Source organism: Clostridium moniliforme (assembly GCF_017873235.1).
GTDB classification, from domain to species: Bacteria; Bacillota; Clostridia; order Clostridiales; family Clostridiaceae; genus Clostridium; species Clostridium moniliforme.
The window spans coordinates 115,344-172,640 of sequence record NZ_JAGGJZ010000003.1; the positions used below are offsets into that span (position 1 = coordinate 115,344).

General features: G+C 25.5%; 73 protein-coding genes (2 of these 73 running past the window's edge). 67 read left to right on the forward strand and 6 right to left on the reverse strand.

From position 1 onward, the window contains the following. A protein-coding gene (locus J2Z53_RS06355) for an MFS transporter (RefSeq protein ID WP_209796611.1) crosses the window boundary here: on the forward strand, positions 1 to 394 show its 3' end. It extends 1,037 nt beyond the left edge of the window; the window shows 394 of its 1,431 coding nt (coding positions 1,038-1,431); its start codon lies off the left edge, out of view; the stop codon is at positions 392 to 394. A gap of 104 nt (positions 395 to 498) precedes the next feature. Here the strand turns inward: J2Z53_RS06355 and J2Z53_RS06360 are convergent, their stop codons facing one another. From J2Z53_RS06360 to J2Z53_RS06375, 4 genes are all read right to left on the reverse strand, one after another. Then, entirely contained in the window at positions 499 to 1,161 is a 663-nt protein-coding gene (locus tag J2Z53_RS06360) for a phosphate ABC transporter ATP-binding protein (RefSeq protein WP_209796612.1), read from the reverse strand. Continuing rightward, positions 1,145 to 1,972, reverse strand: a complete 828-nt coding sequence (locus tag J2Z53_RS06365) for a PstA family ABC transporter permease (protein ID WP_209796613.1) — start codon at positions 1,970 to 1,972, stop codon at positions 1,145 to 1,147. The genes J2Z53_RS06360 and J2Z53_RS06365 overlap by 17 nt, the downstream gene beginning before the upstream one ends. A 5-nt stretch (positions 1,973 to 1,977) precedes the next feature. Then, positions 1,978 to 2,841: a phosphate ABC transporter permease subunit PstC gene (gene pstC / locus J2Z53_RS06370; protein WP_209796614.1), complete on the reverse strand. Its 864-nt coding sequence runs from the start codon at positions 2,839 to 2,841 to the stop codon at positions 1,978 to 1,980. A gap of 77 nt (positions 2,842 to 2,918) precedes the next feature. Beyond that, positions 2,919 to 3,824, reverse strand: a complete 906-nt coding sequence (locus tag J2Z53_RS06375; protein ID WP_407927655.1) for a phosphate ABC transporter substrate-binding protein — start codon at positions 3,822 to 3,824, stop codon at positions 2,919 to 2,921. 281 nt (positions 3,825 to 4,105) lie between these two features. On the opposite strand from J2Z53_RS06375, the gene J2Z53_RS06380 reads away from it, so the two are divergent. From J2Z53_RS06380 to J2Z53_RS06480, 21 genes are all read left to right on the forward strand, one after another. Then, positions 4,106 to 4,531, forward strand: coding sequence for a hypothetical protein (locus J2Z53_RS06380; RefSeq protein WP_234925794.1), 426 nt, complete (start codon positions 4,106 to 4,108; stop codon positions 4,529 to 4,531). A 267-nt stretch (positions 4,532 to 4,798) separates the two neighbouring features. Continuing rightward, positions 4,799 to 5,227, forward strand: a complete 429-nt coding sequence (gene mraZ / locus J2Z53_RS06385; RefSeq protein ID WP_209796615.1) for a division/cell wall cluster transcriptional repressor MraZ — start codon at positions 4,799 to 4,801, stop codon at positions 5,225 to 5,227. A 14-nt stretch (positions 5,228 to 5,241) separates the two neighbouring features. After that, positions 5,242 to 6,174 carry a 16S rRNA (cytosine(1402)-N(4))-methyltransferase RsmH gene (gene rsmH / locus J2Z53_RS06390; protein ID WP_209796616.1) on the forward strand — a complete coding sequence of 311 codons (933 nt, stop codon included), beginning with the start codon at positions 5,242 to 5,244 and terminating at the stop codon, positions 6,172 to 6,174. 38 nt (positions 6,175 to 6,212) lie between these two features. After that, positions 6,213 to 6,644: a cell division protein FtsL gene (gene ftsL, locus J2Z53_RS12955; RefSeq protein WP_209796617.1), complete on the forward strand. Its 432-nt coding sequence runs from the start codon at positions 6,213 to 6,215 to the stop codon at positions 6,642 to 6,644. An 89-nt stretch (positions 6,645 to 6,733) separates the two neighbouring features. Next, positions 6,734 to 8,929 carry a stage V sporulation protein D gene (locus J2Z53_RS06400; RefSeq protein ID WP_209796618.1) on the forward strand — a complete coding sequence of 732 codons (2,196 nt, stop codon included), beginning with the start codon at positions 6,734 to 6,736 and terminating at the stop codon, positions 8,927 to 8,929. A 108-nt stretch (positions 8,930 to 9,037) separates the two neighbouring features. Then, positions 9,038 to 10,492, forward strand: coding sequence for a UDP-N-acetylmuramoyl-L-alanyl-D-glutamate--2,6-diaminopimelate ligase (locus J2Z53_RS06405; RefSeq protein WP_209796619.1), 1,455 nt, complete (start codon positions 9,038 to 9,040; stop codon positions 10,490 to 10,492). 11 nt (positions 10,493 to 10,503) lie between these two features. Then, on the forward strand, positions 10,504 to 11,859 hold the full coding sequence (locus J2Z53_RS06410) for a UDP-N-acetylmuramoyl-tripeptide--D-alanyl-D-alanine ligase (protein ID WP_209796620.1): 1,356 nt from the start codon (positions 10,504 to 10,506) through the stop codon (positions 11,857 to 11,859). Between the two features lie 44 nt (positions 11,860 to 11,903). Further along, positions 11,904 to 12,878: a phospho-N-acetylmuramoyl-pentapeptide-transferase gene (mraY, locus tag J2Z53_RS06415; protein WP_209796621.1), complete on the forward strand. Its 975-nt coding sequence runs from the start codon at positions 11,904 to 11,906 to the stop codon at positions 12,876 to 12,878. A 24-nt stretch (positions 12,879 to 12,902) separates the two neighbouring features. After that, entirely contained in the window at positions 12,903 to 14,033 is a 1,131-nt protein-coding gene (gene spoVE, locus J2Z53_RS06420) for a stage V sporulation protein E (protein ID WP_209796622.1), read from the forward strand. 157 nt (positions 14,034 to 14,190) lie between these two features. After that, the gene (locus tag J2Z53_RS06425) at positions 14,191 to 14,955 is read left to right on the forward strand and encodes a cell division protein FtsQ/DivIB (RefSeq protein WP_209796623.1); all 765 of its coding nucleotides are present in this window, start codon (positions 14,191 to 14,193) and stop codon (positions 14,953 to 14,955) included. A gap of 15 nt (positions 14,956 to 14,970) precedes the next feature. After that, positions 14,971 to 15,708 carry a DUF881 domain-containing protein gene (locus J2Z53_RS06430; RefSeq protein ID WP_209796624.1) on the forward strand — a complete coding sequence of 246 codons (738 nt, stop codon included), beginning with the start codon at positions 14,971 to 14,973 and terminating at the stop codon, positions 15,706 to 15,708. Then, on the forward strand, positions 15,708 to 16,049 hold the full coding sequence (locus tag J2Z53_RS06435; RefSeq protein ID WP_209796625.1) for a small basic family protein: 342 nt from the start codon (positions 15,708 to 15,710) through the stop codon (positions 16,047 to 16,049). Before J2Z53_RS06430 ends, J2Z53_RS06435 begins: the two co-directional genes overlap by 1 nt. A gap of 11 nt (positions 16,050 to 16,060) precedes the next feature. Continuing rightward, positions 16,061 to 16,795 carry a DUF881 domain-containing protein gene (locus J2Z53_RS06440; RefSeq protein ID WP_209796626.1) on the forward strand — a complete coding sequence of 245 codons (735 nt, stop codon included), beginning with the start codon at positions 16,061 to 16,063 and terminating at the stop codon, positions 16,793 to 16,795. A 91-nt stretch (positions 16,796 to 16,886) separates the two neighbouring features. Beyond that, positions 16,887 to 17,549 carry a YggS family pyridoxal phosphate-dependent enzyme gene (locus J2Z53_RS06445; RefSeq protein ID WP_209796627.1) on the forward strand — a complete coding sequence of 221 codons (663 nt, stop codon included), beginning with the start codon at positions 16,887 to 16,889 and terminating at the stop codon, positions 17,547 to 17,549. Between the two features lie 12 nt (positions 17,550 to 17,561). After that, complete coding sequence (locus J2Z53_RS06450) at positions 17,562 to 18,032, forward strand: cell division protein SepF (RefSeq protein WP_209796628.1); 471 nt, start codon at positions 17,562 to 17,564, stop codon at positions 18,030 to 18,032. A 14-nt stretch (positions 18,033 to 18,046) separates the two neighbouring features. Continuing rightward, positions 18,047 to 18,322 carry a YggT family protein gene (locus tag J2Z53_RS06455; RefSeq protein ID WP_209796629.1) on the forward strand — a complete coding sequence of 92 codons (276 nt, stop codon included), beginning with the start codon at positions 18,047 to 18,049 and terminating at the stop codon, positions 18,320 to 18,322. Position 18,323: 1 nt separating this feature from the next. Further along, on the forward strand, positions 18,324 to 19,091 hold the full coding sequence (locus tag J2Z53_RS06460) for a YlmH family RNA-binding protein (protein ID WP_209796630.1): 768 nt from the start codon (positions 18,324 to 18,326) through the stop codon (positions 19,089 to 19,091). A 16-nt stretch (positions 19,092 to 19,107) separates the two neighbouring features. Continuing rightward, positions 19,108 to 19,704, forward strand: coding sequence for a DivIVA domain-containing protein (locus J2Z53_RS06465; protein ID WP_209796631.1), 597 nt, complete (start codon positions 19,108 to 19,110; stop codon positions 19,702 to 19,704). Positions 19,705 to 19,816: 112 nt separating this feature from the next. Beyond that, positions 19,817 to 20,734: an RluA family pseudouridine synthase gene (locus J2Z53_RS06470; RefSeq protein WP_209796632.1), complete on the forward strand. Its 918-nt coding sequence runs from the start codon at positions 19,817 to 19,819 to the stop codon at positions 20,732 to 20,734. A gap of 11 nt (positions 20,735 to 20,745) precedes the next feature. After that, entirely contained in the window at positions 20,746 to 21,282 is a 537-nt protein-coding gene (pyrR, locus tag J2Z53_RS06475; protein ID WP_209796633.1) for a bifunctional pyr operon transcriptional regulator/uracil phosphoribosyltransferase PyrR, read from the forward strand. A 35-nt stretch (positions 21,283 to 21,317) separates the two neighbouring features. Beyond that, positions 21,318 to 22,481, forward strand: a complete 1,164-nt coding sequence (locus J2Z53_RS06480; protein WP_209796634.1) for a THUMP domain-containing class I SAM-dependent RNA methyltransferase — start codon at positions 21,318 to 21,320, stop codon at positions 22,479 to 22,481. A gap of 31 nt (positions 22,482 to 22,512) precedes the next feature. Here the strand turns inward: J2Z53_RS06480 and J2Z53_RS06485 are convergent, their stop codons facing one another. Next, positions 22,513 to 24,243, reverse strand: a complete 1,731-nt coding sequence (locus J2Z53_RS06485; protein WP_209796806.1) for an Rqc2 family fibronectin-binding protein — start codon at positions 24,241 to 24,243, stop codon at positions 22,513 to 22,515. Between the two features lie 99 nt (positions 24,244 to 24,342). Between J2Z53_RS06485 and dapF the strand changes: the two genes are divergently transcribed. From dapF to J2Z53_RS06685, 40 genes are all read left to right on the forward strand, one after another. Continuing rightward, positions 24,343 to 25,161, forward strand: a complete 819-nt coding sequence (gene dapF / locus J2Z53_RS06490; protein ID WP_209796635.1) for a diaminopimelate epimerase — start codon at positions 24,343 to 24,345, stop codon at positions 25,159 to 25,161. A gap of 25 nt (positions 25,162 to 25,186) precedes the next feature. Further along, positions 25,187 to 26,194, forward strand: coding sequence for a hypothetical protein (locus J2Z53_RS06495; protein WP_209796636.1), 1,008 nt, complete (start codon positions 25,187 to 25,189; stop codon positions 26,192 to 26,194). 90 nt (positions 26,195 to 26,284) lie between these two features. Continuing rightward, positions 26,285 to 27,667: a GspE/PulE family protein gene (locus J2Z53_RS06500; protein WP_327786702.1), complete on the forward strand. Its 1,383-nt coding sequence runs from the start codon at positions 26,285 to 26,287 to the stop codon at positions 27,665 to 27,667. Further along, positions 27,639 to 28,670, forward strand: coding sequence for a type II secretion system F family protein (locus J2Z53_RS06505; protein ID WP_209796637.1), 1,032 nt, complete (start codon positions 27,639 to 27,641; stop codon positions 28,668 to 28,670). The genes J2Z53_RS06500 and J2Z53_RS06505 overlap by 29 nt, the downstream gene beginning before the upstream one ends. Beyond that, on the forward strand, positions 28,667 to 29,098 hold the full coding sequence (locus J2Z53_RS06510) for a type II secretion system protein (RefSeq protein WP_209796638.1): 432 nt from the start codon (positions 28,667 to 28,669) through the stop codon (positions 29,096 to 29,098). Before J2Z53_RS06505 ends, J2Z53_RS06510 begins: the two co-directional genes overlap by 4 nt. Continuing rightward, the gene (locus J2Z53_RS06515; protein ID WP_209796639.1) at positions 29,088 to 29,528 is read left to right on the forward strand and encodes a hypothetical protein; all 441 of its coding nucleotides are present in this window, start codon (positions 29,088 to 29,090) and stop codon (positions 29,526 to 29,528) included. The genes J2Z53_RS06510 and J2Z53_RS06515 overlap by 11 nt, the downstream gene beginning before the upstream one ends. Further along, positions 29,510 to 30,028, forward strand: a complete 519-nt coding sequence (locus J2Z53_RS06520) for a prepilin-type N-terminal cleavage/methylation domain-containing protein (RefSeq protein ID WP_209796640.1) — start codon at positions 29,510 to 29,512, stop codon at positions 30,026 to 30,028. The genes J2Z53_RS06515 and J2Z53_RS06520 overlap by 19 nt, the downstream gene beginning before the upstream one ends. After that, a complete protein-coding gene (locus tag J2Z53_RS06525) occupies positions 30,019 to 30,438 on the forward strand; it encodes a hypothetical protein (protein WP_209796641.1) in 420 nt (139 codons plus the stop codon). Before J2Z53_RS06520 ends, J2Z53_RS06525 begins: the two co-directional genes overlap by 10 nt. After that, a complete protein-coding gene (locus tag J2Z53_RS06530) occupies positions 30,428 to 30,997 on the forward strand; it encodes a hypothetical protein (RefSeq protein WP_209796642.1) in 570 nt (189 codons plus the stop codon). Before J2Z53_RS06525 ends, J2Z53_RS06530 begins: the two co-directional genes overlap by 11 nt. After that, positions 30,998 to 31,381 (forward strand): hypothetical protein, encoded by a 384-nt coding sequence (locus J2Z53_RS06535; protein ID WP_209796643.1) that lies wholly within the window; start codon positions 30,998 to 31,000, stop codon positions 31,379 to 31,381. Between the two features lie 3 nt (positions 31,382 to 31,384). Next, complete coding sequence (locus tag J2Z53_RS06540; RefSeq protein ID WP_209796644.1) at positions 31,385 to 31,753, forward strand: hypothetical protein; 369 nt, start codon at positions 31,385 to 31,387, stop codon at positions 31,751 to 31,753. A 199-nt stretch (positions 31,754 to 31,952) separates the two neighbouring features. Next, positions 31,953 to 32,510, forward strand: a complete 558-nt coding sequence (gene efp, locus J2Z53_RS06545; protein ID WP_209796645.1) for an elongation factor P — start codon at positions 31,953 to 31,955, stop codon at positions 32,508 to 32,510. A gap of 62 nt (positions 32,511 to 32,572) precedes the next feature. Continuing rightward, a complete protein-coding gene (locus J2Z53_RS06550; RefSeq protein ID WP_209796646.1) occupies positions 32,573 to 32,938 on the forward strand; it encodes a CD1247 N-terminal domain-containing protein in 366 nt (121 codons plus the stop codon). A 144-nt stretch (positions 32,939 to 33,082) separates the two neighbouring features. Further along, positions 33,083 to 34,006: a stage III sporulation protein AA gene (spoIIIAA, locus tag J2Z53_RS06555; protein WP_209796647.1), complete on the forward strand. Its 924-nt coding sequence runs from the start codon at positions 33,083 to 33,085 to the stop codon at positions 34,004 to 34,006. After that, positions 34,003 to 34,506, forward strand: coding sequence for a stage III sporulation protein AB (locus tag J2Z53_RS06560; protein WP_234925796.1), 504 nt, complete (start codon positions 34,003 to 34,005; stop codon positions 34,504 to 34,506). The genes spoIIIAA and J2Z53_RS06560 overlap by 4 nt, the downstream gene beginning before the upstream one ends. 15 nt (positions 34,507 to 34,521) lie before the next feature. After that, positions 34,522 to 34,719 (forward strand): stage III sporulation protein AC, encoded by a 198-nt coding sequence (gene spoIIIAC, locus J2Z53_RS06565; protein ID WP_209796649.1) that lies wholly within the window; start codon positions 34,522 to 34,524, stop codon positions 34,717 to 34,719. An 8-nt stretch (positions 34,720 to 34,727) separates the two neighbouring features. After that, entirely contained in the window at positions 34,728 to 35,111 is a 384-nt protein-coding gene (spoIIIAD, locus tag J2Z53_RS06570; protein WP_209796650.1) for a stage III sporulation protein AD, read from the forward strand. A gap of 8 nt (positions 35,112 to 35,119) precedes the next feature. After that, positions 35,120 to 36,325, forward strand: a complete 1,206-nt coding sequence (spoIIIAE, locus tag J2Z53_RS06575; protein ID WP_209796651.1) for a stage III sporulation protein AE — start codon at positions 35,120 to 35,122, stop codon at positions 36,323 to 36,325. A 6-nt stretch (positions 36,326 to 36,331) separates the two neighbouring features. After that, a complete protein-coding gene (gene spoIIIAF, locus J2Z53_RS06580) occupies positions 36,332 to 36,916 on the forward strand; it encodes a stage III sporulation protein AF (protein ID WP_209796652.1) in 585 nt (194 codons plus the stop codon). A 14-nt stretch (positions 36,917 to 36,930) separates the two neighbouring features. Then, positions 36,931 to 37,533 (forward strand): stage III sporulation protein AG, encoded by a 603-nt coding sequence (gene spoIIIAG, locus J2Z53_RS06585; protein WP_209796653.1) that lies wholly within the window; start codon positions 36,931 to 36,933, stop codon positions 37,531 to 37,533. A 39-nt stretch (positions 37,534 to 37,572) separates the two neighbouring features. Next, complete coding sequence (locus tag J2Z53_RS06590; protein WP_209796654.1) at positions 37,573 to 38,094, forward strand: SpoIIIAH-like family protein; 522 nt, start codon at positions 37,573 to 37,575, stop codon at positions 38,092 to 38,094. Positions 38,095 to 38,178: 84 nt separating this feature from the next. Continuing rightward, complete coding sequence (locus J2Z53_RS06595; RefSeq protein WP_209796655.1) at positions 38,179 to 38,562, forward strand: Asp23/Gls24 family envelope stress response protein; 384 nt, start codon at positions 38,179 to 38,181, stop codon at positions 38,560 to 38,562. A gap of 103 nt (positions 38,563 to 38,665) precedes the next feature. Further along, a complete protein-coding gene (gene nusB, locus J2Z53_RS06600) occupies positions 38,666 to 39,070 on the forward strand; it encodes a transcription antitermination factor NusB (protein WP_209796656.1) in 405 nt (134 codons plus the stop codon). Between the two features lie 13 nt (positions 39,071 to 39,083). Continuing rightward, positions 39,084 to 39,932, forward strand: a complete 849-nt coding sequence (locus J2Z53_RS06605) for a tetrahydrofolate dehydrogenase/cyclohydrolase catalytic domain-containing protein (protein WP_209796657.1) — start codon at positions 39,084 to 39,086, stop codon at positions 39,930 to 39,932. After that, on the forward strand, positions 39,922 to 41,130 hold the full coding sequence (gene xseA, locus J2Z53_RS06610; RefSeq protein WP_209796658.1) for an exodeoxyribonuclease VII large subunit: 1,209 nt from the start codon (positions 39,922 to 39,924) through the stop codon (positions 41,128 to 41,130). The genes J2Z53_RS06605 and xseA overlap by 11 nt, the downstream gene beginning before the upstream one ends. Further along, positions 41,130 to 41,354, forward strand: coding sequence for an exodeoxyribonuclease VII small subunit (locus tag J2Z53_RS06615; RefSeq protein WP_209796659.1), 225 nt, complete (start codon positions 41,130 to 41,132; stop codon positions 41,352 to 41,354). Before xseA ends, J2Z53_RS06615 begins: the two co-directional genes overlap by 1 nt. After that, positions 41,344 to 42,213 (forward strand): polyprenyl synthetase family protein, encoded by an 870-nt coding sequence (locus J2Z53_RS06620; RefSeq protein WP_209796660.1) that lies wholly within the window; start codon positions 41,344 to 41,346, stop codon positions 42,211 to 42,213. Before J2Z53_RS06615 ends, J2Z53_RS06620 begins: the two co-directional genes overlap by 11 nt. Before the next feature lie 17 nt (positions 42,214 to 42,230). Beyond that, positions 42,231 to 44,105 carry a 1-deoxy-D-xylulose-5-phosphate synthase gene (gene dxs / locus J2Z53_RS06625; RefSeq protein WP_209796661.1) on the forward strand — a complete coding sequence of 625 codons (1,875 nt, stop codon included), beginning with the start codon at positions 42,231 to 42,233 and terminating at the stop codon, positions 44,103 to 44,105. 3 nt (positions 44,106 to 44,108) lie between these two features. Then, positions 44,109 to 44,918 carry a TlyA family RNA methyltransferase gene (locus J2Z53_RS06630; RefSeq protein ID WP_209796662.1) on the forward strand — a complete coding sequence of 270 codons (810 nt, stop codon included), beginning with the start codon at positions 44,109 to 44,111 and terminating at the stop codon, positions 44,916 to 44,918. Positions 44,919 to 44,930: 12 nt separating this feature from the next. After that, the gene (locus J2Z53_RS06635) at positions 44,931 to 45,758 is read left to right on the forward strand and encodes an NAD(+)/NADH kinase (protein WP_209796663.1); all 828 of its coding nucleotides are present in this window, start codon (positions 44,931 to 44,933) and stop codon (positions 45,756 to 45,758) included. A gap of 22 nt (positions 45,759 to 45,780) precedes the next feature. Beyond that, positions 45,781 to 46,233 carry an arginine repressor gene (locus tag J2Z53_RS06640; RefSeq protein ID WP_209796664.1) on the forward strand — a complete coding sequence of 151 codons (453 nt, stop codon included), beginning with the start codon at positions 45,781 to 45,783 and terminating at the stop codon, positions 46,231 to 46,233. A gap of 15 nt (positions 46,234 to 46,248) precedes the next feature. Then, positions 46,249 to 47,940 (forward strand): DNA repair protein RecN, encoded by a 1,692-nt coding sequence (gene recN / locus J2Z53_RS06645; RefSeq protein ID WP_209796665.1) that lies wholly within the window; start codon positions 46,249 to 46,251, stop codon positions 47,938 to 47,940. 158 nt (positions 47,941 to 48,098) lie between these two features. Next, positions 48,099 to 49,292, forward strand: a complete 1,194-nt coding sequence (gene spoIVB, locus J2Z53_RS06650; protein WP_209796666.1) for a SpoIVB peptidase — start codon at positions 48,099 to 48,101, stop codon at positions 49,290 to 49,292. 300 nt (positions 49,293 to 49,592) lie between these two features. Next, entirely contained in the window at positions 49,593 to 50,423 is an 831-nt protein-coding gene (spo0A, locus tag J2Z53_RS06655) for a sporulation transcription factor Spo0A (protein WP_209796667.1), read from the forward strand. A gap of 158 nt (positions 50,424 to 50,581) precedes the next feature. Beyond that, positions 50,582 to 51,595 carry a tyrosine-type recombinase/integrase gene (locus J2Z53_RS06660; RefSeq protein WP_209796668.1) on the forward strand — a complete coding sequence of 338 codons (1,014 nt, stop codon included), beginning with the start codon at positions 50,582 to 50,584 and terminating at the stop codon, positions 51,593 to 51,595. Continuing rightward, positions 51,595 to 52,020, forward strand: a complete 426-nt coding sequence (locus J2Z53_RS06665) for a helix-turn-helix domain-containing protein (protein WP_209796669.1) — start codon at positions 51,595 to 51,597, stop codon at positions 52,018 to 52,020. Before J2Z53_RS06660 ends, J2Z53_RS06665 begins: the two co-directional genes overlap by 1 nt. A gap of 1,305 nt (positions 52,021 to 53,325) precedes the next feature. Then, positions 53,326 to 53,643 (forward strand): hypothetical protein, encoded by a 318-nt coding sequence (locus J2Z53_RS06670; protein ID WP_209796670.1) that lies wholly within the window; start codon positions 53,326 to 53,328, stop codon positions 53,641 to 53,643. 158 nt (positions 53,644 to 53,801) lie between these two features. Then, positions 53,802 to 53,969, forward strand: coding sequence for a hypothetical protein (locus J2Z53_RS06675; RefSeq protein ID WP_209796671.1), 168 nt, complete (start codon positions 53,802 to 53,804; stop codon positions 53,967 to 53,969). Positions 53,970 to 53,992: 23 nt separating this feature from the next. Then, complete coding sequence (locus J2Z53_RS06680; protein ID WP_209796672.1) at positions 53,993 to 54,265, forward strand: hypothetical protein; 273 nt, start codon at positions 53,993 to 53,995, stop codon at positions 54,263 to 54,265. Between the two features lies 1 nt (position 54,266). Continuing rightward, entirely contained in the window at positions 54,267 to 54,428 is a 162-nt protein-coding gene (locus J2Z53_RS06685) for a hypothetical protein (protein ID WP_209796673.1), read from the forward strand. A gap of 423 nt (positions 54,429 to 54,851) precedes the next feature. Here J2Z53_RS06685 and J2Z53_RS06690 read toward each other — a convergent pair whose 3' ends face one another. Continuing rightward, entirely contained in the window at positions 54,852 to 55,067 is a 216-nt protein-coding gene (locus J2Z53_RS06690; RefSeq protein WP_209796674.1) for a DUF6471 domain-containing protein, read from the reverse strand. Between the two features lie 230 nt (positions 55,068 to 55,297). On the opposite strand from J2Z53_RS06690, the gene J2Z53_RS06695 reads away from it, so the two are divergent. The 5 genes from J2Z53_RS06695 to J2Z53_RS06715 form a co-directional block, all read left to right on the forward strand. Then, positions 55,298 to 55,453 (forward strand): hypothetical protein, encoded by a 156-nt coding sequence (locus tag J2Z53_RS06695; RefSeq protein ID WP_209796675.1) that lies wholly within the window; start codon positions 55,298 to 55,300, stop codon positions 55,451 to 55,453. Positions 55,454 to 55,674: 221 nt separating this feature from the next. Further along, on the forward strand, positions 55,675 to 55,872 hold the full coding sequence (locus J2Z53_RS06700) for a hypothetical protein (RefSeq protein ID WP_209796676.1): 198 nt from the start codon (positions 55,675 to 55,677) through the stop codon (positions 55,870 to 55,872). Between the two features lie 19 nt (positions 55,873 to 55,891). Next, on the forward strand, positions 55,892 to 56,161 hold the full coding sequence (locus J2Z53_RS06705) for a hypothetical protein (RefSeq protein WP_209796677.1): 270 nt from the start codon (positions 55,892 to 55,894) through the stop codon (positions 56,159 to 56,161). Positions 56,162 to 56,302: 141 nt separating this feature from the next. Further along, positions 56,303 to 57,061 carry a helix-turn-helix domain-containing protein gene (locus J2Z53_RS06710; protein ID WP_209796678.1) on the forward strand — a complete coding sequence of 253 codons (759 nt, stop codon included), beginning with the start codon at positions 56,303 to 56,305 and terminating at the stop codon, positions 57,059 to 57,061. Positions 57,062 to 57,078: 17 nt separating this feature from the next. Continuing rightward, on the forward strand, positions 57,079 to 57,297 hold the beginning of the coding sequence (locus J2Z53_RS06715) for a hypothetical protein (RefSeq protein WP_209796679.1). Its footprint extends 303 nt past the window's final position; 219 of the gene's 522 nt are visible here — the first part of the coding sequence; it begins with the start codon at positions 57,079 to 57,081; its stop codon lies off the right edge, out of view.

Below are 57,297 nucleotides of genomic sequence, written 5' to 3' on the forward strand. Positions count from 1 at the left end.
TTTAAGTTTTGTTCTTATGTCAACAATACATGAAGCTACACCAATATGGCTTGTTGGTATTTATTCAATAGTAATGGGTCTTGGTAATGGAATGTTCCAATCACCAAATAATACTCTTGTAATGTCTACAGTTAATAAGAATAAACTTGGAATTGCAGGAAGCGTAAATGCATTAGTTAGAAATTTAGGAATGATATTTGGAGTAACTTTAGGAACAACTCTTTTATATAGTAAAATGAGCAATATGTTAGGATATACAGTAACTAACTATATAAATGGAAAGGATCATGTATTTATAATGTCTATGGATTTTGTTTATATAGTAGCTGCAATAATATGTTTTGTTGGAGTTATAATTAGTGCTACAAGATTTAAAAAGAAGTTATCTAGATAAAAATTTAAAATTAAAGCTACTATTTATGTAAGTGTTTAAAACATATTTAAATTAAAAGAACTACTTAAAAGTATAATTAAATTATATTTTTAAGTAGTTTATTTTTATAATAATTTTCCATTTTCAATATAAATTTTTTTGTCTGCTATTCTTTCAGCTTGATCTAAATTATGTGTTACAACTAATATTGTATAATCATTTTTTAAAGATTTTAAAAGTTCTTCAATATTTAAAACATTTTTAAAATCTAAAGCTGAACAGGGTTCATCTAGTAAAATTACTTTTGGATTAACAGTTAAAGCTCTAGCAATACATAATCTTTGTTTTTGTCCACCTGAAAGTTTAAGGGCATTCATTTTTAAGTTGCCTTTAATTTCATCATAAAGGGAGACTTTTTTTAAGTTATCCTCTGCTATAGCTTTTAAATTGCTGCTTCCAAAGTATTTTGAAGCATAAATCATATTTTTATAAATTGAAAAAGGAAAGGGTGTAGGATTTTGAAAGACCATTCCTATTTCTTTTCTTACCTTTTGAATTGGCATATTAAAGATATTTTCATCTTCTAGAAATATGTCCCCTTCTTTATATAATGAAGTTTCTTCTTCAAGCATTCTATTTATACTTTTTAAAAGAGTAGTTTTACCTCCACCAGAAGGACCTAAAATAACTGTTATTTTATTTTTTTCTATATCTAAGTTAATATTGTTTAATATTATCTTTTCTTTTGTTCTTACTGAAAAGTTTCTTATTTTAATCAAAGTGTTCATCTTTTTTAAGACCTCCTAAAATTGCTCCAAAGAAGTTTATTATAAGAACTAAAATAATTAATATTAATGCTGTTCCATAGGCTTTATCTATTCCAATACCTTGTTGCATTAAAATATATAAATGGTAGGGAAGAGCCATAAAAGGATCAAGCAAATTTTTAGGAGCATGAGCATTTACAACAGCACCAGTTAACATTATAGGGGCTGTTGCTCCCATTGCAAAACCAGAAGCCATTGTAATAGATGTTATAATTTCTTCTTTAGTTCCTTTTATAACTAAATTTTTTATAGTATATTCTTTAGAAACTCCAAGGGCATAGGATGAAAGTAAATATTCCTTTTGAAATTCTCTAAAAGATTTTTCTATTCTAACTTCTATATAAGGATATATCATAACTGCTAGTGTTATTGATGCTGAAAGTACACTTTTGCCAAAACCTAAAGTTACTACTAAAAAAGCATATCCAAAAAGTCCAAGAACAATAGAGGGAACTCCAGAAATACATTGAACTATTGTACATATAATATTGTTAAGTTTCTTATTTTTAACATAAAAAACACTATATATAGCAGTACATAAACCCATAATTCCAGCTATAACACTTGAAATAAGTGTTGTAACTAAACTACCTATAATAGCTGGAAATATTCCTCCCATTGAACTAAGAGGTATTCCTTTAGGAGAATCAAATAAAAATTGCTTATTTATTTCAGATATACCTTCTTTTGCTATAAAAATTAAAATAAAGGTTAATATCATAATTACAATTATCATACTTAAGTATATCCATACATTAATAAATTTTTTCATTATAATTACTCCTCTATTACTGAATTTTTTATTTTTTGAAAAACTATGTTTATTATTATAAGGACTACCATTAAAATAAAGCCAGATGCATAAAGTCCATAATAGTGTAAGCTTTTAAGTTCAGCTGAACCTACTTCTAAAGCTAAAAGTGATGGTATAGTTTCAGCTTTACCAAGTAGTTTTGGCATTAAAGGAGCATTTCCTATAACCATCATAACTGCCATAGTTTCTCCCATAGCTCTTCCAAGGGATAATACTATACTTGCAATAACACTTCTTTTTGCTGATGGTAAAATTAAATTTAATATCATATAATTTTTAGAAACTCCAAGAGAATTAGAGTCTTTACCATATTTTTTATAAATTTTAGAGAAGCTCTCTTCTAAATTTCCTATTATATAAGGAATAATCATTATAGCAAGAACTATAGCACCTGCTAAAACACTTTCTCCAGACTCTCTATTAAAGGTAACTTCTATAAATTTAACAACTACTAAAAGACCTATAAATCCATATACTATTGATGGTATTCCAGCTAATATTGAAATAAAAGAATGGATTAGTTTTTTATATTTTTTATTAAGAAAAAAACTTATATATAAAGCTGCACAAGTAGATATTGGAGTGGCTATTAAAATAGCTAAAAATGATATATATAAAGTTGATAATATCATTGGAAGTATACCAAGTTCTGGTGGTTCACCTAGTGGGTTCCAATCCTTTGAAAAAATAAATTTAGTAAAAGAATATTCTTTAAAAAGTTTTATACTTTCCTTAAAAATAAATATAATTATAAGAGCAATTATACTTAAAGAAAGTATAGCAATTAATTTTATTATTAATCTAAATAATTTATCTTTTAGATTCATAAAAAAGCCTCTCTTTCTAAAAGAAATTAACTTGTAATAAGTAGGTATACTTATTACAAGTTAATTAATGATAATAATTATTTTTCTGGTATAAATCCTAATTTTTCTACTACTTTTTGTCCTTTATCTGAAAGAGAAAAATCTACAAAGGCTTTTTCAGATGGATTTAAATCTCCACTTTTTATAATTAATAATGGACGAGTTATTTTATATTTACCATCTACAATATTTTTCTTGTTAGGCTCTATTCCATCTACCTTTACAGGAACTAATTTTCCTTTATTTTGATTAACAACACCATAGGAAGCATATCCTATTGCATATTCATTTTCCATAATTTTGCTTGCTAAAGCTCCCATTGATGGTGCTTGAATAACATCTTTTTTAACTTTTGTATCTTTCATAACAGTTTTTTGGAAAACTTTATGAGCACCACCACTTAAATCTCTAGTAACTACTACTATTTTTTTATGAGGTAAACTTTTATCTACATCACTCCAATATTGATATTTTCCTGAAAATATATTTTTTATTTGTTCTGTAGATAAATTATCTGTTTTCTTTAATATTTTATTTTTAGGATTTACAGATAAAGTTAAAGCATCTGTTCCAAGTTTAAACTCTTTATAATCTTTTATTTTAGCCTTTTCTTCTTTAGTTACTTCTCTAGATACAAGACCAAGGTCAGCAGTTTTATCAATAACAGCTTTTAATCCTTCTCCTGAACCTCCAGAAGTAATTGTTATTTTAATTTCTTTATCAGGAAAATCCTTATTTATTTTATTCCAAGTAGTTTTTCCGTCCTTTGTGAAATCTTCCTTTATACCATCTATTACAGGTACTAAAGTTGATGAACCAGCAAAAGATATTTCACTTTTGAAATCCTTTACCTGATCTTTAGAATTACCGCATCCTGTAAAAATTAAAGATATAGGTATTAAACCTGCAAGTAATAATGCGTTAAGTTTTTTCATTTTTAACATTTAATTTTCCCCCTTAGTTAAATTTTAATATTTGTCATTTGTGATTTATACATATTATTACAAAAATATTGAATATTTTCTAAAATTATTTTAACATAATTAATATATATATATGAAAGATAAAGAAAAAATGTAAAATAAATGAATTGATGTGATGTTTTTATCAGATTATTATTTTGTTATATATAGCAACTAATATTGAATAAATTAATTAAAAATAAATTTAAAAATTATTAAATTAAGATTATAAAAGTAAAAAATATTAAAAACAAGGTGATTATATGAATAAATTAAAGACAGAAGTTTCAAAAATAAATTATTATAGTAAAGATAAATATATTTTTATGGATTTAAGTTATATAAAACCAAGTCAATTATACATAAGTTCAAAAAAGCTAAATAATGTTTTGAAATGGTTTAATCCGAAAGATTATAATAGTTATGAGCCTATTCCAATTAAAGAATTAGATGGTAAACTAATATTTACTGATGGACATACAAGAGCATATGCAGCTTACTTAAAAGGAGTAAAAACTATAAAAGTTTACTTTGATGAAGATGAATTAGATTGGAATTTATATAGAACTTGTGTTAATTGGTGCAGTTTAGAAAATATAAATTCTATTAAAGATTTAAAAAATAGAATAGTAAGTGAAAAAGATTATGAAACTTTATGGATTAAAAGATGTGAAAGTTTAATATTTTAATAAAGTAAATACATAATAAAAGTGAGTATAATAAATGCTCACTTTTATTATGTTAAAAATTAATATAATTAAAAACAAACATATATTTTTAAAAGTATTAAATACAAATAAAAATTAAGATAAAAGTAATAATAAACATAAAAAAATAATGAAATTAAAGAAGGAAAATACTAATACTTATAGAATATATAAATAAGTGGTTAAAAGTGGTGAATAGTGGTTGAAAGTAGAATAAAATAACTGTAAAGTATAATAGGGAGAAAAATTATGTTTATAGGTGAATATCATCATGGAATTGATAGCAAAAATAGAATGATAGTTCCCTCAAAATTAAGAGAAGGATTTAACGGTAAGTTCATGATAACAAAAGGACTTGATGGTTGCTTATATGCATATCCCATGGAAGAATGGAAAATATTAGAGGAAAAGATGAAAAAGTTGCCACTTACTAATAAAGATGCAAGAGCCTTTGTAAGATTTTTCTTTGCAGGTGCTTGTGAAATAGAATTAGATAAACAAGGAAGAGGTTTAATTCCACAAAATTTAAAAGAATATGCAAAAATAAATAAGGAAATAGTAAGTATAGGAGTATTAAGCAGGGTAGAGATTTGGAGTAAGGAAAGATGGCAAGAATATAATGATTCTAATGTTGATTTTGAATCTATTGCAGAGAAAATGGTTGACTTAGGAATTTAATAAGGAGAAAAATTATGGAATTTAAACATGTTTCAGTACTTTTAAATGAATGTTTAGAAGGATTAAGTATAAAGGAAAATGGAAAATATGTAGATTGTACATTAGGTGGAGCAGGACATTCATCACAAATACTAAAAAGATTATCAAAAGATGGTTTATTAATAGGAATAGATCAAGATAAAGATGCATTAAAGGCAGCTGGAGAAAGATTAAAAGATTATGATAACAAAATATTAGTTCATAATAATTTTTATAATATAGGAGACATTATTGATAGTTTAGAAATAGGAAATGTAGATGGTATATTAATGGACCTTGGAGTTTCATCATATCAATTAGATGAAGGTGAAAGAGGGTTTAGTTATATGAAAGATGCACCTTTAGATATGAGGATGAATAGGGATAATGAATTTTCAGCGTATGACGTTGTAAATACATATAGTGAAGAGGAATTATATAAAGTTATAAAAGATTATGGGGAAGAAAAATTTGCAAAAAGAATTTCATCATTTATTGTTAGTAGAAGATCTGAAAAGCCTATAGAAACAACACTTGAACTTGTTGACATAATAAAAAGCGCAATACCTGCTAAAGCTAGAAGGGAAGGACCTCATCCAGCAAAGAGAACATTTCAAGCTATAAGAATTGAGGTTAATGGAGAACTTAAAATATTAAATAAAGCAATTGAAGATGGAGTAAATAGGTTAAACAAAGGTGGAAGAATGGCAATAATAACTTTCCATTCACTAGAAGATAGAATAGTTAAATTAAAATTTAGAGAATTAGCTGATCCTTGTACTTGTCCAAAGGAATTTCCAATATGTGTTTGTGGTAAAAAGCCAAAAGTTAAATTAGTAAAAAGAAAGGCTATAGAACCAACAAAAGAAGAAGTTCTAGAAAATCCTAGAAGTAGAAGTGCAAAGCTTAGGGTTATTGAGAGAATATAAAAATTATTATGTTATAATTTTAAGAGGATGTGAATAAAGTGATAGTAAAGGAAGTAGATTATATAAGAGGTAATACGGTAAATGCACCACAAAGAAAATATGATGATATAAGAAAAGATAAGAGTTCTGAAGAGGCTAAGAAAAGAAAGAACAAATTACTTAAAGAAAAGAAAAAGAAAACTAGAAATGGAGCATTACAAATAGCTTTAGTTATTTTTGTTTTAGGAGTTTTAACAATATGGAGAGATACTAAAGTATATAATTTACAAACACAAATTGGAACTTTAAACAATGAAATAAAGATGATAAACTCAGAAAATGAAGCTTTAAAGGTTGATTTGTTAAAAAATTCATCATTAAAAAATATTGAATCTAGTGCTAAAAAGAAACTAGGAATGATATCCCCAGTAGATGCAAAAAAAGTAGATGTAGACTTATCAAAAGATTATCTTGCTGGAATAGGAAAATAATTATATAGAATTTATTATTTCAAATGGATGCACTTTATTGCATAAGTGCATCCAAAATGTTTTTAAGCAATATTTACGGAGGAGTTAGTGTGAAAAAAAGAAACTTTATTGATAGAGCTTTATCAAAAAAGAGAATGAGATTAATTATATGCGTATTAACAATTGTTTTTGCAATTTTAGCTCTTAGATTGTCTTATATAATGATTGTTAAAAGACAAGAGTATGCAGCTAAGGCAGAAGAACAATGGACAAGCGAAGTAAAAATAGATGCAAGAAGAGGTAGAATTTTAGATAGAAATGGTGCTGAACTTGCAGTGTCAGCAAATGTTTATAGAATAGATTTTGATTTAAATTCTATAAGAGCATATCTTAAAGATTCAAATAAGACTAATGCACAAATAGCCCCTGAAATTGCAAAAGCTGTTGGTATGAAAGATGAAGATGTACTAAAAAAACTTGAAACTAAATTGCCAAGTGGAGCACAGGCAGGGTCAGCTACATTAATTAGAAGAATAGAAAAAGATGAAGCTGATAAGGTTAAAGCTTTAAAAATACGTGGGATAATAGTTTCTCCAGATACAAAAAGATATTATCCTAATAATAATTTTGCAGCTCATCTTTTAGGTAGTACAAATATTGATGGACAAGGATTAACAGGAGTAGAGTTACAATATAATAAAGAACTTTCAGGTATTCCAGGAATGAGAATAGCTGAACTTGATAGTAAAAGCAATGATCTTCCATATACTGTTTCTAAATTTGTGCCACCAGTAGAAGGAAAGGATGTATCTCTTACAATTGATGAAAATATTCAATTTTTTGCAGAAAAAGCAGCAGAAAAAGCATTAAAGGATAATAAAGCAAAGGCAGCATCAGTTCTTGTAATGAATCCTAAAAATGGAGAGATTTTAGCTATGGTAAATAAACCAGACTTTAATCCTAATGAACCATTTAAAGGTGCAGATGCATTTAAAGGAAAAACAGAATATGATAAAGTTCAAAAGATGTGGAGAAATAGACTTGTAAATGATACTTTTGAGCCAGGATCAATATTTAAAGTAATTACAGCTATTGCTGGTATGGAGGAAAAGGTTGTTAAACCTACTGATACCTTTGTTTGTAATGGATATTTAACTTTTGGTAAGAGAAAAATAAAGTGTTGGAAAACAGGTGGACACGGTAAGTTAACATTCCCTGAAATAATACAAAATTCTTGTAATGTTGGTTTTATGGAACTTGGTAAAAAACTTGGTAAAGAAAAATTATATGAATATATAAATAAATTTGGCTTTGGCAAGAAATGTGGAATAGATTTACCTGGTGAAGCACCAGGAATTGTTAAAAATATTAACAATGTTTCTGCAACAGACCTTGCTACTATTGCATTTGGTCAAACAAATACAGTAAATTCTGTTCAATATATGGCTGCTTTTAATGCAATTGCAAATGGTGGAGAACTTATAGAACCTCATGTTATGAAAGAGATTACTCATAAAGATGATAGTGGTGTAAATGTAATAGATGAAAAATTTGAACCTACAAAAAAGAAAGTTGCAGATAAAGAAACAACAGCAGAACTTAGAACATATTTGGAAAGAGTTGTTACATCTGGTTCAGCAAAAGGAACATTTATAAAGGGATATCACATTGGTGGTAAAACTGGAACAGCTCAAAAGGTTAATCCTGAAAATGGTACTTATGAGGCAGGAAAATATATTTCATCTTTTGTTGGAATGGCTCCTGTTAATGATCCTAAAATAACAGTTATGATTACAATTGATGAACCAAGTAATGGAAATTACTATGCAGGAGTTGTAACTGGACCAGTTGCGAAAACATTATTTACTGATATATTTAATTATTTGGAAGGAGATTTCTCTAAAGAAAATAAAGAATCAATAATTAGAGATGCAATAATTCCTGAAATAAGAGGAAAAAATATTGAAGAAGCTAAAAAGATTTTAAAAGAATCAAATTTAGATTATAATGTAGAAGGTAATGGTAAAACTATAACAAATATTAAACCATATCCAGGATATTCAGTTAAAGAAGGAACTAAGATAACATTATATACAGAAGGAAATAATAGTAATAAAGAAGCTATTGTTATGCCAGATGTTAGAGGATACTCAAAAGAAGCAGCAAATAAACTTTTAATTGGTCTTGGATTATATGTAAAATTTGAAGGTGAAGGTAAAGTAACCAACCAAAGCGTACCAAGTGGGGAATTAATTAATAAGGGAACTAATGTTAAGTTAACTTTAAATTCAGATTATAAAGATTAAATTCTTAATTGTTATAGCATGTAGGGAGGAAAGCCTTACATGCTATTTTAAACATTAAAGGTAATTATAGATAGATAAATAGCATATTATTTTAAAGGAGATGGTTAAATGAAATTATCTAATCTATTAGAAGGACTTAATTATGAAGTAGTTAAAGGAAATTGTGATATTGAAATTAAAAATATTAACTATGATAGTAGAAAAATAAAGGAAGGAGATGTTTTTGTTTGTATTAAAGGCTTTGCAAGTGATGGACATAAGTTTATTGATAGTGCAATAGAAAAAGGTGCGAAAGTCATAATATGTGAAGACGATGTTCTTATTAATAATGATGTAACTATAATAAAATTTAAAGATACAAGGAAAGCATTAGCTAATATTGGAGCAAAATATTATGATAATCCAAGTGAAAAACTTAATATTATAGGTATAACAGGAACAAATGGAAAAACAACTACTGCTTTCATGATAAAGGATATATTAGAAAAGTCAGGAGAAAAGGTTGGCTTAATAGGTACTATTGCCAATTACATAGGAAACAAAAAGATAGATACAGAAAGAACAACTCCAGAATCATTAGAATTACAAGAATTATTTAAAAAAATGGTTGATGAAGGTGTTAAATATTGTGTTATGGAAGTTTCTTCTCATTCATTAGAATTAGATAGAGTTTATGGAGTTAAATTTAAGGTAGGTATATTTACTAACTTAACAAGGGATCATTTAGATTTTCATAAAACATTTGAAAATTATTATAAAGCAAAATATAAACTATTCCAAAGAAGTGAAATTAGTATAATAAATATAGATGATAATTATGGAGTTAGAATAACAGAAGACTTAAGAAAAGAAAACATAAATAATTTTATGACATATAGTATTAAAAATTCAGCAGATATAATGGCAAAAAATGAAGTTTTAGAAAGTATGGACATTATATTTAATCTTTCAATAGATGGAAAAACTGAAAAAATAATTTTAGGAATTCCAGGAGAATATAATGTATATAATGCATTAGGTGCAATTGGAGGATGTTATAACCTTGGAATAAATTTAGAAAATATAAAACTTGGTTTAAGTAATGTTGTTGTGCCTGGTAGATGTGAAAGAGTTTCAAAAAAATATAATCTTCCATATGAAATAATAATTGATTATGCTCATACTCCAGATGGATTAGAAAATATATTAAAAACAGCAAGAGAATTTACTAAAGGAAGATTAATATCTGTTTTTGGTTGCGGAGGAGATAGAGATAAAGTTAAAAGACCACAAATGGGTAAAATAGGTACAGAACTTTCTGATATAGCAATAATAACATCAGATAATCCAAGAAGTGAAGATGCAGAAAGTATAATAAATGATGTGCTAGAAGGTATAGATAAAGATAATTATATAAAAATTGTAAATAGACAAGATGGTATAAAAAAGGCTATGGAAATTGCAAAAGATGGAGATGTAATAGTTATAGCTGGAAAAGGTCACGAAACATATCAAATATTAAATACAGGTAAAATTCATTTTGATGAAAGAGAAATTATAGATGAAATTTTAAAAAAGAACTAGAGGTGTAATTTATGGAATTAACATTTAAAGAGTTACTTGAATATTCAGGTGGAGAAATAGTAGTAGATAATGAAAATAAAAATTTTAATGAGTTATCAACAGATACTAGAAATATAAAAGATGAAAATATATTTTTAGCATTAAAGGGAGAAAATTTTAATGGTAATAAATATATTAAAGAAGCTTTTAATAAAGGAGCAACAATTGCAATAGTAGATGAAATTCTTTTTGATAAAGAAGATATAAATGGAGTAGTTATTAAAGTAAAAGATGGAAAAAAAGCTCTTTTAGATATAGCTAAGGGATATAGAGAAAAGTTAGGACTTAAGGTTGTTGGAATAACTGGTTCAACAGGGAAAACATCAACTAAGGATTTAGTTAGTGCATTTTTAAGCGGAAAATATAAAGTTTTCAAAACAAAGGGTAACTTTAACAACGAAATAGGACTTCCTTTAATGGTTTTACAATTAGACAGTTCAGTAGATGTTGCAGTTCTTGAAATGGGAATGAGTAATTTTAATGAAATTCATAATCTTGCAAGTTGTGCAAAGCCTGATATTGCAATGATTACAAATATTGGTGTCTCACATATAGAAAACTTAAAGACAAGAGAAAATATTTTAAAAGCTAAAATGGAGATAACAGATTTCTTCACTAAAGATAGTACTCTTATAATTAATGGTGAAGATGATATGCTTAAAAAAATTGGTAGAAAAGAGTATGAAATAATAAAAATTGGTTATAATGAAAGTTATGATTATTATGGAAGTAATATTGAGTTAACTAAGGATACAACTTCCTTTGATTTTAATTATAAAGGAGAAAAGCATAGAATAACACTTCCTATGGTTGGAGCACACAATGTTTTAAATGCTCTACTAGGAATAGGAGCAGCTTTTAAACTTGGACTTACAGTAGATGAAATTTTAGAAGGACTTAAAAATATAGAAGCAACTTCAATGAGATTAGAATTTATTGAAGGAGATAAAATTGAAATAATAAATGACTGTTATAATGCAAGTCCAGATTCTATGAAAGCAGCACTTGATGTTTTAAATAGTAGAACTGGAAGAAAAATTGCAATACTTGGAACTATGAGAGAACTTGGAGATGAATCTTCAAGATGTCATAGGGAAGTTGGAGAATATGCAAGAGATAAGGTCGATATGCTTATTACTTGTGGTGAGTTTATAGATGATTTCAAAGAAGGCTTTGAAAAAGAAGAAATAAAATTATATAATACAAAGGTAAAACTAATAAACGACTTAAATTCAATCATTAAACCTTTCGATGTTATATTAGTAAAAGCATCAAGAGGAGAAAAATTCGAAGAAATAGTCGAGGCATTAAAAAATATTAAACAATAACGAAGGAGGTGAACTGTCAAAGAATAATATCTTTGATAGTACAGATGGGGGATTTTTTTAGTAGTTTTATAAATCCAATGATGCTTTTAGCATTAGGATTAGGTTTTATTATATCAATAATATTAGGACCGATATTTATACCAATTTTACACAAGTTTAAATTTGGGCAAAACATAAGAGAAGAAGGACCAAAAAGTCATTTAAAAAAAGCTGGTACTCCAACAATGGGAGGAATTATATTTATAATAGCCGTTACTATTGCAATGCTTGTTATGAGGTATAACGTATATAGTAAAGGTATGATAATTTTATATTCAATGATAGCTTTTGGTTTTATAGGATTTTTAGATGATATGCTTAAGATCATACATAAAAATAATTTAGGATTAAGAGCATGGCAAAAAATGTTATTATTACTTTTGTTTTCAGTAGCAATGGCTTATTATAGTTATACTGTTTTAGGAAGTGAAATAATTGTTCCATTCTTAGGATTTAATATAAATTTAGGAATTTTATATATTCCTTTTGTAATAATTTATTATGCAGCAACAACAAATGCTGTAAATCTTACAGATGGACTAGATGGACTTGCAACAACAGTTACAATAATAGTTCTTATATTCTTTACAATAGTTTCTTATAACAATAAAAGTTATGAAGTAGCTACATTTTCAATAGCGTTAATTGGAGGGCTTTTAGGATTCTTAAAATATAATGCTTATCCTGCAAAAATATTTATGGGAGATACTGGTTCACTAGCTTTAGGTGGAGCAATAGCTAGTATTGCTCTTATGCTTAAGAATCCATTTGTAGTTGTAGTTGTTGGAGGAATTTACGTTTTTGAAACATTATCAGTAATAATACAAGTAGTTTCTTTTAAAACAACAGGGAAAAGAGTATTTAAAATGGCACCAGTTCATCATCATTTTGAACAATTAGGATGGTCAGAAAGAAAAATTGTTACAATATTTTCAATTATTACTATTATCCTTTGTATTATAGGGGGTATTTCACTTTAGCAATATATAGTGGAGGAATTTTTTATGAAAAAGAGAAAACCAAAAGGAAAGAGGATGGGCGAAATTGATTATGGTATATTTTGTACTATAATACTACTTCTTGCAATAGGTGTTGTAATGGTATATTCAGCAAGTTCTTATTATGCTATGTTTCATTATAATGACAGTATGCATTATTTGAAAAGACAGGTAATATGGAGCGTTTTAGGTATAGCTGCAATGATGTTCATGATGGCTTTTGATTATCATAAATTAAAAAGATATACACTTATAGCATTAGTAGCAACAATACCTTTATTACTATTAGTTTTTGCTTTTGAAGGTGTAAATGGAGCTCAAAGATGGATTCAACTTGGACCATTTTCATTTCAGCCTTCAGAACTTGCAAAATATGTTGTTGTGCTTTATTTAGCAATGTTTTTAGAAAAAAAAGGTGATGGAATTAAAAAGTTAAAAACAGGAGTTATTCCTTGCTTTTTTGTTGCAGGAGTTTTTGCAGCTTTAGTTTTGGCTGAAAAGAACTTAAGTATAGCATCTGTAATAATGATAGTTACTTTCGTAATGGTTTTTTCAGCAGGTGCAAGAAATAAACATATGTTTGGAATTATAGCACCAACATTAGTTTCAGCAGCTTTAGTTTTTGCCTTGGGAGAAGATTATAGAAGGGCAAGAATGCTTAACTTTATAGATCCTTGGAAAGATCCTGCAAAAAATGGATATCAATTGATTCAATCTTTTTATGCTTTAGGGGCTGGAGGTATAACAGGACTTGGGCTTGGTCAATCAAGACAAAAAATGCTTTATATGCCAGAACCTCATAATGATTTTATATTTTCAATTATTGGAGAAGAACTTGGGTTAATTGGATGTTTAATAATAGTTTCTTTATTTGTAATTTTTGTTTGGAGAGGAATAAGAATTGCAATGAAAGCAAAAGATACTTATGGAAGCCTTTTAGCTATTGGAATAACATCAGTTATAGCAGTTCAATCAATAATAAATATAGCTGTTGTAACAGGATCAATGCCAGTTACTGGTGTACCACTTCCATTTATAAGTTATGGTGGTACTTCATTAGTTATTAATATGATAGCCATGGGAATATTAATTAATATTTCAAGACAAGTAAGTGGTAAAGAAAAAATAGATAAATAGTAATAAAGAACTTAGTGGATATTATTCTGCTAAGTTTTTTTATTTAATATTGTAATAATTAATTCCTTGTTAAGAATTTATTGATGAAAAATAATTTTAACAGTGGTATTATATTAATGTATATAAATAAAATATAGCAAGGATGGGTTTTTCACGTATGGGAATAAGCGAAAACAGATACATAAAAAAAGCTAGGAGAAAGAGATTAATAAAAAGAATTATATTTATAATTATTTTAATTATAATAGCTTCAGGACTTTTTGTAACAAAATCTAATGTGTTTTTAATTAAGAAAATAAATATTACAGGAGAAGATTTAATTACAAAAGATATAATTTATAAAAAAGTCAATGAAATTAATGGTGAAAATATATTTTTTGTGAAGGGTAGTGAAATTGAAAAACTTCTCAAATCAGATCCCTATGTTGATAAAATTACTATTAAAAGAAGATTGCCATCAACATTAGAAATAAATGTTAAAGAAAAAAATGTAGGCTATTATGTTAAAAATGGAAACAATTATGATATTATTAGTTCTGATTTAGTTTTATTAGAAAAATCTAATGAGCTTAAAACAAAAGATTTAATTCAAATTACTGGACTTAATGGTACTAATAATAAATTAGGAGAAGAATATGTAAATACTAATGGTGATAAAAGATTACAAGATTTTCTTAGTAACCTTTATGAGGTAAAAAAAGCTAATAAAACAAATAACAAGATAACTATGGTAAATGTTTCTAATATGAATAAAATGAAGGTTTATTTTAAGGATGTTGAAGTTAAGGTAGGAAATGGAGAAAATTTAGTAAACAAGATGAGAACTGCTTTAAGTATACTAGAAGATAAAAAACTTAATTTTAAAAATGGATATATAGATTTAAGTTTTGATGGTACACCAGTAATTAAAGAAAAGAATTAGGGAGGTTATATAAAAATGAAGAAGTCCACTTCTCAGATTTCAATTGCAATTGTATGTGCATTGCTAGGATTTCTCCTGGTATATCAATTTAAAGTTTTAAGTAAAAATAATGAAAGTAAAATAGAAAATTATAATAAAAATGATATAATTGCAGAAATAGATAGTTTAAAGAAAGAAAAAGAAGAACTTCAAAATAAAAATAATTCTTTAAGTGAAGAACTTAAAAAGTTAGAAGAAGCTGCCTCAAAAGAAGGTAATGTTGGTAAAGAAATAAAAAATCAATTAGATTCTGCTAGAATGCATTTAGGATTAGTTGATGTAAAAGGCCCAGGAGTAATTATAAAAATAACTCCTAAAACTTCAATATTTAATTCAAATAGTGGAGATGCAGGAAGAAGTATAAATGATGAAGAGTTAATACATATAATAAATTTACTTTGGTATTCAAAAGCAGAGGCTATTTCAGTAAATGGTTATAGAATAACTCCTCAAACTGGAATAAAAAATTCTAGCAATTATATATGGATAGGATCAGCTGGTAAAGTTAGCCCTAAAGAACCAATTACAATAAAAGCAATTGGAGATAAGGCAAGATTAAATGTAGGCTTAAACTTTCCAGGATCATTGGATTTTGGTGCACTCCAAAATTATAATTGTGAAGTGGAACAAAGTGATAGTATAGTTATAAATAAAACAACTCAAACAATTAAGAGTGATTATTTAAAACCAGTTGGTAAAAAGGAGGAGAAATAATGATACCTTTTATAGGCTTATTAATAGGAATAATATTTGGTTTTGTTTTTGATGTTAATATACCAGATAAATTGTCTCCTTACATGTCAGTTGCTATACTTGCTTGTTTAGATTCAGTTTTTGGTGCTATTAGAGCAAATCTATCAAAAAACTTTCAACCAGATATATTTATTTCGGGTTTTTTTGGAAATGCATTACTTGCAGCAGGACTTGCTTATCTTGGAGATAAATTAGGTATACCAATTTATATTGCAGCAGTAATAGTATTTGGCGGTAGAATATTCAATAACTTTGCAATTATAAGAAGACTTATTTTGGAAAAAATTAAGTCACACCAGTAAGAGGTAACAATATGAAGAAATCTAATGGCGGATTAATGGTTTTTTTTGCATCAATTGTAGTTGGATTGCTAATAGCATTTAATATGAATTTTAATAGAATAATAGGAAGTTCAATGCAACTTAGTGCTAAAGATTATAAGGATGCGATAAATGAAAAAAGTGATTTATATAAAGAAATTTCTAATTTAAAAAAGAGAAATAAAGAGATGCAAGAAACTATAAATCAATACAAATATGATGACAAAAAACAAGACAATGTATTAGACAGCATGAAAAGTCAGTTAAAGGATTATGGTATGATTACAGGACTTAGAGAAGTAAGAGGACCTGGGATATTATTAAAAATAAATGATGGAAATATAGATACAAATAGGGATACTGAGTTTGAAGCTAAGTCAAAAATTTTTCATGATAATGATATGGCACTTGTTTTAAATGATTTAAGAAAAGCTGGGGCAGAAGCAATAAGTATTAATAATCATAGGATTATTCCTAGTAGTGGAGTGATTTGTAACTGGGCATTTTTGGGGTTTGAAGATGATTCAACAGAATATGCACCTTTTTATATTTATGCAATTGGAGATCCAGATGTTCTAAAGACATCTTTATTAGAGGATGGAAGTCATATTAGAGAATTAATGATTAGAGAGCTATCAGTGCAAATAGAAAAAAAAGATAATATAGTAATGCCCGCAGCACCTAGATTAGGTTCCACTGAGTATATGAAGGAATATATAGAAAAATAATAAAAAAATAATAAAAATTTTAGAGGAAATTGCAAACAAATGAAGAATAATAATATGTAAGAGTGAGAGCTTTTTTAAGGAGGTCTTTTATTTGAGTATAAGGGAAAACATAGAAAATATAGAAAAAAGTATACCTAGTAATGTTAAACTTTTAGCTGTATCTAAAACGAGAAATATAGAAGAAATGGAAGAAGCTTACGATACTGGTATAAGAGATTTTGCAGAAAATAAAGTTCAAGAACTTATGCGAAAGGAAGAAAGTTTTCATAAAGATGTAAGATGGCATCTAATTGGTAAATTACAAACTAATAAAGTAAAATATATAGTTGGTAAAGTCCATTTAATTCATTCCCTTTCAAGTATAAAGCTTTTAGAAAAAATAGAAGAGCTTTATGGAAAAGAAAATCTTATAGCAAATACATTAATTCAAATAAACATAGGAAGAGAAGAGAGTAAAAGTGGAGTTTTATTAGAAGATTTAGAAGAATTAATTGTAAAGGTAGAAGAATGTAATCATGTAAAGGTAAAGGGAATAATGGTTATTATACCTAAGGGAGATGAAGAAAGTAATAGATATTACTTTAAAGAAACTAATAAGATTTTTTTAGATTTACAAAAAAGAAAATTTAAAAATATTAATATGAAAATACTATCTATGGGAATGACTCATGATTATAAAATTGCCATAGAAGAAGGATCAAATATGGTTCGAATTGGAACTGGAATATTTGGAGAAAGAAATTATAATATTTAGGAGGATAAAAAAATGGCAAATATGTTATCAAAAATGAAAAATATCTTAGGTTTTGGAGATTATGATGACGAATTTGAAGATGAGGAATTTGAAGATGAATTCGAAGAAACAACAGAAGGAAATATGGCTATAGATGAAAATATAGAACCAGTTATTTCAGGAAAAAGATCAAATAAAGTTGTAAATATTCATACTTCAGCTTCAGCAAAGGTATTAATAACAAAGCCATCTGCTTATGAAGAAGCAATGGAAATATGTGATGCAGTTAGAAATAGAAGAATTGTTGTAGTAAATACAACTAATCTTGATATAAGAACAGCTCAAAGATTATTAGACTTTATTGGTGGATCATGTTATGCACTACATGGTGACATTCAAGAAGTTGAGAAGAGAGTATATCTTTTATCACCTTCAAATGTAGAAGTAACTAGTGAATTAAAAAGCGAATTAACTTCTAAAGCATTATTTAACTGGTCAAAATAATAGGGGGATGCTAGATGAGTGGTATGATAGCTAATTTTATCAACTCACTTTTTCGTGTTATGGAACTTGCTATTATTATAGAATGTCTCCTTTCATGGATTGTTAGAGATAGAAATAGTGGAATCATGGGAGTTATAACAAGTTTTACAGATCCTATTTTAAAACCTTTTAGAATTCTTCAAGAAAAGCTTTTAGGAGACATTCCTATAGATATGTCACCTATATTTGCATTTATTACTTTAGATTTATTAAAACCTATTGTTATGTCATTAGTGGTAGGTATATTGTAAAATGAATAAAGAATTTATATTGAAAAATTTTAATAATGAAGATAAAGATAGTGTTATTAATTTATATGAGAAAATGATGTTTTCTTATGAAAGAAATATTCCTATGTTTGGCAATAATTTTTATTCGCCAAATATATGGAAGTTCTTTCAAGATGAGATAAAAATAAAAGATTTCAAAATTGAAAGTTTTGGATCATTTAAGGATTCAGAAAGAAGGATGATATCTTTTAATAATATTTATGATTTACCCTTTCCAATTAGGGTTTTAGAAATAAAAAGTACATCTAAGTTTAATGAAGTTTCTCATAGAAATTTTTTAGGTAGTATATTAGCATTAGGAATTGAAAGAGATAAAATAGGAGACTTGATTGTAAAAGAAAATATTTGTTATGCAGCAGTACATGAAGATATAGCAGATTATATAATAATGAATCTAAAAAGGGTTTCTAAAGTACCTTGTAAAGTTAAAGAGATATTTGATGATATTTCTAGTATAAATAATAATTTTAAAGATGAAATTATTTTAGTTCCTTCAATGAGAATAGATACAATTGTTGCTAAACTTATTAATAAATCTAGAGGAGTAGCACAAAAAATGATAGAAGAAGGAAATGTACTTATAAACTATAATATAAATAGAAATAAAAGTTTAGAAGTTAATGAAGATGATAGAGTAACTATAAGAAGATATGGTAAATTTATTATAGGGGATTGTACAGGCTATAGTAAAAGTGGCAAATGTAAAATAAATATAAAAAAATATACATAATAGAGGTGTGGAAATAATGAAATTAACTCCAATGGATATAAATAATAAGGAATTTAAGAGAGGACTTAGAGGATATAATCCAGATGAAGTAGATGAGTTCTTAGATGAAGTAGTAGATAATTACGAAGAACTATATAAGGAAAATTCAAAATTAAAAGAAAAATTAGAAGTTTTAGAAGAGCAAATATCACATTATGCAAAAATAGAGACAACTATTCAAAATACTTTAGTTCTTGCTCAAAATGCAGCAGATCAAGCAAAGGAATCTTCTCAAAAGGAAGCTGAAATAATAGTTAAAAATGCTAATGAAACAGCTCAAAGAATAGTTGATAAGGCACATAATGATGTTATTCAAATAAATGATGAATTTGACAGAGTTAAACAAGAGTTTATAAAATTTAGAGCAAAATTTAGAAACTTTATGAATACTCAATTAGAAACATTTGATGATTTAGAAAAAGATATTAATAAGAATTATTCAATTGCTACTCCAGTTGATGAAGAAATGAATGTTAAAGATATTTCATATGAAGACACAAATGATAGTGAAGAAGAAGTTTCACAAAATGAATTAGATGAAATAAAAAGTTTCTTTGCTAAAAAGGAAGATTAATATTATCAGCATTACAAATGTAATGCTGATTTTTTAATATATAGTTGCAGTTGAGTAAATTTAGTCAATATATTATAATTGTTAGGTAATAAAAATTTAGGAGACTTAAATAATGGAAGAGATGATATATAATATAAGTTCTGATGAAAAAGGAATTAGAATTGATAAATTCCTTTCAAGTAAGTTTGAAGATAAATCAAGAAGTTTTATTCAAGGACTTATAGAAAATGAAGGCGTTTTAGTTAATGATAAAAAAATAAAAAGTAATTACAAGTTAAAAGAAAATGATAAAATAGAAATAAAAATGCCAGAAGTTAAAGAACTAGAGGTAGAAGCAGAAAATATTCCACTTAATATAATATATGAAGATAAAGATGTTATTGTGGTAAATAAACCAAAAGGAATGGTTGTACATCCAGCTCCTGGAAATTATACAGGTACTCTTGTAAATGCATTATTGTATCATTGTAAAGATTTATCAAGTATAAATGGGGTTATAAGACCTGGAATAGTACATAGAATAGATAAAGATACAACAGGAATATTAGTAGTTGCAAAAAATGATAATGCTCATAATAAATTATCAGAGCAATTAAAGGTTCATTCAATGAAAAGAGAATATTATGCTTTAGTTGAAGGAAGAATTAAAAAAGATAGTGGAACAATAGATAAACCTCTTGCAAGATCTAAAAAAGATAGATTGAAAATTGCAATAACACCAGAGGGGAAGCGTGCAGTAACTCATTATGAAGTTATTGAAAGATTCAAAAATGCAAGTTTGGTTAAATGTATATTAGAAACTGGAAGAACACATCAAATTAGAGTGCATATGGCGTCTATTGGATATCCTTTAGTTGGAGATCCAACTTATGGATTTAAAAAAGGAAAATTTAAAAATGAAGGTCAAATGTTACATGCTAAAACACTAGGATTTATTCATCCAACTACTAATGAATATATGGAATTTACATCAGAACTTCCAGAAAAATATAAAGAGTTATTAGAAAATTTAAGAAAAGATAATATATAAGGAGGGCAATAATGAATTTAAAAGCTAATCTTTTAGATGATAAAGCAATAAGAAGAAGTTTAATTAGAATTTCTCATGAAATTATTGAAAAAAATAAGGGAGTAGAAGATACAGTTCTTATAGGAATAAAAAGAAGAGGATATCCACTTGCACAAAGAATTTCTAAACAAATAACAGCAATTGAGGGAGTAGAAATTCCAGTAGGATTAGTAGATATAACTTTATATAGAGATGATTTAACAAAGGACAATGAAGTACCACAAATAAAAAGTATAGAATTAAATTGTGATATTACAAATAAAAAGGTGATTTTAGTAGATGATGTTTTATATACAGGAAGAACAGTAAGAGCTGCTATTGATGCAATAATGGACGCAGGCAGACCGAGTGTTATAGAACTTGCAGTTTTAATAGACAGAGGACATAAAGAATTACCTATAAGAGCTGACTTTGTAGGTAAAAATATACCAACATCAAGAGATGAAATTGTTGGAGTTAAAATTTTAGAAATAGATGGGGAAGACTCAGTAAAGATATACGAAAAATAAGTTTAATTTAAAAGCTTAAAGGAGCGAAAAAATATATGGAATATGATTTAATTGCAACCACTACCTTTGGTATAGAAGGTGTAACTGCAAAAGAGTTAAAAGCCTTAGGTTATGAAGGATTAAAAACAGAAAATGGAAAGGTACACTTCCAAGGGGATGAAATGGATATTGCAATAGCTAATATTCACTTAAGAACTGCAGATAGAGTTTTTATAAAGATGGCAGAATTTGAAGCTAGATCTTTTGAAGAACTTTTCCAAGGAACTAAAAATGTTAAATGGAATAAAATTATACCTAAAGACGGAGTAATGCATGTAGTTGGTAAGTCAATAAAATCAACATTACATAGCGTTCCAGATTGTCAATCAATAGTTAAAAAAGCTATTGTAACTCAAATGAGTGAAGCCTATGGAATTGATAGATTTAGTGAAGATGGAACAATTTATAAAATTGAAGTATCTATTTTAAAAGATAAAGTTACTCTTAGTATAGATACATCAGGTGTTGGACTTCATAAAAGAGGTTATAGAGAAAATGCGGGAGCTGCACCTCTTAAAGAAACATTGGCAGCTTCTATGGTACTTTTATCAAGATGGAAAGAAGATTATATTTTAGTTGATCCATTTTGTGGTTCAGGTACCATTTTAATAGAAGCTTGTATGATAATGCAAAATATAGCACCTGGGTTAAATAGAGAATTTATTTCAGAAAATTGGCCTATAATGCCACCTAATATATATAATCAAGTAAGAGATGGAGCAAGAAAGGCAATAAAACATAAAGATATAAAACTTTTAGGATATGATATAGACCATAGGGTTTTAAAGACTGCAAAAGAAAATGCAAGAAAGGCTGGAGTTTTAGATTATATAGAATTCCAAGAAAGAGATTTTAGAAAATTCTCAAATAAACATAAATACGGATTCATAATTTCAAATCCACCTTATGGAGAAAGATTAAGCGATAAAAATGAAGTGAAAGAGCTTTATGGAATTTTTGGTAAATATAAAAGAAAATATGAAGATTGGGAATTTAATGTTCTTACTTCTTATGAAGAATTTGAAAAAGATTTTGGAATAAAATCTACAAAAAATAGAAAATTATATAATGGTAAATTAAAGTGTTACTATTATCAATATTTTCATAATAAATTAATAAAAAATCAAGGAGATACTGTACTTCAGTGTCTTATAGGATAAAAAAATTCGCTTAAAATTTAAGCGAATTTTTTTAAATCTTTTGAAGATTTAGACTTTCAAAATTTTTAGGTTCTGTATACAATGTAAAATTAGTATGATATATAACCATTCCAGGTTTTGCACCATTTGGCTTTTTTAAATTTTTAACCAAAGTATAATCAACAGGTACTTTAGAAGAATCTTTAGCTTTGCTATAAAATGCAGCTAAAATAGCAGCTTCTTCTAATGTTTTGTCTGGTATATCCTTTGAACAGATTATTACGTGAGAACCTGGTATATCTTTAGTGTGAAGCCACATAAAGTTTTTATTAGCAAACTTTAAACTTAAATAATCATTTTGTAGATTATTTTTACCAACATATATATCAATTCCATCAGAAGATATAAAATGAAGTGGTTTTGATTTTAGTTTCTTTTTACTTGAAGATTTTTTGAATTTTAAATATCCAGTTTCCATTAATTCATTTTTTATTTCTTCTATTTCATCATATGATTCAGCGTTTATAATGTTAGTTAATACTGAATTAAGATAACTAAGTTCATTTTCATTTTTATCTAGTTGAATATAAGCTTCTTCTTCTGCCTTTTTTAATTTATTATATTTTTTATAATAAATTTGAACATTTTCAGAAGGTGTTTTATTTGGATTTAATTTAATTTCTTCATTTGGATAATCTTCTTTATAAAAGTTTTGTAATACAACAGATTCATCACCTTTTTTGAAGCTATAAATAAATGATGTTAATAAATCCCCCTTAATTTTAAAGTTTTCTTTAGATTTACAATCTTTTAATGTGTTTTCAAGTATTTTTTTCTTTTTTAAACATCTTTCAATATTTGTATGAATAAGTTTTTGTAAATTTTGAGATCTATTATGAAGCCTTTCTTGTTTATCTTTTTTTCTATAAAATTCATCTAACATTATAGATGGATCATCATATTTTATAGAAGAAAACTTATCTTTAAAGGATAAAAATTCTATTGAGTGAAAATCTTTAAAAAATCCATCCTTATCAACATATATATGAAATGAAGGAAATTTTTTTGTAGTTTCAAATAAATTTGTAACAAATTTGTATAATATTTTACTATCCTTTAAGTTATAATTAGAGTTAGAAAGATTAGTGTATAATTCTCTTGATAAAGTTTTACTAACACCTGTAAAATTTTTAAAGAAGAAATCTTCATTAATATTAAAATTATCATTTAATAAATTAATAAAGGATTCTTTTGAAAAGTTAAAAGGATTTAATTTAGTTGATTTAGGAGGATAAATATATGTAACACCAGGATATAAAACTCTATAACTATTTATATCAGGAGTTATATGTTTAATTGATTCCATAACTTTTAAATCTCTTTCTCTAACAAGAGTTATATTTGAATGTCTTCCCATAATTTCGATAATTAATAAATATTTACTATCAAAACCAAGTTCATCTCTAGAAGATACATGGATTGTGACTATTCTATCTCCCTCTTTTTGGGTTATATCAGTTATAGTTCCTCCTATTAAATATTTTCTAAGAACCATTAAATAAAGTGGTGCTTTAAGTGGATTTTCTTTTTGGATATTAGTAATATGTAATCTTGCAAATTGTGAGGATGCTGAGATTAAAAGTTTAAAGTTTTTTCTATTTTTTCTTAAATGTAAAATTATTTCATCCTTTTCAGGTTGATTTATTTTATCTATTTTAGAATCAATTAGAGATTCTTTTAAATTATCAATTAAATTATTTAAAAATATACCATCTAATGCCAAAGGTATCATCCTTTCTTTTTTAGAATTTAAAAATAGTATAACACTAAATTAAGGCAATAATCAATTTAATATAAAAGTGCTTTAGGAGGATCATAAATTATGAAATTTACAAAGATGCAAGGAATAGGAAATGATTTTATTTTTATAGAGGATTTAGATAATACTCTAGAGAGTAGTGAAATAGATATAGCAAAAAAATTATGTAATAGGCATTTTGGTATTGGTGCAGATGGATTAATAATTATAAGAAATTCTCATAAATGTGATATGAAAATGACTATTATAAACAGTGACGGTTCAAGAGCAAATATGTGTGGAAATGCAATAAGATGTTTTGGAAGATATATTTATGATAAAGGATATGTTAAGGATAAATGTTTTTCTGTTGAAACTGGAGATGGAAAAAAAGAAATAACTCTAATTGAAGAGAATGGTAAATTTGTAGGAGCTAAAGTATATATGGGTAAACCTTCTTTTGAGGGTGATAAAATACCACTAAAAAATAAAAAGGAACTTATAAATGAAACTATTAATATAAATAATAAAAATTATAATTTAACATCTGTTTTAGTTGGGGTACCTCATACTATAATAATAGAAGATAAAGATGGTTATAATGTAGAAGAAGGAAAGTTTATAGAAAAGTTTGAAATATTTAAAGAAGGAACTAATGTAAACTTTGTAAAAGTTATAAGTAAAGATCATATTAAAGTAGAAACTTGGGAAAGAGGAGCAGGTGCAACTCTTGCTTGTGGAACAGGAACTTGTGCATCAGCTGTTGTTGCACATAAGTTTGGTTTAATTAATAAAAAGGTATTAGCAACTCTAAAAGGAGGAGAACTTATAATAGAAGTTGAAGATGATGGAGTATATATGACAGGTAATGCTGAATATATTTGCACAGGAGAAACTATATAAAATATAGCTTAGAAGAGGGAGTAGAATGAATGTTTTAAAAAAAAGACCATTATATATATTAATTTTATTAGGTTTTTCATTTATTCTAACTGCATGTGGACAGAAAAGTATGCAAAATGATGGACTTACTGGTAAAAACGGAGAAGAATTAAAGGTGCAAAACGGTTCAGTGTTATTAGAAGAAAAGGGAGAATATAGTACTTTAAATTTTTTAAATGGCAAATATAGTAGTTTAAATAGCAAAAATATTGTAACTAATTATAATAAAGAAAGTGGTAATTACATTTTTTTAAAAGATGGTAAACACTACATTTATTATAAAGGTAAAAATAAAGAAATAACTGATAAAGAATATAGCTTTATTAAAATTTCTCCTTCAGGTAATTATGTTTCTTATATGATTTATGATAATGGATATAAGTTAAAAGTCTTATCATTAGAGGATAATAAAGTTATTAATATACAATCAAAGGTAGCTATATCAGGAGAGTTTTATGATTTTATAAATGGGGATACATTAGTTTATTATGGAATTTCAGATGATGGAGTTAATGGGGTTTTCACTTATAATTTAAAAACTAATAAAGAGGAACTTTTATATAAATTAAAAGTTGGATATGTGGAGTTTTTAAAGGGATTAGAAAATGAAGTTGTAATATTTCAGCAACTTTCAAATAACAAAAAAGAATTAAAGATTATAAGTGATACTAAGAAGGAAAAGGTTATTTCTAAAAGCTTTAATGAAATTAATGATGTATTAAAAGTTAATAATGATTATTATATTTTAGGAACAGCAATTAATAATTCGCCTTCATTATATAAAGTCAAAGAAAATTCTAATCAGAGATTAGTATATTCTTTCCCTTCAATTATAAATTTGAAAAAAGGAATAAGAATAAGTGATAATGGAGATATACTTTTTATAGGATCTAATAATGGAAATGATAAAGAGGAAATTTTTTCATATAAAGATAAAAGTGTTTCTCTTATAAGTAGTAAAATAGGAAATTATGAATTTATAAAATTTAATTAGAAAAAAGTCTTGGTAAAATTCCAAGACTTTTTTCTTTTAATAGGAATAAAAATTACTATAACGTGTCCATAATTAAAATGGAGGTGTTAAGTGAAAGAGTTAATAAAAATTTCTGATTTAAATTCGGTGTATAAGGTATCAAAGGAAAAAATGATTCAGTTTAAAGTTATTCCTCTTTATGAGGATGAAGAATATATTAATGTAGTTACCTATAAGGAAAGTAATGAAAGTAAAGATTATATTGAATTTATTTTTGGCAAAAAAGCAAAGTTTATAGAAGTGGATAAAGTAATATTTAATAATGTTATAAAAGCTTTAAAGCCTAATTTAGATGAAAATTTAGAAGAAGAAATAATATACGATACAATTAATAAAAATGGAAGTGATATACATTTTGAACCTTCAAGAAACTTTGTAACTATAAGAGTAAGAATAGATGGGATTTTATCTATTGTAGGTAAAATTAGAAATATAGATTATAATCAAATACTTTCTAGAGTTAAATTAAATGGAAATATGGATATTGCAGAAAAAAGAAAACCTCAAGACGGGAAAATTTTAATTAAAAATTCTAAAGGGAGGTTTGACTGCAGAATATCTACAATACCTGTAATTTATGGAGAAAAGATGGTAATTAGAATTCTTTATAAAGAAAAGTTAGATCATACTATAGATAGTCTGAAATTACTTCCTTTTCAACAAAAAATATTAAATAAAATTATTAATGCAGAAACAGGCATGCTTATTATAAGTGGTCCAACAGGTAGTGGTAAAACTTCTACATTGTATTCAATTATATCAAGTATAAAAGATAAAGACATTAATATAACTACTATAGAAGATCCAGTAGAATGTAATATTAAAGATATAAATCAAATGAATGTAAATAGAAAGATAAATTTTAGTTTTGCAGAAGGATTAAGAAGTACGCTAAGACAAGATCCAGATGTCATTATGGTTGGAGAAATTAGAGATGAAGAAACAGCTATTATGGCAACTAGGGCTGCTATTACAGGGCATAAGGTTTATTCAACTATTCATACAAAATCAAGCAGAGATATATTTTTAAGGCTGGAGGATATGAAGGTTAAAAATTATTTAATAAAAGGCTCTTTAATAGGTACTATTTCTCAAAGATTAATAGGAAGGTTATGTCCAAATTGTAAAGAGAAGGAGAAACGAAAAATAAAAGAAAAAGAATATACATTATATAAAGAAGTAGGGTGTGAAAAGTGTAACTTTACAGGAATTAGTGGGAGAAGATTAATTTGTGCAATACATTTTATAGATGAAAAAATAAGAAGTAACTTTAATAATATATATAATGATTTAGAATTTTTATCTAATGAACAAATGTATCATGTATGTAAAGTGTTACTTAAAGAAGGAGAAATAAGTTATAAACAGTATAAAAATTTTATTACTGGAGAGGATTTAATTAGATATGAAGAAAATGAAAAAGAGTTCTTATAAAGATATAAGTATAATTTGTGAAAATTTATATTCATTATATAATGATGGTCTTCAAATAACAAAATCAATTGAATTACTTAACGATTTTCCTTTAAGAAAAGATTATAAAGACAGTATTGAAGATGTAGGTAAAAAAGTTAGAATGGGAAAATCATTAGGAGAAAGCTTTTCTAAGTTTAATAACTTATATCCTTCTTTTCTAACTGGAATGATATCCATTGGAGAAAAAACAGGTAGGTTAAATGATGTATTAAAGGAAATGAGTATATACTACAAAAGAAAAGATGCTATGAAAAATAGTATTATTAATGCATCTATTTATCCAATATTTTTAATTATATCAATGCTTATTATGTGTATATTTTTCATAATATTTATAATTCCACAGTTTGAGAGTGTTTATTCATCATTAGGAACTAATATACCTAAACTAACAAAAAATATATTAAATTTATCTATTTGGATTAATAAGTATCCTTTTGTAGCAATTTCTTTTATATTATTTTGGTTTATTTTAACTCCAATTATATTTTTTAAATTGTATTATAACAAGTTGAAAAATATATTAGTAAACAAAATAAAAATTTTAAAGGAAATAAGAGAGTATGAAGTAATTTTGCTTATTAAAGTTATTGTAGTTAGTGGAACAAATATATCAGTAGCTCTTAAATATTGTGAAGAAGATAATTTAAGAAAAAAATTATATAGTGATATAAATGAAGGAATATTAAAAGGAAATGAAATATCAGAAGTATTAGAGGATGTAATAAATCCATCTAATTATACAATTGCAATGATTAAATTAGGGGAAGAAAGTGGGTCTTTAGATGAAAGACTTGAAAATTTAACTAATACTTTAAATGAAAGATGTAATGATAAATTTAAAAAGATAGCTTCGATGTTTCAGCCTATATCAATAGTTTTAATAGCATGTATTGTATTTATTTTTCTTATGACTTTTATTTTACCAATTTTTGATGGAATATATGGAGGAATATCTTGAAAAAGAAAAAAGGATTTACATTAATAGAATTAATAGCATCTATAACTATACTAATAATTTTATTTACATTTGGATCTCTATCTTTAAATTACTATAAAAATTTAAATGAAGATATTAAATTAGATAATTTCTTTGTTTCATTAAAACATATGTTAGCAGAGGGAAAGGCCATTGCTATAGATGAAGATATAGGATTAAGAGTAGCTTTTGATAATACAAATAAAAAGGTGATTTTGCAAAAGGGAATATTTAATATAGGGTTTATAGATATGCCATATTACATATATGTTGTATCAAATCCTAAAATATCAATTTCATCAAATGGACAATTAAAATCTCAAACAACAACACTTAACAATACAAAGGATAATAAAAAATATTATATAAAAATTAGAGCAGGAGTTGATTATGTAAATATTGAAAGTTAAAGGAAAAAGAAAAGGAAGTATGCTTCTTGAATGTATGTTATGTATATTTATTATTTCAATAGTTATTGTATCTTTTGTTGCATCTAATAAAGAAGATTATAAATCCTTTAATCTTAGAAATGAAATAAGAGAAAATACTTTGTTGATGAACAATATAGTAAATGAAATTAAATTTAATATGACAATAGAAGAATTAGAAAATAAATTAAAGGTAAATAAAATTGTAATAGGTGTAGGAGAAAATATATTTAATGATTTAAAAACAAAAGATATATTAAATATACAAAATAATTATATTAATAAAAAAATAATAATAGAAAAGATTAATGGATCATTAGAAAAGATCAATCTAAAAGTTTCCTTTATAGAAGATGAAAATGAAATTTTAGAAGAAGAGGTAGAAAAAGAGATTTGGATGGAAGAAAAATAAAAAAATTAAGAAAAGGTGGTTTTACATTAATTGAATGTATAGCCTATATATTTATTTCTACAATAATACTTACCATAATTACAACAATAACTATTGATGGATATAAGCATTTTATTAGGCGAGGGGAGTTTATAAATAGAGAAGATGAAATAGATAATGCAATTTTAAGTATAAGAAAGATTTTCAATGATGTAAATAATACTGATTATATTATAAAAAATAATAAAATAGAAATAATTAAAGAAGAACAAGGAATTGAAGAAGTAAATAATAAAAATAATATAAATAAAGATTTAAATGTGAAATCAAAAGAATTTGAAGTTATAAGTGGAAACTTATATGTTAAATATTATTCTTATAATGAATATGAAAATAAAAGAAAGCATGAAACATCAAATATTATTTTAGAAAATGTAGAAAATTTTAATGCATTTAAAAAGAAAAATTTAATATATGTAGATCTTATAGTTGATGGAAGAGAGTTTTTAATATGTTTGTAAAGAAAAAAGGATATGTTTTATTAAGCACTATTTTAGTTTTATCTTTTATAATTATGGTTATTTTAGGAGGAGCAGCTATACATAAGATGAATTTTAAATATTCCAAAAGATATAAAGTTCATAAAAGTATGAGAGATTTAAATATTAATGAAGAAGCTGTTTTACTAGAAACTAATAATTGGATCTATAAAAATAAAGATTTATTAATAGAAAAAATGAAAGAAGATTTTTCTCAACCTATTAAAAGTAGTGAGTATAGACTTAATTTAAATTATATAAAAGATAAGGATACATTTAAATTAAGCTATGGAATAGATAAATTAGATGATTATATTTATTGTTCCTATATAAATAATGAAGAAAAGATAATTTTAATACCAAAAAGGAGGATAAAAGTAAGTGATACTTAGAGAAAAAATAATTACTATTAATAAAAATAAATATATGTATAATGGAGAAAATAAGCATTTAAAAGATATTGTAAATAAGGTTAAAAAGAATAAGAAGGCAAATTTCATAATACTTGATGAGGAATTATATATTAAAGAATATTATACAATAAAAAAAGCTGAAGTAAAAAATATTATAAATAATGAAGTGAAAAATGAGTTTAATAATGATGATTACTTAATTCATTTTGATATAGATAGAAAAAATAATAAAACTTTTATTTATGCAATAAAAGGTGGAAATAAAATAGATCCATTTATTAGATATGTTAGAAAAATAAAAGTTAATCCTATTCAATTTATATTAATAAAATTTTTAAAAGAAAAAATAAAAAAAAGAGATTTTAAATCTTTAGTGGATGTAAATGGAAAGTATTATTTTATAAAAGTTAGCAATGGATTTATTATAAAAAGTTCTATACATTTATCAAATGAAGAATTTTTCTTATTAAAAGATATTATATTAGCGAAATTTGAATTTCCATATAAAAAGCAAAATTTAATTATAGGAGAAAGGTAAATGAATAAAAATTTTATACCAGAAAAGTTTAATTTAAAAAAAGAATATAATAAGAACAAAAGTATAAATAGAGGAATTATTTTATTATTGGTAGCTAATATATTAATATTTCCTGTTAATATAAATAGTCTTAATAAGAAATATTTTGAAAACAATAATACTAAAAAAGAAATTAGTACTCAAAAAAATATAGATTTAAAAGATAAATTAATAAACTGGATTAATTTATTACATAAATACACTAACTATGGAGATATAGAAGATAATTCTGGAAAAATAGTATTAAAAAACATTAAAGATATAAAAAAGATAGAAAAGGATTTAACTATAAAAAAGGTATTTAATGAAAATAAAAAATATTATTTGAATGTGTTAGGAGATTAAAATTTGAAGAAAATATATGTTAGATATTTAGTATTAGTAGCAGTTTTATGTTTACAAGGTATGATGTTTATTTCTTTTTCTAATAAAGAAAATAAAAAAGATAAAGAAATTTTTGTAGATGTATCTAAAGAAAAACAAGATAAAAATATTAATGATATATTTAATTATTTTAATAATATTGAAGGTGTAAAAATAAATAGTATAGATAATGAAGAAAAAATAAGTATGGATATAACTGTTAATGGAAGTAAAGATAGAATAATTAAATTTTTAAAAGATATAGAAAATTATAATGTAACAAATTATAATATAAGCTATGTTGATAAAAAGTTTTGCCTAAATCTTACTGTTTTAGGGTATAAAAATTTATAATAAGTATAATAATATTTAAAGACATAATATAAATATATAAAAATACTGTTAAATTAGCACTCTAAATAATTGCAATTAATATTAAGTTTTGATAAAATAAATTTGTATGTCAGAAGAACCCAAATTATGATTATATATGTTTAAAAGTTAATAATATAATTTATTTGGATTTGAATTTATACTTTTGGAGGGATATTTAATGATATCAGCAGGAGATTTAAGAAAAGGTACAACTTTCGAACACGAAGGACAAGTATTTACAGTTGTAGACTTTTTACATGTTAAACCAGGAAAAGGTGCAGCTTTCGTTAGAACAAAACTTAGAAATGTTATATCAGGAGCAGTTACTGAAACAACTTTTAATCCAACAGCTAAGTTCCAAGAAGCTGTAATTGAAAGAAAAGAAATGCAATATTTATACACAGATGGAGAGTTATACTACTTCATGGATCAAGAAACATATGATCAAATTCCTTTAAACTATGAAAAAGTTGAAGAAGCTATAAAGTACTTAAAGGAAAATATGTTTGCTATTATTAAATTCTACAAAGGTGATGCTTTCTCAGTTGAAGCTCCAAACTTTGTTGAATTATTAATAACACACAGTGAGCCAGGTGTTAAGGGAAATACTGCAACAAATACATTAAAGCCAGCTACTGTAGAAACAGGTGCAATCATAAACGTTCCAATGTTCGTTAATGAAGGAGATACTATTAGAATTGATACTAGAACTGGAGAGTACATGGAAAGAGTTTAATAGTATAGTAAATTGCTAAGTTCAGAGAACTTAGCAATTTTAATATAAAAGGAAGTGTTGATATGAATGATATAAAAAAAGAAATCCAAGAGCTAAGTAATTGTATAGATAAAATAGATAATAGTGAAAATAAAGATTTATTAAATAAAATTTCTATCATATTTAATAAGTTATCGGATAAAATAGAAGAACTTGAAATAAATCAAGAAACAATACAAGAAAATTTAGAATACATGGATGATGATCTTTCAGGAATTCAAGATGAGTTGTTTGAAGAAGTTTCTTTAGAAGAGTTAACAGAAATTGAAGATGAATACAAAGAAGTAAAATGTATTCATTGTAATAAACCAATTTTTATTGAAAGTTCCGCATTAGAAAAGAATAGTAGCATTCCATGTCCTTACTGTAATAAAAATATAATGAAATAGTAGTTTAAAGAGTTTTGATTTCAAAGCTCTTTTTTTTATATCTATTTTACATATTTTAATAAAAATAAGTAATATTTACTTAATTATAAAAATATTAATTATAAAGGGTAAGGTAAGTTTAACTATGTGAGGAGAGAGTGTGAAATGTTAAGAGAAGAAGAGAGGATTAATATTTTTCCTAAAAATATTATGAGTTTAATTAATGAATATGTTAAAGAAGGAATTCAAGAAATACGTATAAAAATAAATAAGCCAATTATATTATATACAAATAAGGGTGAGATTATATTATCTAAGGAAGTTACAAAGGAAGAATTTAAATTTATTCTTCAAAGAATATCTAACTATTCTATTTATGCCTATGAAGAGGAAATAAAGCAAGGTTTTATAACCTTAAAAGGAGGACATAGAGTTGGTATTGCAGGAGAATGTGTTATGAATGGAAACTCAGTAAAAACAATTAAAAATATATCCTCTTTAAATATTAGAATTTCTAAAGAAATAATTGGATGTGGAAAAAAAGTTATTAAATTTATTTGTGAAAATAATATTATAAAAAACACTTTAATTATATCTCCACCTAAATGTGGTAAAACTACAATTTTAAGAGATATTACAAGAATATTATCATCTGGAGATTTTAAAAATAAATTAGAAGGAAAAAAAGTAGTTGTAATTGATGAAAGAAGTGAAATAGGGGCAAGTTATCTTGGAATTCCACAAATGAATTTAGGAATCAGAACAGACGTATTAGATAACTGTTTGAAAAGAGAAGGAATGATTATGGCTATAAGGTCACTATCACCTGATGTTTTAATATGTGATGAAATAGGAACGAAAGAAGATGTAATTGCATTAAATACTGCTTTTAATTCTGGTGTTAATATTGTTGTTACAGTTCATGGAAGCAATTTAGAAGATATTATAAGTAGAAAAGTTTTTAGCAATCTTTTTAATTTCGGAATTATAGAGAGAGTTATAATTCTTAGTAATCGATTAGGAGTTGGAACTATTGAAAAGGTATATTCCATAGGAAAAGAGGGTGAAATTTCTTGTTTAGGATTTTGATTTTAATAATTATATTTTTAGCATTTTCTTATGGTGGTTATGCATATGGAGAAAAATTTAATAAGAGATATAAGAATCTTAAAGAAATTTTAAAAAATATATTACTTCTTCAAAATGAGATTGTCTATAATATGACGCCTTTACCAGAGGCTTTACAATCAATTGGAATGAAGTGTAGAACTCCAATTAAAGAATTAGTTTTAGATTCCTCACATTTGTTATCAGAAGGCAAAGAAGATAGTGTTTATGATGCTTTTAAACATATATATGAAAAAGAAAATAATTTTTATTTAAATAGAGATGATGAGAGAGTACTTGAAGATTTTCTTAAATCATTAGGAGAACTTGGAGTTTATGGACAAGAAAAAATGTTTAATTTAGTAATATCTAATTTAAATATGAACATTAAAGAAGCAGAGTTAGAATTAAATAAAAATATAAAATTATATAGATATTTAGGGGTATGTATTGGTGGGATGATTCTTATATTTTTATTATAAATTAGGAGGGGTGTTATGTTAGATATAAGCATATTATTCAAAATAGGAGGAGCTGGAGTGCTAATAATAATATTAGATAAAGTATTAAGAAGTAGTGGTAAAGATGATATAGCTGTAATAACTAATATAGCTGGAGTAGTAATTATTCTTATTATGATAGTTTCTCTTATTGGAGATTTATTTCAATCAGTTAAAACTATGTTTATGTTATAGGTGATTTTATGATGATTTTAAAGGTTGTAACATTTGCTTTAATTGCATTATTTATTTTTCTGCTATTTAAAGATAGAAAAAATGAACTTGCTGTTTTAGTTTGTCTTGTGGCTGGAACATTAATATTTGCTTTTATGATTGGAGAACTTCAAGGAATAATTTCATTTTTAAGAGATATTGCAAATAAAGCTGGTATTGATACTGTATATATTGGAATAATAATGAAAATATTAGCTATTGCTTATTTAGCTTCCTTTGCAACAGAAATATGCAAAGATGCAGGAGCACAGACAATAGGTTCTAAGGTTGAATTTGCTGGGAAGATAATGATTTTATCCCTTGCTGTTCCTATATTAATGGCTGTACTTGATTCTATTTTAAAAATACTGTAGGTGATATTATGAATAAAATATTTAGAAAAACAATTTTTACAATAATTTTTACTATAGTATTTTCAATTATCCTAGGTTTTCAGACAACAGTTAATACAACAGTAGCATTTGCAGAAAATAAAGAAACAAAAGAAAATCTTATGAATAAAGAAACAAAGGAAGGTTTAGATAATTTATATGACTATATAAATAAAATGAAAACAGATGTTGAACTTGTAAATGAGCTTAATCCATCAGAATATGTAAAATCTTATATAGAAAATGGAGAAGGTAATATAAGTTTTTCAGTTATTTTAAAAGCTATTTTAAGTTTGCTCTTTAGAGAAATTAGAAGTGTTTTAAAACTTGTAATATCAGTTATGGTTATTGCAATTTTATGTTCTCTTCTTAAAAATCTTCAGGATGCCTTTAAAAATGATAATATATCTCAAATTGCTTTTTTTGCATGTTACTCAATATTAATTATGATACTTTCAAAAAGCTTTTTAATATCTATATCTGTTGCTATAGAAGCTATTAATGAAATTTCTAATTTTATGAATGCATTATTACCTATATTAGTTACAATGATTGCATTAGCTGGAGGTTTGGTACAAGCTGCCACATTAGATCCTATTATACTAGCTGGAGTAACTATAATTCCTAAAATTTATGTAACTATAATTATTCCTTTAATACTTATAAGTTTTGTTATGGAATTTGCAAATAATCTTTCAAATGAGCATAAAATAGATAATTTATGTAAGCTTCTTAAGCAGGTTATAATGTGGCTTCAAGGAATAATAATAACTGTATTTATAGCAGTTTTAACAATTAGAGGAATTACAGCAGATACTATGGATGCAGTAGCTCTTAAAACTACAAAATTTGCAATTGATAATTTTGTTCCTATAGTTGGAAAAACATTTTCAGATGCAATAACATCCGTTGCAGGGTATTCACTTATAATAAAAAATGCAATAACAGGAGTTGGGCTTATTGTAATTGTATTAGTTCTTATATATCCAATAATAAAGTTAATAATAATGGCCTTTATATATAAACTATCAGCTGGATTAATTGAACCTATAAGTGATAAAAGAATTACCTCATCTATAGCATCAGCAGGAGATGCATTAATGCTTTTACTTTCCTGTGTTATAAGTGTAAGTTTTATGTTTTTTATTTTACTTGGAATAATGGCATCTGCTGGAAAATTTATTGTAGGAGGGTAGCTTGATTTGGAATTAATAAGAAATTTTGTAATTACCTTAGTTACAACTTTAATATTTATAGCAGCAGTAGAATTAATAGCACCTGATAATAATATGAAAAAGTATTTAAAGTTTGTGTTAGGACTTATTTTAATATCTGTAATTTTAACACCTATCTTAACAATATTTTCAAAAGGTGAAGATAAATTAAAAGATGTAATTAGCTCATATGAAACTGAATATAATTCAAATAAAGATAAAAAAAATTATGATAATAATTTAAAAAATACTAATAAAGAAAGCTTTAAAAATAATTTTAATAAAAATTTAGAAAATATGTTAAAAAAAGAATTCGAAAATTTAGATTTTAAATGTGAAGTAGATTGTGAAGTGGATTTTAATAAGGGAAGTTTAGTAATAAATAATTTAGATGTAAAGATAAAAGATAAAAAAATAAAAAATATAGAAAAGGTTAATAAAGTAAAAATAAATTCTAAGGAAGAAGAAAATAAAAAAGATAAAGAAAATGACAAGTATAAAGAAGTAGTTAAATTTATATGTAAGGAGCTTCAAATTGATAAGGAGAAAATTAACATATATAAAATGGAGTAAAGGAGGAGAAAAATATGGACTTTGAAAAGATTAAGGAGATTATAAATAATTTCCTTAAAAAGAAGAATGTTAACATTTTAATTGCAATAATAATAATTATGTTATTTTTATTATTAGCATTAAACGTATTAGGGCCTTCTAAAGATAAAGATAATAAGAAAGAGGTACAAACATCAAGTAGCCTTGAAGAAAATATTCAAAATGAAGCAAAAGTAAAGGATGAGTATGAAAGAGAACAAAAGGAGCAATTAACTACTATTTTAAAAAAGATAGAGGGGGTTGGTAATGTTGATGTTATGATTTCTTTTGAAAGTGGAGAAATTAAAGTTCCAGCATATGATGAGGATACACATACATCAGTAACTGAGGAAACAGATAGTGAAGGTGGAAAGAGAATAAATAAACAAAAAAATGATGGATCAAAAATAGTTATGAAAACAAAGGATGAAGGAAATGAGCCATTTATATTACAAACTTATAAACCTAAGGCAATAGGTGTTGTTGTTACAGCAGAAGGAGCTCAAAATAGTAAAACAAAATATGAAATTCAAAAAGCAGTGTCAAATTTATATAATCTTTCTATTGATAAAGTTAATGTATATCCTATGAATAGTTAGCATATAATTCAATAGGTAAAGAATGGGAGGAGAATGAAAATGAATAAAAAACAATTTGGTATTATTTTCACTTTACTTGGATTAATAATTTGCGTAGGACTTTTGGCTACAAAGCTTAATAATGGAGGATTAAATGATCCAATTGGATTAAGTCAAGTGAGCAATATAACAGATGACATTGATAAATCAAATGAAAAAGAAGCTGAAACATCAGCAAAAAAAGATTTTTTCTATGATTCAAGAAGTGAAAAAGAGCAAAAGACTGCAGAAACAATTCAAAATTTAAAAGCTATAGTTAATGATAAAAATACTTCAAAAGATCAAAAAGCAAATGCGCAAAAAGAATTATTAGAAAAAACTAAGCAAAAAGATAATGAACATAGAGTAGAGATGAACATAAAAAACAAAGGAATTGAAGATGTATTATGTACTATTGATGGAAGTAAAGCAAAAGTATTTGTAAAGACAGAAGGAATAGATCAAAAAATGAGTTTGCAAATACAAGAAATTGTTCAAGATGTTGCAAACATAAATGATGTATCAATAGAAGTTAAAAAATAAATACATTGTAATGTAAAATCATATTTGATATAATAATCCTAGATAAATAGTTTTGCAAATGTGAAACCTAGGAGGTCGAATGTAATGGAAAACTTCAATAATGAAAACATTGGAATAGTGAAGATTTCTGATGAAGTTGTTTCAGTTATTGCTGGTATTGCAGCAGAAGAAATTGATGGAGTTATGGAATTCCAACATGGAGTAACAAACAACATATCACAACTACTAAAAGGAAAAAAATCATCAGGTAAAGCTGTTAAAGTTACTTTAGAAGATGATAGAGCAATAATAGAGATAGCATTAACAGTTGAGTATGGTGTTAAAATTTTAGATGTTGTAGGTCAAGTTCAAGAGAACGTAAAGAAAACTGTTGAAGCTATGACAGGTTTAGTTGTAAGTAGTGTAGATGTATATGTTCAAAACATATACTTACCAAAGAATTCAGAAAAAGAGTCAAAGGAAATTTAGTTTCACCCTCTGATATTCAGAGGGTGTTTCCTTGCCATAATATATAATTTTTAGTACTATTAGAAAAGGCTTATAAAGAATTAAAGAAATCTAGGAGGAAAAGATGAGTAGAAAATTATCAAGAGAGAAAGCAATGGAATTAATATTTAGCACAATGCTAACTAAGGAATCATATGATGAGGCAATAGAAACATTTGTTGATAATTATGAAGGAAATATAAAAGATATAGATTTATCATACATAACAGAAGTTTTAAAAGGTGTAGAAGAAAATAAAGATTCAATAGACGAATTAATAAAAGTTAATCTTCAAAAATGGAGTATTGATAGAATTTCTAAAGTAAACTTAGCTATACTAAGACTTGCACTTTATGAAATGAAGTATTTAAGTGATGTACCAGAGAAGGTAGCTATTAATGAAGCTTTAGAAATAACAAAAAAATATTCAGATGAAAAGTCAGTTTCATTTATAAATGGTATTTTAGATAAGATATACAAGAATATGTAGGAGGAAATTAGCCTTGAATAATATTATTGATGGAAGAGAAGTAGCAAAAAAGGTTAAAGAAGACATAAAAGTTTTTATAAATGAAAGAAAGTCTAATTTAAAATCAATTCCTAAAATTGCTTCAATTTTAGTTGGAAATGATGGGGGATCAATATATTATTTAAATTCACAAGAGAAAGTTGCAACTTCTCTTGGAGTTTTATTTGAAAAAATAATTTTAGATAGTGAAATTGAAGAAAAAGATTTAATATCACTAATAAGTAAATTAAATAATGATAATAATATACACGGAATAATGTTACAACTTCCTCTTCCAAATCATATAGATGAAAAAAAAGTTGTTGATATGATAGAACCTTCTAAAGATATAGATTGTTTGACTTATAAATCTGTTGGAAAGTTATATCTTGGAGAAGAAACATTTCTTCCTTGTACTCCTAATTCAGTAATTACCCTTTTAAAAAGTAAAAATATTGATTTAGAAGGAAAAAGGGTTACAATATTAGGAAGAAGTAATATAGTTGGGAAACCACTTTTACAGCTATTCTTAAAAGAAAATGCAACAGTTACTATATGTCATTCTAAAACTAAAAATTTAAAAGAAGTTTGCAAAGAAGCAGATATATTAGTAGTAGCAATAGGAAAACCAAAATTTATTACATCTGAATACATAAAAGAAGGTGCAATTGTCATTGATGTTGGAACATCATCCTTTGAAGGTAAGATAACAGGAGATGTTGATTTTAATGATGTTTCAAAAAAAGCATCATTTATAACTCCAGTACCAGGAGGGGTTGGTGCACTTACAACTACACTTTTAATTAATAATGTTTGTGAGGCAATAATAAAAGATGAGAATTAAAGTTTTAGAGGTTTCAGAGGTTAATAATTATATAAAGAAAATCATAGACAATGATTTTATATTAAACAATCTCTCTGTAAAAGGAGAGATTTCTAATTTAAAGTATCATTCTAGTGGACATATATATTTTTCATTAAAAGATAATAATGGTAAAATAAATTGTATTATGTTTAGAGGTGATACTTTAAATTTAAATTTTGAATTAAAAGAAGGTATGGAAGTAATTGTTAGAGCAAGAGCTTCTGTATATCCTGTAAGTGGAAGTCTTCAATTATATTGTAGAGAAATTGAAGAAAGTGGAATTGGAGATCTTCACATAAAATTTGAAAAATTAAAAGAAAAACTTTTAAAAGAAGGTATTTTTGATGAAAAATTTAAAAAGAAAATACCAAAAAATCCTAAAAAAATTGGTGTAATAACAGCAGAAACTGGTGCTGCAATACATGATATATTAAATGTTTCAAGAAGAAGAAATTCATCAGTAGATATAGTTTTATATTCCGCTAAAGTTCAAGGAAAAGATGGATATAAAACAATAATTAATGGAATTAAATATTTTAATAATAAGAAATCTGTAGATGTTATTATAATTGGAAGAGGCGGTGGTTCTATTGAAGAACTATGGAACTTTAATGAAGAGGAACTTGCCTATTCAATATTTAAATCAAAAATTCCAATAATATCAGCAGTAGGTCATGAAGTTGACTATACTATTTCAGATTTTGTTTCAGATTTAAGAGCAGCTACACCATCTCAAGCAGCTGAGATAGCTGTAAGCAATAAAAATGAAATTATAAGTGAAGTTATAAATATGAAGGCTTTACTTAATAAAAATATTGATAGTATAATAGGAATAGAAAAAAGTAACTTAAATTCTTTAGAAAAAATATTAAACTTACATTCACCAATTTCTATAATAAGTAATAATTATTTAGAAGTAGATAGAATTAAAAAGAATTTAGATTTAGTTATTAAAAATAGATTATCAAAAGAAAGTAATAAATTACAACAATTAAATTCTCTTTTAATAGCAAATAATCCTTTAACAATTTTAAACAAAGGATATACTGTAATTAAAAGTGAAGATAAAATATTAAAAAGTAAAAATGATTTAGTTAATAATAGGGATATTGAAATATTATTTAAAGATGGTAGTATAAAAGGAAATTTCAAGCCTAAAAATGAAGGAGAAAAGTAATGGCTAGGAAAGTTAGTTATGAGGATATGCTTCAAAATTTAAAGAACATTTTAGAAAAACTTGAAGAAAATGAATTAAGTTTAGAAGAAGCTATGAAAGAATATGAAAAAGGTATAAAACTTGTTAATAAGCTTTATAAAACATTAAATGATTATGAAGGAAAAATATCAATTGTAAAGAATGAGGAAGAAGTGGAGTTTGAAGGTGGTTCTGATGAATATTAATGATTTAAAGGAAGAAATAAACTCTTATCTAAAAAATTACTTTAATGGTAAAGAGGATTATAATAAATTAATATATGATGCACAAAGTTATAGTTTAAATGTTGGTGGAAAAAGGGTAAGACCTATTTTAGCGTTGCTTACATATAATTGTTATAATGGAGAAGTAAAAAAGGCTCTTAAAATGGCTTGTGCAATAGAGATGATTCACACATATTCACTTATACATGATGATCTTCCTTGTATGGATGATGATGATTTAAGAAGAGGCAAACCTACAAATCATAAAGTATATGGAGAAAGTATAGCAGTGCTTGCTGGAGATGCATTATTAAATGAAGCTATGATTCTTCTTATGGAAAATGGAATTGATAATGGAATAAAAGGTTTAAAGGCATCACTTGAAATATCAAAAGCCTCAGGAGCGGAAGGAATGATAGGAGGCCAAGTTGTTGACATTTTAAGTGAAGGAAAAAATATATCATTAGATGAACTTAAATACATGCATCTTAAAAAAACTGGTGAACTTATAAGGGCATCTGTAGTTTCAGGTGCAATTCTTGGAGGAGCACCTAAAGAAGATATTTTAAAATTAAATGAATTTGGAGAAAAGTTAGGTCTTGTTTTTCAAATAAAAGATGATTTGTTAGATGTAATTGGAAATGAAGAGAAACTTGGCAAAAAAATTCATGCGGATGTAGATAAAGATAAAACAAACTTTGTTTCAGTTTATGGAATAGAAAAATGTAAAAAACTTTGCATTGAAATTACAAACGAATGTATTGAGTTATTAAAAAGTTTAACAGTTAATAGCGATAGCTTAATAGAATTAACACAAAACCTTTTAAAAAGGGAATTTTAAAAAGAGGATTGAATAAAATGAAGGATATTTTAAATGAAATAAAATCTCCTAATGACATAAAAAATTTAAGTCCATATGAAATGGATGTTTTATCAAAGGAAATAAGAGATTTTTTAATAAATTCAGTATCAAAAACAGGAGGACATTTATCATCAAATCTTGGTGTAGTTGAATTAACTCTTAGTTTATTTAGTGAATTTGATTTAGATAAAGATAAAATAATTTGGGATGTTGGTCATCAAACTTATGTTCATAAGATATTAACAGGAAGAAAAGATAGATTTAATAATCTTAGAAAGCATAATGGTATGAGCGGTTTTCCAAAAAGAAATGAAAGTAAATATGATTTTTTTGACACTGGACATAGTAGCACATCAATATCAGCTGCACTAGGACTTGCAAGAGCAAGAGATTTAAAAAAAGAAAATAGTAATATAGTTGCAGTTATTGGAGATGGAGCATTAACAGGAGGAATGGCACTTGAAGCTTTAAATGATTTAGGTTTTAAAAAAACTAAAATGATAGTTATTTTAAATGATAATCAAATGTCAATTTCAACAAATGTTGGTGGAGTTTCATCTTATTTAAATAAATTAAGAATGGAACCTGAATATAATAAATTAAAAGAAGAATTAAATATTAAATTAAATAATAGTAATGCTGGTAAAAAGCTTGCAAGAAAATTAAGTAAGTTAAAAGACAGTATAAAACAATTAGTAGTACCTTCAATGTTATTTGAAGATATGGGACTTAAATATTTAGGGCCAATAGATGGACATAATATTAAAAACATGAGAAATGTTTTGTCAAAGGCTAAAAATATTGATGGACCTGTTATAATTCATGTTGTTACTAAAAAGGGAAAAGGATATGAATTTGCAGAAAAAAGTCCAGATAAGTATCATGGAGTATCTCCATTTAATTTACAAACTGGAGAACCTATAAAAACATCAAAGTGTAATTATTCAAAAGCATTTGGAGAATCATTGGTAAAATTAGCAGATGAAGATGAACGTATTGTAGCTATAACTGCAGCTATGCCAGATGGAACTGGTTTAAACGCTTTTAGAAATAAATATCCAAAAAGATTTTTTGATGTCGGCATAGCAGAACAACATGCAGTAACGTTATCAGCTGGTATGGCCTGTGGAGGAATGAAACCTGTATTTGCAGTATATTCAACGTTTTTACAAAGAGGGTATGATCAAGTATTGCATGATGTTTGTATTCAAAATCTTCCTGTAGTATTTGCAATAGATAGAGCTGGAATTGTTGGAGAAGATGGAGAAACTCACCAAGGAATATTTGATATATCATATCTTTCAATGATACCAAATATAACAATATTAGCTCCTAAATGTCTAAAAGAAGTTGATCATATTTTAAAATGGGCATTAGAACTTGGAACACCAGTTGCAATAAGATATCCAAGAGGAGGAGATGAAATTGAAAATTTAAATCCTTTAAAAAATATTGAATTTGCAAAATGGGAAGTTTTAGATAAAGGTACAGATAAAATAGCAATAATATCAACAGGTAAAATGAACCAGCATTCAGTACTAGCAAAGGAGATGCTAAATAAAGATGGAATAAATCCTAGATTAATTAATGCAACATTTATAAAGCCATTAGATGAACAAATGATTAAGGAATTATCTGATGAAGGATATGATATAATAACTGTAGAAGATAATATAATAAAGGGTGGATTAGGTTCTAATATATTATTATCACTTAATAATTATGGCTTTAAAGGAAAGATTAAAATATTAGGATATAATGATGAGTTCATAAAGCAAGGAGATGTAGCTACTCTTTATAAGGATTCAAATTTAGATCCTGAAGGAATAAGAAATGAAGTACTAAAACTTTTAAATTACAAGAGGAGATAGGAAATGGCAGAAAAGAAGGAGAGACTTGATGTTTTATTAGTAGAAAGAGGCATAATTCAATCAAGAGAAAGAGCTAAAGCACACATTATGGAAGGAAAAGTTTTTGTTGATGGACAAAGAGTTGATAAAGCTGGAGCAAAAATAAAAGTTACTTCTAATATTGAATTTAGAGGAGATACTATACCTTATGTAAGTAGGGGAGGATTAAAATTAGAAAAGGCAATGAAAGAATTCCCTATAGTATTAAAGGATAAAGTATGTATGGATATAGGAGCTTCAACTGGTGGCTTTACAGATTGTATGCTTCAAAATGGAGCAAAAAAAGTATTTTCAGTAGATGTTGGATATGGACAATTTGCATGGAAGCTTAGAACTGATGAGAGAGTAGTTTGTATGGAGCGTACAAATATAAGATATGTTACTCCAGAAGATATAGGTGAAAAGTTAGATTTTGCATCAATAGATGTTTCATTTATATCATTAAAAACAATAATGCCAGCAACTGTTAATCTTTTAAAAGATAATGGAGAAGTTGTAGCTTTAATAAAACCTCAATTTGAAGCTGGAAGAGAAAAAGTAGGAAAAAAGGGTGTAGTTCGAGAAGAAAGTACTCATAAAGAAGTTGTAAGTTCTATAATTAACTATTTACTAGAAAATAATTTAAATGTTTTAGGAGTTAGCTATTCGCCTATTAAGGGACCTGAAGGAAATATAGAATACTTAGTATATTTTACTAAAGATAAAGAAAAACCTAGTGAGTTTAAGATGGAAGATATAGAAAGAGTAGTAGCATCTTCACATTCAGAAATATAGGATGTGATGCTTATGAAATACATAGGTATTGCAATAAATAAAACAAAAGACGATGAAGGTGTTATTTTAAACTTAGTTATAAATAAGATAAAAAAGGCTTTTTGTGATATAAAAATTGATATATTTGATACATATGAATTAAATACTTGTGAAATTTCAAAAGAAATTGAAATATTAATTGTTTTAGGTGGAGATGGAACTCTTTTAGGTGTATCTAGAAAAATATCTAATGAATTAGGAATACCATTACTTGGAATAAACATTGGAAATCTAGGATTTTTAAGTAGTATTGATATATCAGAAATAGATAAGGCTATTTTTAAACTAAAAAATAACTTATTTAAAGTAGAAGAAAGAATGCTTTTAAAGTGTAAAGTAAATAGTGTAAAAAATGATGAACAGGTAGCTTTAAATGATATAGTTATTGCAAGAGGTACATTATCTAGAATGACTAAATTTAATATTTATGTTGATGATAAGTATTATACATCTTTTAAGGGAGATGGTCTTATTATTGCAACTCCAACAGGCTCCACAGCCTATTCTTTTTCAGCAGGAGGTCCCTTTATATATCCTGATTTAGATGTTATTTTAATAACTCCTATTTGTCCACATACAAAAAGTATGCAAACTATGGTTCTTAGGGGAGATAGTAGAATAACAATAAAAACATTTCATGAAGATGAGGAAGTTTATTTAACAATTGATGGACAAAAAGTTTATAAGGTTAGTAAAAAAGCCATAATTGAAGTAAGTAGAACAGAAAAAGAAGCAAAATTAATACAATTTGATGACTATGACTATTTTAAGGTATTAAGAACAAAAATTTTAAATAAATAATAGAATGAGATGGTGAGGTACATTGAAATCAAAAAGACATGAGAAAATATTAGAAATTATTAAGCAAAAAGATATAGAAACTCAAGAAGAACTTGCAGAAGAATTAAAAAAATCTGGATTTGATGTTACTCAAGCGACTGTTTCAAGAGACATTAAGAATTTAAAACTTTTAAAGATGCAATCAGTTGCAGGAAGATACAAATATGTTGTTCCAACAAAGGAAACATCAAATATTACAGATAAGCTTACAAATATATTAAACAATGCTGTAGTTCATGTTGAAAATATTGACAAAATAGTTGTTGTAAAAACTTTTACAGGTGGAGCTTCAGCAGCTGCTGAGGCAATAGATAGCTTAGATTTTGACAATATAGCAGGTACAGTTGCAGGGGATAATACTATATTTATTTTAGTTAGAAGTCTTAAAGCTGCTGAAGACCTTGTAACTGAAATACAAAGAAGGATTAATGATTAATTATAGGTGATATACATGTTAATACAATTAAGTATTAAAAATTTTGCTCTTATAGAAGATATCTCAATAGATTTAGGAGAAGGATTTAATATATTATCAGGAGAAACAGGTGCTGGTAAATCAATTTTAATTGATGCTATAGATTATGTTTTAGGTGGAAAATTTTCTAAAGATTTAATTAGAACTGGTGAAAGCAAAACAAAAGTGGAAGCTATTTTTAATATAAAAGATAGTAAATTGGATGATATATTAGAAGAATTTGAAATAGAGTTTGATGACACTTTAATAATTTCAAGAGAAACACTATTAAGTGGAAAAAGTATAGTTAAGGTTAATGGAAAGAGTTTAATTGTGACACAACTTAAAAAGATAAGAGAAAGACTTTTAGATATTCATGGGCAACATCAAAATCAAAGTCTTCTTCAAAAAAGTAGTCATGTTAATTATTTAGATAACTATATTGGTGAAAAGATTTTTAAAGAACTGGAAAAGTTTTCTATATTAAGAGAAGAACTTTTAGAAATTAGAGAAAAAATACAAACTATAGATGGTAATAAGGATAGTAATAAACTTGTTGACTATATTAAATTTCAAATTGAAGATATAGAAAAGGGAAAATTAAAAATAGGAGAAGAAGAAGAGCTTAAAGAAGAGTATAATATACTTTCAAATGCAGAAAAAATAACTAATGGAATAAGTAATAGTTATAATTTGTTAAATGGAATGGATTCTTCAAGTGTTTTAGATTCTCTTTCAAAAGTTATTTCAGAACTTACATCTATAGAAGAACATCTAGTAAAAATTAAAGAAAAAAGAGAAGTAATAGAAGAATCTTTCTATAATATAGAAGAAGTATCAAGAGAGCTTAGAGATATGGCAGATGATATAAATTATGACGAAGAGGAACTTTCAAAAATAAATGAAAGACTATTTGTTATAAACAATTATAAGAAAAAATACGGTGGCTCAATAGAAGCGGTAATAGAAAATTATAATGATTTGAAAAAACAATATAAAGAGCTAATTCATGCAGAAGAAATAATAAAAGAATTAGAAGATAAATCAAAAGAAATATTTATTAAAATGAAAAAAATTGGAGAAAAAATAACTTCTATTAGAAAATCTTATAGTAGTGAACTTGAAAATAAAATTTTATCTGAACTATCCTATGTTGGTCTTGATAAATCAAGGATGAAAATTTTAATAGAACCTCAAGAAAACTTTAACGAAAAGGGTTTTGATGATGTTACATTTATGATTTCAACAAATCCTGGAGAACCATTAAAATCTCTTGAGAAAGTTTTGTCAGGTGGAGAATTATCAAGAATAATGCTTGCATTAAAATGTGTTTTTGCAGATAAAGATGATATTCCAACATTAATTTTTGATGAAATAGATACTGGAATTAGTGGTCAAGTAGGTCAAAGAGTTGGTGAAAAAATGTATCAAGTATCAAAAAATCATCAAGTTTTATGTATTACACACCTACCACAAATAGCTATATTATCAGATCATCATTATTTTGTATCTAAAGAAGTAAAGATGGGAAAAACATTTACAAAAATAAGATTATTATCAACTGATGAGAAAATATATCAAGTAGCTACAATGTTAGGTGGAGATAGTGTAACTAATGCAACATTGGAAAATGTAAGGGAAATGTTTGAAAATTCAAATTCAAAAAAAATAGAATTAAAAGCTTTGTAATACATATATAAAGTGATAAATGGAGAAAATAAAATCACAGTAACTCTGTGGTTTTATTTTTTTGTTTTTTTAAAATTTGTCTATTATAGTAAAGTTAATACAGAATATAAGGCATGTACTCAGGGTAAATTAAAAGCAGAGGCAAAGGAGGAGAAGAGATGGAAAAGAAGTTTAAAAAGTATATTAGTTTATTAGTTTCATTAACACTTATATTAGTCTTAATATCTGTTTTTACTCTTAGATATATGCCAGGTAAGGTATATGCAGATAGTGAAATAGAAACTACTTCTGTATTTAATAATATTAGTCCTTTAAGTAAAGTTACTTGTAATAAAGATTGTGCATCTAAAAATTTTATGGGATTAATTCCTCTTAAATCTGTTGAAGTACAAAATATAAAAGATTTAAAATTATATCCAGGTGGAACTAGTGTAGGTGTAAGGCTTTCTTCAAATGGAGTTTTGATAATTGGATTTTCAGATTTAATTGTTAATGATTCAAAAATAGAAAGTCCTGCAAAAATATCAGGAATAGAACTTGGTGATATAATAATAAAAATTAATGGCAAAAATGTATATACAACAAAAGAAATATTAAATATAGTAAAAAATACTAAAGATGATACTATAAATTTAACAATTGAAAGAGAAGGAAAAAATATAGAAAAAACTATAAAAATGAAAAAAGAAAATGGAGTAAATAAGCTTGGTTTATGGATAAGAGATTCTACTGCTGGCGTTGGTACATTGACTTTTTATGATTCAGTTAGTGGAAAATTTGGAGCATTAGGGCATCCAATTACAGATGGAGATACAAATACAAGGTTTACTGTAAAATCAGGAGAACTACTTGAGGCTTCTGTAATAAGTTTAAGAAAAGGTGAAAAAGGAATACCTGGAGAATTAAAAGGTATTTTTACTAATGAAGATACTCCAATAGGTCATATTAATAAAAATACTCAATGTGGAATATTTGGAACACAGGAAAGGTATATTACAGCAAAAAATAAATCTTTAAAACCACTACCTGTGGGCTCAAAAGAGGAAATTAAAGTTGGAAAGGCAAAAATATTAACAACAATAGATGAAAAAGGACCTAAAGAATATGATATAGAAATAGTAAAAAAATTAAATCAAGATTCTCCAACTCCAAAAAGTATGATTATAAAAGTTACAGATGAAGAGTTATTAAAAAAGACTGGAGGAATAATTCAAGGAATGAGTGGAAGTCCAATTATACAAGATGGTAAAATAATTGGTGCAGTAACTCATGTGCTTATAAATAAGCCTGATGTAGGATATGGAATATATATAGATTGGATGCTAGAAGATGCAGGTATTGTTAAAAAATAGCAAATACATAAAGGTAAGACACAAGTTGTCTTACCTTATTTAAATATAAAAATTTGTAAAAAATATAGACGAAGTTATATAAATAGTGTATAATTTACAAATAATGGTAATAAAATTTTTATATTAAAAGTATATATTACAAATTATTTAACAATAAAATTATTATTGTGTTATAAAAAGGATTTTTTTTATTAATGTCGAATAAATTAAAATGGAAAAAGATTTGGTCTTTTTTATAACTAATATAAATTTTGTGGGTAGATTTATTAATACAATAAAATGGATAAAGGGGAGAAACACATGGAAAATTCAAAAATATCTGTACTTATAGCTGACGATAATAAGGAATTTTGTAGCATTTTAAATGATTATTTATTAAATCAAAAGGATATTGTCGTTACTGGTATAGCAAAGGATGGAAGGGAAGCATTAAGCTTAATAGAAGCAAGAAATCCGGATTTAGTGGTATTAGATATAATTATGCCACATTTAGATGGTTTAGGAGTATTAGAGAAGTTAAATAATATGAATTTAGAAAAAATGCCAAGAGTTATAGTTTTATCTGCTGTTGGTCAAGATAAAATAACTCAGCAAGCTATTACACTTGGAGCAGATTATTATGTTGTAAAGCCATTTGATATGGATGTGTTTACAAAGAGAATAAGAGAAATGTTTAATACTGGAGTAAATAAAACTTCTGGAATTAATAGATCATCAATTATGAATAAAAATAATGATTCAATTTCTCATAATTCATCTATTTCTTATGGAGAACCTGTTGATTTAGAAACAGAAATTACAAGTATAATACATGAAATAGGAGTTCCAGCTCATATAAAGGGTTATATGTATTTAAGGGAAGCTATAACTATGGTTGTTAATGATATGGAATTACTATCAGCTGTTACTAAGGAGTTATATCCATCTATTGCAAAGAAATATAATACAACAGCTTCAAGAGTTGAAAGGGCAATTAGACATGCAATTGAGGTTGCTTGGGGTAGAGGTCAAATTGATGCTATAAATAAGCTGTTTGGATATACAATTCATAATGATAAGGGTAAGCCTACTAATAGTGAATTTATAGCAATTATTGCAGACAAGCTTCGTCTTAAAAATAAAGTTTCATAAATGGCTTGGTTGAGGGAAAGTTGAAAATGCTTATATAGAAAAATTATATTTTAATAGCAATAAATACAATTTTGGTATTAATAAATATAAAATTTTACTGTAAAATAAAGACTTTTTATTTAATTAATATAGATTAATTGAATAGGAGGTCTTTTATTATGCCAAGAATTAAATCAAATAAAACTTTAGAAAGTTATATACATGATTTTATAGACTATTGTAATTTAAAAGATTTAGCAGTAAAAACAAAAAAATCTTATTATCAATCACTTATGTTATTTTCTAGATATCTTCAGGAAGAAAAAAGAATTATATATATTAAAGATATAAATAAGAAAGTAGTTGAAGAGTATTTAGAGTTTACAAAAGAAAGAGGAAAGTATTCTTATGTAAAAGATTCAAATAGTTTAAAACTTAATCATCAAGGAAATAGAAAAGATTTTGGAAAAGAAATCTCAGCTGCAACTTTAAATAATTATCTTAGAAATATAAAAGTATTCTTCAATTGGTGTGAGGAAAATAATGTTATAAAAAATAATACAATTAGTAAAGTTAAATTTATAAAAAATAAAAGGAAAGCAAAAGAACAGTTAGATGATGTAGAAATTATGAGACTATTAAAGAGTTTTGATTTAACAAAATTTCATGAATATAGAGATTATACAATAGTTAATTTAATATTAGATACTGGAATGAGAATAACAGAATGTTTAAATTTAACAATTAATGATATTGATTTGCAAAGAAGAACTATATTAATTCCAGCAGAAATTAATAAGGGTAAAAAAGATAGAGTTGTATTTTATAGTCAAAGTGTTTCAAGAATTTTTCAAAGTTGGCTAAGATTTAAAGATTCTTTTCAAGAAACAGAGTTATTATTTCCAACTCAAAGGACAAATAGTACATTAACAGCTCCCAATTTTGAAAGGAATTTTAGATTATATAAAAAACGTGCAAATATAAAGAAGAATATAACACCTCATGGATTAAGAAATAATTTTGCTAGAAGATTTTTACTAAGTGGCGGTGATATATATACATTATCAAGATTACTAGGTCATTCTAGTGTTACAGTAACTGAAGCTGCATATTTAGATTTATTAGATAATGATTTAAGAAAAAGATATAGTAGATTTTCACCAATAGAAAATTTAAAAGGAGGCAATAAGTAATGACTAATTATACTATAATACAAAATAAACTAATAACATCTAATATCAGTAATGGAGCATATAGATTAGCAACATTACTTTTAAGTATGTGTTATGCAGATAAAGATACTTGTTATCCTTCACAAAAATATCTTTCTGAAAAGCTTAATAGAAGTGTTAGGACTATACAAAGGTATTTAAAAGAAATAAAAGAAGCTGGATTACTAAAAATTAAAAGAAGGGGAAGTATAAGTAATATGTATACTTTAATTTCTAAAAAAGTTGAGAAGTCAGTAGATGAGATTGTAAAAAAGTTTAAAAAAGAAGCTAATGTTAAAAAAACTAATTATGCTAAGAAGGAACTTAGATTTAATAACTTTACTCAACGTAACAGAAGTGAAGAAGAATGGAATGACTTAGAATATAAGTTGTTAGGTTGGCAATAAAATAAAAGAGCCTTAAGTATTGCAACTACTTAAAGCCCAAACATCTATATAGATGCTTAACATCGAATAATTAAATTATAATGTATTTTTTTTAAATAGTAAAGAATAGCTTAGTTAAATTCTATCAAAAATTTAAGTAAGTTTATTTGTATTGCAGTTAATTATAATAAGCATATTTAAGAAATAATAAAGTTAAATATTTTTATTAGAATTAACTAAAAAGGTAAGATTATTTTAAGTAGTCTTACCTTTTTTTATCCATTTTAGCTTTAATGCGACATTTATGTTACATAAGATAAGACAAGTATAACAGTTGCTATGCGACATTAATGCTATACAAATAAATATAAGTTAAGAATTAATTATATTTAATATATTGTACTAGATAGTATAATAAACTAGATATTAATAAACCTACTAATATTCCCAAAAACAAGCCTAAATTAAATAATTCCATGTTAATCTCCTTTTTATGGTGTTTAAGATCTGGATTTAATATCTAGGTCTTATTTTTTATCGGTAATTTATCTATTAATTATCCCATAATGACTGTTATTTATAAAACATCGGTAATTTATCTATTAAATATCCCATAATGTCGGTGAGAATTTAAAAACATTGGTAATTTATCTATAGGATATCGGTATTTTATCTCATTATTTTATCTTTAACAGTCATTTTGGGATATTTATAACCGACAATAAGGGATGTATCCCAATATGTCGTTTAAAACTACCGACAATTTGGGATAATTCTTTTTCATCAGCAGTCATTATGGGATAATTCTTTGTTGGTTTATCTAATATTATTTTTTTACCGACAATTTGGGATAGTATAGATAATTTAGCGATAATAATTTGGATAAAATACCGATATTATCCTTTAAATATCAATCCAAAACACTCATATCAATTTAAATAAGCCTATTCGTTCATTGGAGAGGTTTTATTTCATCCAATATAATTACACTCTTAATTCCTAAAAACCGTTCTAGTGAAACGCTAGAGAATAAAAACAATGATTATTTGTAATTAATTGTAAATCTGGAGAATGAATCGTTCTGGCAGGTCATCAAAAAGAAATATAATGTTGAAAGTAATTAGATAGACAAAACTACCAAAACGGTACTTTAGAAAGTAATAAGAAACATAATTTATATTTATAGTTTGACCACCTTCCCATTTTATGAATGTGATATTTTTAATTGATTTACTATTTATATGTAAACATTTTATAAAATCTATTGAATCTATGTAATTGTTTTCCTAAAATGGAAGTATAAAAGAATTTTAGGAGATGGTATAAGTGATAACTTTAGATGATTTAAAAATAAAATATGATGATATGCTAGATACAGAAAGTGATTTAACAGTAGAAAAGGCAATAGAAAGAATAAAGGAAGAATATAAAGAAAAGATTAATAAACTAATAAATGAATATAATGATATGGTTATTGAGTATAGAAAAAGATCAATATTAGCACATATAATTTTTGATAAAAATTCTGATGAATTAATTAAAAAGATTGAAGAAAAAAAGGAAGAGATTGATTCATATAAAAAGAAATATGAAAAAATATTCGAACATATAAAAATAAATAAATATTTAAAAAATAAACAATAAATAATTAATGCGTAGTCCTGAAACAGGATCACAAAAACTTAAAGGGTGTATTTATAAGATACATCCTTATTTTTAAATATTTATTTCCAAAATATGGTTTACATAAAGAAAAGATTAGTTTATAATAATGGTAAATAATGGAATAAAGGAGATGAAATATGAATATACTAAATATTTTCAATATAACTTTAAAAGAGTTAGAAAATAAACTTAAAGAAAAAGATAAATATATAAAACAATTAGAAGATAAATTGAAAATTAGAAATTGTAATGATGATGAAATTGTAATTGATAGCATTGATGAGGTTATGGATTTATTTAGATAATATAATAATTAGGAGGGACTAATATGTTAAATGATAATTTAATTAGAGTAGTATTTTGGCATAATAGGGAGAAAGATAGTTTTGATTTAGACTTAAAGACACCAGAAGAAATTAGAATGATATTACAATGTGGAGTAATTACACATTCTTTTAATGATGATACTGAAATAAATATACCATATAGAATTAAAGGAAGTTCTTATAATTTAATGGGAAAAAATTGTAGACAAGAAGTAAATATATATTTAGAAGAAATAATTGAAAACGTTGAATTTTATAGAACAAGAGGTTTGTAATATGTGCGATTGTTGTCTAATAAAAGAAAATAAAAGACTTACTGATAAATTAATAGAAAAAGAATTAAAAATAAAAGATTTAGAAACTGAATTGAAACCACTAAGAGAACTTAAAGAGAAAAAAGATTTAGAGGACTTGTTTAATAATGATTTTTTTGAATAGAATAATATATAAACTATAGGATACTTAGATTAATTTCTAGGTATCTTTTTTCAAATCAATGACAGTAGTGAAATTTTAAATTCAATTCAATGACAATAGAACATTAAAAATACAACTCAATGACAGTAAGGTTATAAATAAACATAAATTTTAAAGTTAAAATTCAATTCATTGCCTATAGCAAATAAAAAATATATAGGTTTTGGATTGAATTTTTTGTATTTTAAGATAAATATATATAATTTTCAACTCAAAATCATAAAGATTAGGATAGGTTACTGTCATTGAATTGAATATCATAGATTCATAATGTCATTGAGTTGAAAATAGCAATTTTGAATTAAATAATAACAATATTAAAAACTTACTACTGTCATTGAATTGAAAAAGACCTAGCATTTTACTAGATCTTATTTTAAGATACTATACAGTATCTTCTTCCCAAACCAATTTGTATCCAATAATATTAGCAATAGCTTTTACTTCGCTATATCTAATAGTATTTCTACTAAGTTTATTAGATAAGGCTTGAGGAGTTGTCTCTATTCCATAGTCTTTTAAGGCTTCAACTAAATCAATCATTTTCCAGCCTTTAGCTGCTATATAAGATTTAATTTCATTCCTAGTTTCATTACTCATTAGAATAACCTCCTAACAAAAAAATTATACTATAAAAATAAAAAATAAACAAATATAAAAAAAGTTCACTATATAGTGTTGACATTCTACACTTATGAGTGTAGAATTATACATATAGACAACAAATAAATAAAACAAATCCTAACAAAGCTAAGTACATTATCTAGTACGTTCTAAAGCAATTCTAAATGTTAAAATAGATACTTTAAAATAAAAAGGAAGTGATTGAAATGAAGTTTTTAAATAGACATAAATATATAAGCAGAAATCACATGTTAGATTATAAAAATTGGTTGCAAGTTAATAATTTAAAAGATAATTTTGATAATTTTTATGAATATGTTGACAATAAAGACTTTACTAATTTAGCAAAATTATATATATAAAGCGCTAACTTTAAATAGGTATGTTGATGATGAATATAAAAAGGATGCCCCAATTCAGGGCGACCTGGGTAGAAAACAAAAACTTAACGTCAAAATGGAGTTGAGTTTGATTATAGAAAATTAGCCCCTTGTAGGAAGTACAAAAAGTAATTAAGAATAAAAAATAAAGGGGTGAACGAAACGGTACACCCTTGCAGAAACTATAGAAAGGAGAAATAAATTTGGTAGTTGATTTAAACGAATACAAGTACGATAGACAGTTCGAAATTGGAGCAATAGTAGAATGTATAGTTCCAGACTGGAAAGGTCTTAAAGGTGTTATAACAGATTTAGATAAGGATGATATGCATATCCAATTTGGTTTAATAGATTTTGTAACTTGCAAAGAAGATTTTAAAAATGTATTTAAATTTGTATAAAAAAAGGAGAGATTTTAATATGAAAAAAGAATTACAAATAGTAAAAGAGTTTTTAGAAGAAAACAAGTGGAGTGGAATAGTTATTAATGACAATGGTTATTCAATTGATTCTATTGAAGGTGAGGAATGTATTATTTTAAATGTCAGAGATGGTGGAAATATACCTTTTGTTTTTATCATAGGCAAGGAAGATCAAATCACAATTGAATATGATGAAACATTTAAATATTTGATTAATACAATTCACATTGAAAACGATACATATTTTATGGATATGGAACAAGTTTAACATATAATTATATTTTAATCCTATTATTTTGTTAATAATATGTAAATATAAACGTGTGATATACTAATAAATCAAAATATATGTTATATTGTAAACATAAAAGAAAAAAGATATACAAATACATCAAAATGGAGATATAAAATGATAGGATTAGAATTTGTTTGTAAAAATATGGGAATAAGATATATTGATTTAGCAGAACAATTAGGTATAGGAAAACAGAGTATAACTAATTGGATTATGGGTAGAAGAAATATTCCAGATAAGCATTTAGAAAAGTTATCTGAAATATTAAAAGTTGCTCCAGAGTGGTTGCAAAAAGAACTCACAGAAGATAATAAAGTTCAGTTATTTCTTATTATAAAAAATTATCAGTATAATGAAGATTTAAATGAAAATAGTAAAATTCATAAAATGAAAGAGATAAAGAATATGATTATTTCTAATTTAGAAGTTTATTTTAATAAATGGTATAAAGAAAATAATTTAAGCACTATGGAAGTTAGTTTAATATTTTTCCAAATGCTTTCTAAAATATTAGATAAAGAAAAATTAGGAGTAGAAGTTATTCAAAAGATTTTAAAATCTATGGAATTAGCATATGAAGATGAAAATTTTAAGGATAATATTCCAGAAGAAGATATTAATTTTATTCAAGCAATTAAAATATTTATTGAAAAAGAAGATATTAAAGATAAAAATAATTTAATTTTAGAGGAATTAATAAAAGAAAATTCATTTTTAAAAGAAAAAGAAATTAAATTATTAAAAAAATTTAACCTATTTAATTTAAATATTAATGAGCAAATTGAAAAATTAAAAAAAATTAATAAGGAATATGATAATAAAGAAATATTAAAATTAATAAATAAATTAAAAATATTATTGGATTTATTATAAAAATGAGGGGAGATAAAATGAAAGTAAAAGTTTATGAACAAGACACAAAAATAGAAGTTATAACAGATTATTCAACTAAGTTTATAAGAAAGGCTAAAAATTTAAGCGGAAAATGGAATAAATCTAAATCTTTATGGGAGTTTGATATTAAAAATAAAAAGTATGTTTTAGATGCCTTACAAAAAATATTTTATGAAAATGATACTGAAAAAATAGAAAGAGTTGATGTGATAGTA

Coding starts and splice junctions, on each gene's coding strand:
- J2Z53_RS06360 (WP_209796612.1), bottom strand. CDS start 1,161: ATGAACACTTTGATTAAAATAAGAAACTTTTCAGTAAGAACAAAAGAA.
- J2Z53_RS06365 (WP_209796613.1), bottom strand. CDS start 1,972: ATGAAAAAATTTATTAATGTATGGATATACTTAAGTATGATAATTGTA.
- pstC (WP_209796614.1), bottom strand. CDS start 2,841: ATGAATCTAAAAGATAAATTATTTAGATTAATAATAAAATTAATTGCT.
- J2Z53_RS06375 (WP_407927655.1), bottom strand. CDS start 3,824: ATGTTAAAAATGAAAAAACTTAACGCATTATTACTTGCAGGTTTAATA.
- J2Z53_RS06380 (WP_234925794.1), top strand. CDS start 4,106: ATGAATAAATTAAAGACAGAAGTTTCAAAAATAAATTATTATAGTAAA.
- mraZ (WP_209796615.1), top strand. CDS start 4,799: ATGTTTATAGGTGAATATCATCATGGAATTGATAGCAAAAATAGAATG.
- rsmH (WP_209796616.1), top strand. CDS start 5,242: ATGGAATTTAAACATGTTTCAGTACTTTTAAATGAATGTTTAGAAGGA.
- J2Z53_RS06405 (WP_209796619.1), top strand. CDS start 9,038: ATGAAATTATCTAATCTATTAGAAGGACTTAATTATGAAGTAGTTAAA.
- J2Z53_RS06410 (WP_209796620.1), top strand. CDS start 10,504: ATGGAATTAACATTTAAAGAGTTACTTGAATATTCAGGTGGAGAAATA.
- mraY (WP_209796621.1), top strand. CDS start 11,904: ATGGGGGATTTTTTTAGTAGTTTTATAAATCCAATGATGCTTTTAGCA.
- spoVE (WP_209796622.1), top strand. CDS start 12,903: ATGAAAAAGAGAAAACCAAAAGGAAAGAGGATGGGCGAAATTGATTAT.
- J2Z53_RS06425 (WP_209796623.1), top strand. CDS start 14,191: ATGGGAATAAGCGAAAACAGATACATAAAAAAAGCTAGGAGAAAGAGA.
- J2Z53_RS06430 (WP_209796624.1), top strand. CDS start 14,971: ATGAAGAAGTCCACTTCTCAGATTTCAATTGCAATTGTATGTGCATTG.
- J2Z53_RS06435 (WP_209796625.1), top strand. CDS start 15,708: ATGATACCTTTTATAGGCTTATTAATAGGAATAATATTTGGTTTTGTT.
- J2Z53_RS06440 (WP_209796626.1), top strand. CDS start 16,061: ATGAAGAAATCTAATGGCGGATTAATGGTTTTTTTTGCATCAATTGTA.
- J2Z53_RS06450 (WP_209796628.1), top strand. CDS start 17,562: ATGGCAAATATGTTATCAAAAATGAAAAATATCTTAGGTTTTGGAGAT.
- J2Z53_RS06455 (WP_209796629.1), top strand. CDS start 18,047: ATGAGTGGTATGATAGCTAATTTTATCAACTCACTTTTTCGTGTTATG.
- J2Z53_RS06460 (WP_209796630.1), top strand. CDS start 18,324: ATGAATAAAGAATTTATATTGAAAAATTTTAATAATGAAGATAAAGAT.
- J2Z53_RS06465 (WP_209796631.1), top strand. CDS start 19,108: ATGAAATTAACTCCAATGGATATAAATAATAAGGAATTTAAGAGAGGA.
- J2Z53_RS06470 (WP_209796632.1), top strand. CDS start 19,817: ATGGAAGAGATGATATATAATATAAGTTCTGATGAAAAAGGAATTAGA.
- pyrR (WP_209796633.1), top strand. CDS start 20,746: ATGAATTTAAAAGCTAATCTTTTAGATGATAAAGCAATAAGAAGAAGT.
- J2Z53_RS06480 (WP_209796634.1), top strand. CDS start 21,318: ATGGAATATGATTTAATTGCAACCACTACCTTTGGTATAGAAGGTGTA.
- dapF (WP_209796635.1), top strand. CDS start 24,343: ATGAAATTTACAAAGATGCAAGGAATAGGAAATGATTTTATTTTTATA.
- J2Z53_RS06495 (WP_209796636.1), top strand. CDS start 25,187: ATGAATGTTTTAAAAAAAAGACCATTATATATATTAATTTTATTAGGT.
- J2Z53_RS06505 (WP_209796637.1), top strand. CDS start 27,639: ATGAAGAAAATGAAAAAGAGTTCTTATAAAGATATAAGTATAATTTGT.
- J2Z53_RS06525 (WP_209796641.1), top strand. CDS start 30,019: ATGTTTGTAAAGAAAAAAGGATATGTTTTATTAAGCACTATTTTAGTT.
- J2Z53_RS06535 (WP_209796643.1), top strand. CDS start 30,998: ATGAATAAAAATTTTATACCAGAAAAGTTTAATTTAAAAAAAGAATAT.
- efp (WP_209796645.1), top strand. CDS start 31,953: ATGATATCAGCAGGAGATTTAAGAAAAGGTACAACTTTCGAACACGAA.
- J2Z53_RS06550 (WP_209796646.1), top strand. CDS start 32,573: ATGAATGATATAAAAAAAGAAATCCAAGAGCTAAGTAATTGTATAGAT.
- spoIIIAA (WP_209796647.1), top strand. CDS start 33,083: ATGTTAAGAGAAGAAGAGAGGATTAATATTTTTCCTAAAAATATTATG.
- spoIIIAC (WP_209796649.1), top strand. CDS start 34,522: ATGTTAGATATAAGCATATTATTCAAAATAGGAGGAGCTGGAGTGCTA.
- spoIIIAD (WP_209796650.1), top strand. CDS start 34,728: ATGATGATTTTAAAGGTTGTAACATTTGCTTTAATTGCATTATTTATT.
- spoIIIAE (WP_209796651.1), top strand. CDS start 35,120: ATGAATAAAATATTTAGAAAAACAATTTTTACAATAATTTTTACTATA.
- spoIIIAG (WP_209796653.1), top strand. CDS start 36,931: ATGGACTTTGAAAAGATTAAGGAGATTATAAATAATTTCCTTAAAAAG.
- J2Z53_RS06590 (WP_209796654.1), top strand. CDS start 37,573: ATGAATAAAAAACAATTTGGTATTATTTTCACTTTACTTGGATTAATA.
- J2Z53_RS06595 (WP_209796655.1), top strand. CDS start 38,179: ATGGAAAACTTCAATAATGAAAACATTGGAATAGTGAAGATTTCTGAT.
- nusB (WP_209796656.1), top strand. CDS start 38,666: ATGAGTAGAAAATTATCAAGAGAGAAAGCAATGGAATTAATATTTAGC.
- xseA (WP_209796658.1), top strand. CDS start 39,922: ATGAGAATTAAAGTTTTAGAGGTTTCAGAGGTTAATAATTATATAAAG.
- J2Z53_RS06615 (WP_209796659.1), top strand. CDS start 41,130: ATGGCTAGGAAAGTTAGTTATGAGGATATGCTTCAAAATTTAAAGAAC.
- J2Z53_RS06620 (WP_209796660.1), top strand. CDS start 41,344: ATGAATATTAATGATTTAAAGGAAGAAATAAACTCTTATCTAAAAAAT.
- dxs (WP_209796661.1), top strand. CDS start 42,231: ATGAAGGATATTTTAAATGAAATAAAATCTCCTAATGACATAAAAAAT.
- J2Z53_RS06630 (WP_209796662.1), top strand. CDS start 44,109: ATGGCAGAAAAGAAGGAGAGACTTGATGTTTTATTAGTAGAAAGAGGC.
- J2Z53_RS06635 (WP_209796663.1), top strand. CDS start 44,931: ATGAAATACATAGGTATTGCAATAAATAAAACAAAAGACGATGAAGGT.
- recN (WP_209796665.1), top strand. CDS start 46,249: ATGTTAATACAATTAAGTATTAAAAATTTTGCTCTTATAGAAGATATC.
- spoIVB (WP_209796666.1), top strand. CDS start 48,099: ATGGAAAAGAAGTTTAAAAAGTATATTAGTTTATTAGTTTCATTAACA.
- spo0A (WP_209796667.1), top strand. CDS start 49,593: ATGGAAAATTCAAAAATATCTGTACTTATAGCTGACGATAATAAGGAA.
- J2Z53_RS06660 (WP_209796668.1), top strand. CDS start 50,582: ATGCCAAGAATTAAATCAAATAAAACTTTAGAAAGTTATATACATGAT.
- J2Z53_RS06665 (WP_209796669.1), top strand. CDS start 51,595: ATGACTAATTATACTATAATACAAAATAAACTAATAACATCTAATATC.
- J2Z53_RS06675 (WP_209796671.1), top strand. CDS start 53,802: ATGAATATACTAAATATTTTCAATATAACTTTAAAAGAGTTAGAAAAT.
- J2Z53_RS06680 (WP_209796672.1), top strand. CDS start 53,993: ATGTTAAATGATAATTTAATTAGAGTAGTATTTTGGCATAATAGGGAG.
- J2Z53_RS06685 (WP_209796673.1), top strand. CDS start 54,267: ATGTGCGATTGTTGTCTAATAAAAGAAAATAAAAGACTTACTGATAAA.
- J2Z53_RS06690 (WP_209796674.1), bottom strand. CDS start 55,067: ATGAGTAATGAAACTAGGAATGAAATTAAATCTTATATAGCAGCTAAA.
- J2Z53_RS06695 (WP_209796675.1), top strand. CDS start 55,298: ATGAAGTTTTTAAATAGACATAAATATATAAGCAGAAATCACATGTTA.
- J2Z53_RS06705 (WP_209796677.1), top strand. CDS start 55,892: ATGAAAAAAGAATTACAAATAGTAAAAGAGTTTTTAGAAGAAAACAAG.
- J2Z53_RS06710 (WP_209796678.1), top strand. CDS start 56,303: ATGATAGGATTAGAATTTGTTTGTAAAAATATGGGAATAAGATATATT.